This is a genomic window from Xylophilus sp. PBN-3R (assembly GCF_057747805.1).
In genome coordinates, this window is the sequence record NZ_CM173225.1 from 2,281,179 (window position 1) to 2,335,669 (window position 54,491).

At 66.0% G+C, this 54,491-nt stretch carries 60 protein-coding genes (2 of these 60 cut by a window edge); 35 read left to right on the forward strand and 25 right to left on the reverse strand.

Going from position 1 to position 54,491, the window contains the following annotated elements; all coding sequences use genetic code 11:
- The 5 genes from AC3ANW_RS10885 to AC3ANW_RS10905 all read left to right on the forward strand — a co-directional run.
- Positions 1-497, forward strand: partial view of a ketopantoate reductase family protein gene (locus tag AC3ANW_RS10885; protein ID WP_488345186.1) — the 3' portion only. Its footprint begins 463 nt before the window's first position; the window shows 497 of its 960 coding nt (coding positions 464-960); its start codon lies off the left edge, out of view; it ends in the stop codon at positions 495-497.
- A 129-nt stretch (positions 498-626) separates the two neighbouring features.
- Positions 627-2,741, forward strand: coding sequence for a putative bifunctional diguanylate cyclase/phosphodiesterase (locus AC3ANW_RS10890; RefSeq protein ID WP_488345405.1), 2,115 nt, complete (start codon positions 627-629; stop codon positions 2,739-2,741).
- A gap of 109 nt (positions 2,742-2,850) precedes the next feature.
- Entirely contained in the window at positions 2,851-3,540 is a 690-nt protein-coding gene (locus AC3ANW_RS10895) for a sugar dehydrogenase complex small subunit (protein ID WP_488345187.1), read from the forward strand.
- A gap of 29 nt (positions 3,541-3,569) precedes the next feature.
- The gene (locus AC3ANW_RS10900) at positions 3,570-5,222 is read left to right on the forward strand and encodes a GMC family oxidoreductase (protein ID WP_488345188.1); all 1,653 of its coding nucleotides are present in this window, start codon (positions 3,570-3,572) and stop codon (positions 5,220-5,222) included.
- 1 nt (position 5,223) lies between these two features.
- Positions 5,224-6,645 carry a c-type cytochrome gene (locus tag AC3ANW_RS10905; RefSeq protein WP_488345189.1) on the forward strand — a complete coding sequence of 474 codons (1,422 nt, stop codon included), beginning with the start codon at positions 5,224-5,226 and terminating at the stop codon, positions 6,643-6,645.
- 200 nt (positions 6,646-6,845) lie between these two features.
- Here the strand turns inward: AC3ANW_RS10905 and AC3ANW_RS10910 are convergent, their stop codons facing one another.
- Complete coding sequence (locus AC3ANW_RS10910) at positions 6,846-8,243, reverse strand: CoA transferase (RefSeq protein WP_488345190.1); 1,398 nt, start codon at positions 8,241-8,243, stop codon at positions 6,846-6,848.
- A gap of 71 nt (positions 8,244-8,314) precedes the next feature.
- Between AC3ANW_RS10910 and AC3ANW_RS10915 the strand changes: the two genes are divergently transcribed.
- Entirely contained in the window at positions 8,315-9,295 is a 981-nt protein-coding gene (locus tag AC3ANW_RS10915) for a DnaJ C-terminal domain-containing protein (RefSeq protein WP_488345191.1), read from the forward strand.
- Between the two features lie 2 nt (positions 9,296-9,297).
- Entirely contained in the window at positions 9,298-9,630 is a 333-nt protein-coding gene (locus AC3ANW_RS10920) for a chaperone modulator CbpM (RefSeq protein ID WP_488345192.1), read from the forward strand.
- On the opposite strand, the gene AC3ANW_RS10925 is transcribed toward AC3ANW_RS10920, so the two are convergent.
- Positions 9,631-10,272 carry a CoA transferase subunit B gene (locus tag AC3ANW_RS10925; RefSeq protein WP_488345193.1) on the reverse strand — a complete coding sequence of 214 codons (642 nt, stop codon included), beginning with the start codon at positions 10,270-10,272 and terminating at the stop codon, positions 9,631-9,633. It lies immediately after the preceding gene.
- Position 10,273: 1 nt separating this feature from the next.
- Positions 10,274-11,107: a CoA transferase subunit A gene (locus AC3ANW_RS10930; RefSeq protein ID WP_488345194.1), complete on the reverse strand. Its 834-nt coding sequence runs from the start codon at positions 11,105-11,107 to the stop codon at positions 10,274-10,276.
- Positions 11,108-11,205: 98 nt separating this feature from the next.
- Between AC3ANW_RS10930 and AC3ANW_RS10935 the strand changes: the two genes are divergently transcribed.
- From AC3ANW_RS10935 to AC3ANW_RS10945, 3 genes are read left to right on the forward strand one after another with little or no spacing between them, the layout of a single operon-like run.
- Entirely contained in the window at positions 11,206-11,760 is a 555-nt protein-coding gene (locus tag AC3ANW_RS10935; protein ID WP_488345195.1) for a helix-turn-helix transcriptional regulator, read from the forward strand.
- A 50-nt stretch (positions 11,761-11,810) separates the two neighbouring features.
- The gene (locus tag AC3ANW_RS10940) at positions 11,811-12,332 is read left to right on the forward strand and encodes a GAF domain-containing protein (protein WP_488345196.1); all 522 of its coding nucleotides are present in this window, start codon (positions 11,811-11,813) and stop codon (positions 12,330-12,332) included.
- Complete coding sequence (locus AC3ANW_RS10945) at positions 12,329-12,736, forward strand: response regulator (RefSeq protein WP_488345197.1); 408 nt, start codon at positions 12,329-12,331, stop codon at positions 12,734-12,736. The genes AC3ANW_RS10940 and AC3ANW_RS10945 overlap by 4 nt, the downstream gene beginning before the upstream one ends.
- A gap of 1 nt (position 12,737) precedes the next feature.
- On the opposite strand, the gene AC3ANW_RS10950 is transcribed toward AC3ANW_RS10945, so the two are convergent.
- A complete protein-coding gene (locus AC3ANW_RS10950; protein ID WP_488345198.1) occupies positions 12,738-14,564 on the reverse strand; it encodes a diguanylate cyclase in 1,827 nt (608 codons plus the stop codon).
- 198 nt (positions 14,565-14,762) lie between these two features.
- Here AC3ANW_RS10950 and AC3ANW_RS10955 point away from each other — a divergent pair, with 198 nt between their 5' ends.
- Positions 14,763-15,428: a YbhB/YbcL family Raf kinase inhibitor-like protein gene (locus tag AC3ANW_RS10955; RefSeq protein WP_488345199.1), complete on the forward strand. Its 666-nt coding sequence runs from the start codon at positions 14,763-14,765 to the stop codon at positions 15,426-15,428.
- An 18-nt stretch (positions 15,429-15,446) separates the two neighbouring features.
- Here AC3ANW_RS10955 and aroQ read toward each other — a convergent pair whose 3' ends face one another.
- The 3 genes from aroQ to AC3ANW_RS10970 form a co-directional block, all read right to left on the reverse strand.
- A complete protein-coding gene (gene aroQ / locus AC3ANW_RS10960) occupies positions 15,447-15,935 on the reverse strand; it encodes a type II 3-dehydroquinate dehydratase (RefSeq protein ID WP_488345200.1) in 489 nt (162 codons plus the stop codon).
- Complete coding sequence (locus AC3ANW_RS10965) at positions 15,932-16,693, reverse strand: alpha/beta fold hydrolase (RefSeq protein WP_488345201.1); 762 nt, start codon at positions 16,691-16,693, stop codon at positions 15,932-15,934. Before AC3ANW_RS10965 ends, aroQ begins: the two co-directional genes overlap by 4 nt.
- A 120-nt stretch (positions 16,694-16,813) precedes the next feature.
- A complete protein-coding gene (locus AC3ANW_RS10970) occupies positions 16,814-17,215 on the reverse strand; it encodes a hypothetical protein (RefSeq protein WP_488345202.1) in 402 nt (133 codons plus the stop codon).
- Between the two features lie 223 nt (positions 17,216-17,438).
- On the opposite strand from AC3ANW_RS10970, the gene AC3ANW_RS10975 reads away from it, so the two are divergent.
- Positions 17,439-19,259 carry a glutamine--tRNA ligase/YqeY domain fusion protein gene (locus AC3ANW_RS10975; RefSeq protein WP_488345203.1) on the forward strand — a complete coding sequence of 607 codons (1,821 nt, stop codon included), beginning with the start codon at positions 17,439-17,441 and terminating at the stop codon, positions 19,257-19,259.
- A gap of 48 nt (positions 19,260-19,307) precedes the next feature.
- On the opposite strand, the gene AC3ANW_RS10980 is transcribed toward AC3ANW_RS10975, so the two are convergent.
- Entirely contained in the window at positions 19,308-19,511 is a 204-nt protein-coding gene (locus tag AC3ANW_RS10980) for a hypothetical protein (protein ID WP_488345204.1), read from the reverse strand.
- 181 nt (positions 19,512-19,692) lie between these two features.
- Between AC3ANW_RS10980 and AC3ANW_RS10985 the strand changes: the two genes are divergently transcribed.
- Positions 19,693-21,930: a hypothetical protein gene (locus AC3ANW_RS10985; protein WP_488345205.1), complete on the forward strand. Its 2,238-nt coding sequence runs from the start codon at positions 19,693-19,695 to the stop codon at positions 21,928-21,930.
- A gap of 1 nt (position 21,931) precedes the next feature.
- Positions 21,932-22,858 carry a glutaminase gene (locus tag AC3ANW_RS10990; protein WP_488345206.1) on the forward strand — a complete coding sequence of 309 codons (927 nt, stop codon included), beginning with the start codon at positions 21,932-21,934 and terminating at the stop codon, positions 22,856-22,858.
- A gap of 1 nt (position 22,859) precedes the next feature.
- Here AC3ANW_RS10990 and AC3ANW_RS10995 read toward each other — a convergent pair whose 3' ends face one another.
- Together AC3ANW_RS10995 and gshA are read right to left on the reverse strand one after the other, a co-directional pair.
- Complete coding sequence (locus tag AC3ANW_RS10995) at positions 22,860-25,220, reverse strand: penicillin-binding protein 1A (protein WP_488345207.1); 2,361 nt, start codon at positions 25,218-25,220, stop codon at positions 22,860-22,862.
- Positions 25,221-25,223: 3 nt separating this feature from the next.
- Positions 25,224-26,783: a glutamate--cysteine ligase gene (gene gshA / locus AC3ANW_RS11000; protein WP_488345208.1), complete on the reverse strand. Its 1,560-nt coding sequence runs from the start codon at positions 26,781-26,783 to the stop codon at positions 25,224-25,226.
- A 120-nt stretch (positions 26,784-26,903) separates the two neighbouring features.
- Between gshA and AC3ANW_RS11005 the strand changes: the two genes are divergently transcribed.
- The gene (locus tag AC3ANW_RS11005) at positions 26,904-27,116 is read left to right on the forward strand and encodes a hypothetical protein (RefSeq protein ID WP_488345209.1); all 213 of its coding nucleotides are present in this window, start codon (positions 26,904-26,906) and stop codon (positions 27,114-27,116) included.
- Between the two features lie 19 nt (positions 27,117-27,135).
- On the opposite strand, the gene AC3ANW_RS11010 is transcribed toward AC3ANW_RS11005, so the two are convergent.
- On the reverse strand, positions 27,136-27,801 hold the full coding sequence (locus tag AC3ANW_RS11010; protein ID WP_488345210.1) for an alpha/beta hydrolase: 666 nt from the start codon (positions 27,799-27,801) through the stop codon (positions 27,136-27,138).
- Between the two features lie 178 nt (positions 27,802-27,979).
- On the opposite strand from AC3ANW_RS11010, the gene AC3ANW_RS11015 reads away from it, so the two are divergent.
- The 16 genes from AC3ANW_RS11015 to tolA all read left to right on the forward strand — a co-directional run bounded on the left by AC3ANW_RS11015 (position 27,980) and on the right by tolA (position 40,422).
- Positions 27,980-28,570, forward strand: a complete 591-nt coding sequence (locus tag AC3ANW_RS11015; RefSeq protein WP_488345211.1) for a GspH/FimT family protein — start codon at positions 27,980-27,982, stop codon at positions 28,568-28,570.
- Complete coding sequence (pilV, locus tag AC3ANW_RS11020; RefSeq protein ID WP_488345212.1) at positions 28,567-29,103, forward strand: type IV pilus modification protein PilV; 537 nt, start codon at positions 28,567-28,569, stop codon at positions 29,101-29,103. The genes AC3ANW_RS11015 and pilV overlap by 4 nt, the downstream gene beginning before the upstream one ends.
- On the forward strand, positions 29,081-29,869 hold the full coding sequence (locus tag AC3ANW_RS11025) for a PilW family protein (RefSeq protein ID WP_488345213.1): 789 nt from the start codon (positions 29,081-29,083) through the stop codon (positions 29,867-29,869). The genes pilV and AC3ANW_RS11025 overlap by 23 nt, the downstream gene beginning before the upstream one ends.
- Positions 29,870-29,879: 10 nt before the next feature.
- On the forward strand, positions 29,880-30,545 hold the full coding sequence (locus tag AC3ANW_RS11030) for a pilus assembly PilX family protein (RefSeq protein WP_488345214.1): 666 nt from the start codon (positions 29,880-29,882) through the stop codon (positions 30,543-30,545).
- Complete coding sequence (locus AC3ANW_RS11035) at positions 30,542-32,491, forward strand: pilus assembly protein (protein ID WP_488345215.1); 1,950 nt, start codon at positions 30,542-30,544, stop codon at positions 32,489-32,491. The genes AC3ANW_RS11030 and AC3ANW_RS11035 overlap by 4 nt, the downstream gene beginning before the upstream one ends.
- Positions 32,473-32,910, forward strand: coding sequence for a type IV pilin protein (locus AC3ANW_RS11040; protein WP_488345216.1), 438 nt, complete (start codon positions 32,473-32,475; stop codon positions 32,908-32,910). The genes AC3ANW_RS11035 and AC3ANW_RS11040 overlap by 19 nt, the downstream gene beginning before the upstream one ends.
- Before the next feature lie 37 nt (positions 32,911-32,947).
- The gene (locus tag AC3ANW_RS11045) at positions 32,948-33,610 is read left to right on the forward strand and encodes a RibD family protein (protein ID WP_488345217.1); all 663 of its coding nucleotides are present in this window, start codon (positions 32,948-32,950) and stop codon (positions 33,608-33,610) included.
- Positions 33,611-33,686: 76 nt separating this feature from the next.
- Positions 33,687-34,334: a riboflavin synthase gene (locus tag AC3ANW_RS11050; RefSeq protein ID WP_488345218.1), complete on the forward strand. Its 648-nt coding sequence runs from the start codon at positions 33,687-33,689 to the stop codon at positions 34,332-34,334.
- Positions 34,331-35,464, forward strand: coding sequence for a bifunctional 3,4-dihydroxy-2-butanone-4-phosphate synthase/GTP cyclohydrolase II (gene ribBA, locus AC3ANW_RS11055; RefSeq protein WP_488345219.1), 1,134 nt, complete (start codon positions 34,331-34,333; stop codon positions 35,462-35,464). The genes AC3ANW_RS11050 and ribBA overlap by 4 nt, the downstream gene beginning before the upstream one ends.
- 43 nt (positions 35,465-35,507) lie before the next feature.
- Complete coding sequence (gene ribH / locus AC3ANW_RS11060) at positions 35,508-35,972, forward strand: 6,7-dimethyl-8-ribityllumazine synthase (protein ID WP_488345220.1); 465 nt, start codon at positions 35,508-35,510, stop codon at positions 35,970-35,972.
- On the forward strand, positions 35,969-36,541 hold the full coding sequence (nusB, locus tag AC3ANW_RS11065; RefSeq protein ID WP_488345221.1) for a transcription antitermination factor NusB: 573 nt from the start codon (positions 35,969-35,971) through the stop codon (positions 36,539-36,541). Before ribH ends, nusB begins: the two co-directional genes overlap by 4 nt.
- A gap of 17 nt (positions 36,542-36,558) precedes the next feature.
- On the forward strand, positions 36,559-37,752 hold the full coding sequence (locus AC3ANW_RS11070) for a pyridoxal phosphate-dependent aminotransferase (RefSeq protein ID WP_488345406.1): 1,194 nt from the start codon (positions 36,559-36,561) through the stop codon (positions 37,750-37,752).
- Positions 37,753-37,773: 21 nt separating this feature from the next.
- The gene (gene ybgC, locus AC3ANW_RS11075) at positions 37,774-38,190 is read left to right on the forward strand and encodes a tol-pal system-associated acyl-CoA thioesterase (RefSeq protein ID WP_488345222.1); all 417 of its coding nucleotides are present in this window, start codon (positions 37,774-37,776) and stop codon (positions 38,188-38,190) included.
- Positions 38,187-38,885, forward strand: coding sequence for a protein TolQ (gene tolQ / locus AC3ANW_RS11080; protein ID WP_488345223.1), 699 nt, complete (start codon positions 38,187-38,189; stop codon positions 38,883-38,885). The genes ybgC and tolQ overlap by 4 nt, the downstream gene beginning before the upstream one ends.
- Before the next feature lie 3 nt (positions 38,886-38,888).
- Positions 38,889-39,347, forward strand: coding sequence for a biopolymer transporter ExbD (locus AC3ANW_RS11085; RefSeq protein WP_488345224.1), 459 nt, complete (start codon positions 38,889-38,891; stop codon positions 39,345-39,347).
- 25 nt (positions 39,348-39,372) lie between these two features.
- Positions 39,373-40,422 carry a cell envelope integrity protein TolA gene (tolA, locus tag AC3ANW_RS11090; RefSeq protein WP_488345225.1) on the forward strand — a complete coding sequence of 350 codons (1,050 nt, stop codon included), beginning with the start codon at positions 39,373-39,375 and terminating at the stop codon, positions 40,420-40,422.
- A gap of 5 nt (positions 40,423-40,427) precedes the next feature.
- Here the strand turns inward: tolA and AC3ANW_RS11095 are convergent, their stop codons facing one another.
- The 6 genes from AC3ANW_RS11095 to hemH form a co-directional block, all read right to left on the reverse strand.
- Positions 40,428-40,820 carry a hypothetical protein gene (locus AC3ANW_RS11095; RefSeq protein ID WP_488345226.1) on the reverse strand — a complete coding sequence of 131 codons (393 nt, stop codon included), beginning with the start codon at positions 40,818-40,820 and terminating at the stop codon, positions 40,428-40,430.
- An 83-nt stretch (positions 40,821-40,903) separates the two neighbouring features.
- The gene (locus tag AC3ANW_RS11100) at positions 40,904-41,359 is read right to left on the reverse strand and encodes a Csu type fimbrial protein (RefSeq protein ID WP_488345227.1); all 456 of its coding nucleotides are present in this window, start codon (positions 41,357-41,359) and stop codon (positions 40,904-40,906) included.
- Positions 41,338-43,692: a fimbria/pilus outer membrane usher protein gene (locus tag AC3ANW_RS11105; protein WP_488345228.1), complete on the reverse strand. Its 2,355-nt coding sequence runs from the start codon at positions 43,690-43,692 to the stop codon at positions 41,338-41,340. The genes AC3ANW_RS11100 and AC3ANW_RS11105 overlap by 22 nt, the downstream gene beginning before the upstream one ends.
- Positions 43,693-43,697: 5 nt before the next feature.
- Positions 43,698-44,396 carry a fimbrial biogenesis chaperone gene (locus AC3ANW_RS11110; protein ID WP_488345229.1) on the reverse strand — a complete coding sequence of 233 codons (699 nt, stop codon included), beginning with the start codon at positions 44,394-44,396 and terminating at the stop codon, positions 43,698-43,700.
- Between the two features lie 2 nt (positions 44,397-44,398).
- On the reverse strand, positions 44,399-44,938 hold the full coding sequence (locus AC3ANW_RS11115; protein ID WP_488345230.1) for a Csu type fimbrial protein: 540 nt from the start codon (positions 44,936-44,938) through the stop codon (positions 44,399-44,401).
- Positions 44,939-45,077: 139 nt separating this feature from the next.
- On the reverse strand, positions 45,078-46,193 hold the full coding sequence (gene hemH / locus AC3ANW_RS11120; RefSeq protein ID WP_488345231.1) for a ferrochelatase: 1,116 nt from the start codon (positions 46,191-46,193) through the stop codon (positions 45,078-45,080).
- A gap of 39 nt (positions 46,194-46,232) precedes the next feature.
- Here hemH and AC3ANW_RS11125 point away from each other — a divergent pair, with 39 nt between their 5' ends.
- Entirely contained in the window at positions 46,233-46,943 is a 711-nt protein-coding gene (locus tag AC3ANW_RS11125) for an HAD family hydrolase (RefSeq protein ID WP_488345232.1), read from the forward strand.
- Positions 46,944-46,949: 6 nt separating this feature from the next.
- On the opposite strand, the gene AC3ANW_RS11130 is transcribed toward AC3ANW_RS11125, so the two are convergent.
- Together AC3ANW_RS11130 and AC3ANW_RS11135 are read right to left on the reverse strand one after the other, a co-directional pair.
- Positions 46,950-47,930, reverse strand: a complete 981-nt coding sequence (locus tag AC3ANW_RS11130; RefSeq protein WP_488345233.1) for a Bug family tripartite tricarboxylate transporter substrate binding protein — start codon at positions 47,928-47,930, stop codon at positions 46,950-46,952.
- A 37-nt stretch (positions 47,931-47,967) separates the two neighbouring features.
- On the reverse strand, positions 47,968-49,191 hold the full coding sequence (locus AC3ANW_RS11135; protein ID WP_488345234.1) for a M20 aminoacylase family protein: 1,224 nt from the start codon (positions 49,189-49,191) through the stop codon (positions 47,968-47,970).
- Between the two features lie 121 nt (positions 49,192-49,312).
- On the opposite strand from AC3ANW_RS11135, the gene AC3ANW_RS11140 reads away from it, so the two are divergent.
- Positions 49,313-50,275 (forward strand): LysR family transcriptional regulator, encoded by a 963-nt coding sequence (locus AC3ANW_RS11140; protein ID WP_488345235.1) that lies wholly within the window; start codon positions 49,313-49,315, stop codon positions 50,273-50,275.
- 12 nt (positions 50,276-50,287) lie between these two features.
- Here the strand turns inward: AC3ANW_RS11140 and AC3ANW_RS11145 are convergent, their stop codons facing one another.
- From AC3ANW_RS11145 to AC3ANW_RS11160, 4 genes are all read right to left on the reverse strand, one after another.
- Positions 50,288-50,560 carry a hypothetical protein gene (locus AC3ANW_RS11145; RefSeq protein ID WP_488345236.1) on the reverse strand — a complete coding sequence of 91 codons (273 nt, stop codon included), beginning with the start codon at positions 50,558-50,560 and terminating at the stop codon, positions 50,288-50,290.
- Positions 50,561-50,645: 85 nt separating this feature from the next.
- The gene (locus AC3ANW_RS11150) at positions 50,646-50,843 is read right to left on the reverse strand and encodes a hypothetical protein (protein WP_488345237.1); all 198 of its coding nucleotides are present in this window, start codon (positions 50,841-50,843) and stop codon (positions 50,646-50,648) included.
- A 66-nt stretch (positions 50,844-50,909) separates the two neighbouring features.
- Positions 50,910-51,290: a hypothetical protein gene (locus AC3ANW_RS11155; protein WP_488345238.1), complete on the reverse strand. Its 381-nt coding sequence runs from the start codon at positions 51,288-51,290 to the stop codon at positions 50,910-50,912.
- A 129-nt stretch (positions 51,291-51,419) separates the two neighbouring features.
- The gene (locus tag AC3ANW_RS11160) at positions 51,420-51,674 is read right to left on the reverse strand and encodes a hypothetical protein (RefSeq protein ID WP_488345239.1); all 255 of its coding nucleotides are present in this window, start codon (positions 51,672-51,674) and stop codon (positions 51,420-51,422) included.
- Positions 51,675-51,788: 114 nt separating this feature from the next.
- Here AC3ANW_RS11160 and AC3ANW_RS11165 point away from each other — a divergent pair, with 114 nt between their 5' ends.
- A complete protein-coding gene (locus tag AC3ANW_RS11165; RefSeq protein WP_488345240.1) occupies positions 51,789-52,001 on the forward strand; it encodes a hypothetical protein in 213 nt (70 codons plus the stop codon).
- A gap of 108 nt (positions 52,002-52,109) precedes the next feature.
- Positions 52,110-52,676 carry a type 1 glutamine amidotransferase domain-containing protein gene (locus tag AC3ANW_RS11170; protein ID WP_488345241.1) on the forward strand — a complete coding sequence of 189 codons (567 nt, stop codon included), beginning with the start codon at positions 52,110-52,112 and terminating at the stop codon, positions 52,674-52,676.
- Positions 52,677-52,738: 62 nt separating this feature from the next.
- On the opposite strand, the gene AC3ANW_RS11175 is transcribed toward AC3ANW_RS11170, so the two are convergent.
- On the reverse strand, positions 52,739-52,996 hold the full coding sequence (locus AC3ANW_RS11175; protein WP_488345242.1) for a DUF3253 domain-containing protein: 258 nt from the start codon (positions 52,994-52,996) through the stop codon (positions 52,739-52,741).
- Positions 52,993-54,491, reverse strand: the 3' portion of a protein-coding gene (locus AC3ANW_RS11180; protein WP_488345243.1) for a serine hydrolase domain-containing protein. It continues 91 nt past the right edge of the window; only the last 1,499 of its 1,590 coding nucleotides appear in the window; its start codon lies off the right edge, out of view — the gene reads right to left on this strand; it ends in the stop codon at positions 52,993-52,995. Before AC3ANW_RS11180 ends, AC3ANW_RS11175 begins: the two co-directional genes overlap by 4 nt.

Below are 54,491 nucleotides of genomic sequence, written 5' to 3' on the forward strand. Positions count from 1 at the left end.
TCGGGCCATCGCGCCGCAGCGTGCCGATGGCGCAGGCGCTGATCGGAGCAGGTGTACCGACCACGATTTCCGACAACGTGCGCGGCGCGCTGTGGGCCAAGCTCATCCTCAACTGCGCCTATAACGCGCTGTCGGCCATCACCCGCCTGCCTTATGGCGAACTGGTGAAGCAGCCCGGCATCACCGACACCATTTCGGGCCTGGTGGCGGAATGCCGGGCGGTGGCCGAAGCCGACGGCATCCTGGTGCCCGGCGACGTGGATGCCGCGGTGCGCGACATCGCCACCACCATGGCCGGCCAGTATTCGTCCACCGCGCAGGACCTGATGCGTGGCAAACGTAGCGAAATCGACCATCTCAACGGGTACGTGGTGGCACGCGGCGAGACGAACGGCGTCCTGACACCGCTCAATCGCACGCTGATGGCGCTGGTCAAGGCCATCGAAAACCGCACCATTACAGGGCAGTCCATAGCTAAACATAAGTCAAACAGTTAACGCATTCAGTTACACTGGTTCACCGTCAACCGTCGGTCGCGCCCACCCGACGCCGACTGTCCCCACCAGGGATCCAACGTGCCCTTCGCCACCCATTCCGCCGGTGCCATGCCCGTGCAATACGACGCGATGGGCCTGACCGCCTCTATCGTCATCGCCATCCTCGCGTCCTACGTGGCGCTAGATCTGGTGCGGCGCGTCAACGCCACCCGCGGTGGTGCCAAGGCCGGATGGTGGGCTGCGGGAGCCGGCGTACTGGGCACCGGCATCTGGGCCATGCACTTTCTGGGCATGCAGGCCTTCATCCTGCCGATACAGCTGGGCTACACCGGTTTCCTGACCGTCGTCTCCTGGCTGGCCGCAGTCACCGCCTCTGCGGTGGCCATGGGCGTGGCCGGCAAACTCGAATTCAGGCCGCGCAACATCATCCGCGGCTCGGTGGCGATGGCCGTCGGCATCTGCGGCATGCACTACATCGGCATGGCAGCGCTGGACATGCAGCCGGCCATCCAGTGGGACTTCCAGATCGTGGGGCTGTCGGTGGTCATCGCGCTGCTGGCATCGGCGGCGGCGCTGATCATCTTCCACAAGGTCCTGAAGGTCTCCCGTGAACGCCGGGTGCAGGCCCAGCTGGTGGCGGCCGTGGTGCTGGCCATCGGCATCTGCGGCATGCATTACACCGGCATGGCGGCGGCGAGCTTTCCGATGGATTCGTTCTGCTTCAGCGCCAACGAACTGGGCGGCGCCGGCCTGACGGTGGTGGTGCTGCTGGTGTCGGTCACCCTGCTGATCTGCGCGCTGCTGGTGTCCATCTTCGATGCGCGGCTGCAGAACACTTCCGAAACCCTGACCGCATCGCTGATGCGAGCCAACGAACAGCTGAAGAAGGCCAATGCCGAACTGCAGGAACGTGCCTTCACCGACCCGCTGACCCGCTTGCCGAACCGGCTGCTGTTCGAAGACCGGCTGGTGCATGCCCTGGCCAAGCTGGACCGCGCCAACCACGAACGCACCACCGCGCGGCTGGCCGTCCTGTTCATCGACCTGGACGGTTTCAAGCCGGTCAACGATTCATTCGGCCACGCGGCCGGCGACCACATCCTGAGCGAGGTGGCCGACCGCCTGCGCCAGCAGGCGCGCCAGGGCGATACGGTGGCCCGCGTGGGTGGCGACGAGTTCCTGATGCTGCTGGAAGACGTACCCGGCGTGGCAGCCTGCGGCCTGGTGGCGCGCAAGATCATCGCGCTGCTGTCGCAGTCCTTTGTCATCAACGACAAGAAGGTGAAGATCTCCTGCTCCGTCGGCATGGTGATGTACCCGGACGTCGGCCAGCGCGACAAACTCATCGCCAACGCCGATGCGGCCATGTATGCCGCCAAACGCGCAGGCGGCGGCAACTACTCGCTGTTCGAGGCGTCCATGGGCGCCGACGCCAACGTCCAGCTCGAGCTACTGAGCGACCTGCGACAGGCGCTGGACCGCGGCGAATTCACCCTGCAATACCAGCCCAAGATCAGCGGCGTCAGCAGCAAGATCCACGGTGTAGAGGCCCTGCTGCGCTGGACCCATCCGAAGCGCGGCAATGTCCCGCCGGACGAGTTCATCGGCATGGCCGAACGTTTCGGGCTGATCGGCCGCATCGGCGGCTGGGTGATAGACGAAGCCTGCCGGCAGATGGCGGCCTGGCGCGAGGACGGGCTGCGCATGCGTGTCGCCGTCAACCTGTCGGTGCACCAACTGCGGGAAAGCGACCTGGCCGAACGGGTGGCCGCATCGCTGGCACGCCACCGGGTCGATGCTTCGCAGCTGCTGTGCGAGATCACCGAATCGGTAGCCATGGAAGACATGCGCATCACCAAACGCACCTTCGAAAGCCTGGCGCAGATCGGTGTGTTCCTGGCTATCGACGATTTCGGCACTGGTTATTCGTCGCTCAGCTACCTGCGGCAGCTGCCGGCGCAGCAGTTGAAGATCGACCGCAGTTTCGTGAACGACCTGGAGTCCAGTTCCGACGCCCGCGCGGTGGTCGAGGCCGTCGTCGGCCTGGCGCACGCACTCGGCCTGCTGGTGGTGGCGGAAGGCGTGGAGACCGCCGGACAACGCGACATCCTGCTGCAGATGGGTTGCGATGAACTGCAGGGCTTCTACTTTGCCCGGCCCATGGGTGCGGCAACGCTGCTCGAATGGTCGCGCGGCGACAAACCCGACGACGCGGTGGATTTCGCACACTCGACCACCGCCTGAACGAACGGCCCGGCGGTTACGGGACAGGTACGAACCCGAGCGTGCCGGTGCGGATTGGTCCTCGGCGGATGATCTTCGGCTTGCCGACAAGCCAAAGAAGAGACCAACCATGGCAGACCATTTCCGCAGCCGCGACACCTTCGCGGACTACTCACAAGCCGCGGGCGACGACCGTGCAGGCATCAGCCGCCGGCAGTGGGCGATCGGCGCCGTCTCGATGGTGGTGCTGGGTGCCGGGCTGTTGCGCCTGACCGCGGTGCGCGCCGCCGGCGAAACGGCGCCGGTCACACCCGCAGCGCCGCCCGAGACCGCGGCGTTCCTGGCGTTTTCGAAAGCCATCACCGGGCATGCCGAACTGGATGCGACTACCGCCGGCCGCATGTGCACCGCCATGCTCGCGGCATCCACCGAGTTCGCCGGCCAACTCCAGCAACTGGCGGCGCTGGCTGAACAGAACCTCGAGCCCAAGGCCTTGCTGGCCCAGGCGGACCTTGCCGGGCTTCGCGGGACAGCGCTATCCGTCGTGGCCGCCTGGTACACCGGCACCGTCGGAACCGGTCCGGGAGCGACCATGTTCGCCTACGCGAAAGCGCTCATGTATCAGCCGGTGAGCGACGGCATGACGGTGCCGACCTATTGCAATTACGGCCCGGTCTGGTGGACGGCTGTGCCGCCGGCCGTGCGTGTTTCCGCACCGGTCGAACCCAAGCCGGTGGCCGACGCGCCGACCACCGGCACGCCCACGCCTACCTCGAACCCGCCAGCCGCACCGAAGACGACGCCGTCGGCCGCCCGCTGAACCTGCATAAATCCAGAAAGAACAACAACATGAAAACAGCTTCATTCGACGCATCCGGCGATGCAGCCGCCGATGTGGTGATCGTCGGTTCCGGTGTAGTCGGCGCGATGGTGGCCGACCAGCTTGCGGCCAAGGGCCATTCGGTGCTGATCCTCGAGGCCGGCCCGCGCATCGAGCGCGGCCAGGCCGTCGAGAACTGGCGCAATATGCCTTTCGAGAACCGCGTGGGCAGTGACTTCCAGGGCCTTTACCCGCAATCGCCGCTGGCTCCCGCGCCGCTTTATTTCCCGAAGAACAACTATGTAGGCCTGAGCGGCCCCAGCGGCAGCGGCTACCAGCAGGGTTACCTGCGGGTGGTGGGCGGCACCACCTGGCACTGGGCGGCTTCGTGCTGGCGCCACCTGCCGGTCGACCTGAAGATGAAGACCACCTACGGCGTCGGCCTGGACTGGCCGATCAGCTACGAAGACCTGGAGCCGTATTACTGCCGCGCCGAGGAGGAAATGGGCGTTGCGGGCCCCAACGATCCGGCCCAGCAAAGCCCGGTGGAGCGTAGCAAGCCTTATCCGATGGACATGATTCCGTGGGGTTATGCCGATCAACGCGTGGCCGAGATCGTCAACCCGCACGGCTACCGGTCGGTGCCCATCCCGCAGGGTCGCAACTCGGTTCCGTGGCAAGGCCGCCCGGCCTGCTGCGGCAACAACAACTGCCAGCCCATCTGCCCCATCGGCGCCATGTACAACGGCATTCAGCACGTGACCAAGGCCGAGGCGAAAGGGGTCAAGGTGCTGGCCGAATCGGTGGTCTACAGGATCGACACCGACGCCAACAACCGCATCACCGCAGTGCACTGGTACGACTCCGGAAAGAAATCGCACAAGGCCACGGCCAAGGCTTTCGTGCTGGCCTGCAACGGCGTGGAAACCCCGCGCCTGCTGCTGATCGCGGCCAACCAGCAGAACCCCCGCGGCATCGCCAACAGCTCCGACCAGGTGGGGCGGAACATGATGGATCACTCGGGTTTCCATTGCACCTTCCTTGCGAACGAACCCATCTGGACCGGCCGCGGCCCGGCGCAGAGCAGTTGCCTGGTGGGCCCGCGCGACGGCGAATTCCGCTCGGAATATTCCGCCAACAAGATGATCCTGAACAACATCAGCCGGGTGGCCCCTGCCACCACCCAGGCGCTGAAGCTCGGCCTGGTGGGCCAGGAACTGGACGACGAGATCCGTCGCCGCGCCGCCTATGGCGTGGACTTCTCCATCAGCCTCGAACCGCTCCCCGAAGCCGGCAACCGCCTGACCCTGAGCCCGGACCGCCGAGACCCGCTCGGCCTCCCCTGCCCCGACATCCACTACGACGTCGGCGACTACGTGCGCAAGGGCGCGGAGGCGGCACACAGGCAGCTGGAACACATCGGCAAGCTGTTCGGCGCTGTGGAGTTCAACATCACCACCTCGCTCAATGCCAACAACCACGTGATGGGCGGCAACATCATGGGCGCGGACCGCAAGACTTCGGTGGTCGACGGCAACTGCCGCACCCACGACCACGCCAACCTTTGGCTGCCGGGCGGCGGCGCCATGCCATCGGCCAGCGTCGTCAACAGCACGCTGTCGATGGTGGCACTGGGCCTGCGCGCGGCGGACGACATCGGCCGCACCCTGGCGAAGGCCTGAGATGAAAAAGGTCCTCAAGACTCTCGTCGCGGTCGTCGGTTTCATCCTGGCCGGGATTGTCCACGCGCAAACGGCAGCGGACGCCGACACCCTGGTCGCCAAGGGCCGCTACCTCGCCGTGGCCGGCGACTGCGCCGCCTGCCACACCGCCGCCACACCTGACGCAAAACCGTTCGCCGGCGGCTACAGCATCCAGTCGCCGCTGGGCATCATCTATGCAACCAACATCACGCCCAGCAAGACGGCAGGCATCGGCAATTACACCGAGGAACAATTCGCCAGCGCCCTGCGCCAGGGCGTCCGGGCCGACGGCAGCCACCTGTACCCGGCCATGCCCTACACGGCCTACACATTGCTCAGCGATGAGGACACCCACGCCCTCTACACCTACTTCATGAAGGGCGTGGCACCGGTCGACCAGGCGGCGAAGCAGACCGGACTGCCCTTCCCCTTCAACATCCGCGCATCGATGGCGGTATGGAACACGCTGTTCCTGAAGGACCAGCGTTTCGTACCCAACGCCGCGCTGAGCCAGGAGGTCAACCGCGGCGCCTATCTGGCCAACGGGCTGGCCCATTGCAGCACCTGCCACACCAGCCGCAACATGCTGATGGCCGAGGTCGAAGGCAAGTTCCTGGCCGGCAGTCCGCTCGGCCCCTGGATGGCGCCCAACATCACGCCGGACGCCAAGGCCGGCATCGGCGGATGGACCGACGCCGAACTGACCCAATACCTGCGGACCGGCCATACCGACCGGGCGCAGGCCGCAGGCCCCATGGCAGAGGCGGTGGAGAAAAGCTTCCAGCACATGGCACCGGAAGACATCGAGGCGATGGTCGCCTATCTGCGCACCGTGCCGGCCATCGCCGACCCGGCGCAGGCGCAGCCGGTGACCTCTTACGGCGTGGCGCAGGACAACGAACCGTTGCTGCGTGGCGCCTCTGGCCCCTACGAGCACCACAGCCTGCGCACCGGCGCCGCACTGTTCAGTGCTTACTGCGCAAGCTGCCACCAGGCCAACGGAGGCGGCAGCCAGAACGGGTCGTACCCGGCCCTGTTCCGCAATTCGGCCACCGGCCGCGCCGATCCGTCCAACCTGGTCGCAGCGATCCTGTATGGCGTCGAACGCACGGTGGACGGCCATCAGGTGCTGATGCCGCGTTTCGACCATGAGTCGCCGGTGCAGCCCTTGACCGACGAACAGGTCGCGTCGATCTCGAACCATGTGCTGACCCGGTATGGCAACCCCGACGCGCGCGTCACGCCTCAGGACGTCCTTCAGGCACGGCAGGGTGGACCCAAACCATTCCTGGCCAAGGTGCAGCCGATGCTGCTGCCGCTGATCGTGGCGGGGGTGGTGCTCGTGCTGCTGCTGCTGTCGCTGTTGCTGGTCGTACGCAACCGGCGCATCAAACGCAGATAACTTGATATCTCCTACAGCGAACGGGGTCTTGTACCGACAATCCAGCCGCGACGCCAAAGACATCCTCGGGGCTTCGAACCCACTGGAGGGCTAAGCCTTGAATACCATCATCTATGTCGTCGGTCTTGTTGTCGTCATCGCAGCCGTGCTGTCTTTCTTCGGCCTGCGCTGAATAAAGACAAGACGATTGCCGAAGCCATTCACCAGGCCGGTGGATGGCTTCCCGGCGGCGCCGACGGAAGGTCCCAGCCGGCAGGAGTGCCAGACAGCACAGCGGAATGCCTTACTGCCCGCAATGCCCCGAAACCTGAGTCGCTGCTTTCCAGATATTGGTCATAACCCGGTTGTTCGAGTGTCTTCGGCAAGCTTGCCGTGAAGCCTTCGGACACTTTTCCGAGCCCCCGCAGCCACTGGCCGGTCTGCGCCAGCGAAACTTCCACCAGCCAGCTCCCTCCCTCTGTCTGCTGTCGATATAGAGCGGCCGCCGCGCCCATGGCTATCAGGTAGCCGGTCGCTTCGTCGAGTATCTGCACGGGCATGGGCCTGGGCTTTTGTTCACCCGCCGCTTCGGCTTCCGCGTGGTTGAAACCCATCGCCGTCTGCACCAGGGAGTCGAAACCGCGCCGATCTGCCCATGGCCCCTTGGTACCGTATGCGCTCAGGCTCACACACACGATGCCGGGCCGCGATTCGGCCAGCGCCTCCGGCCCGAAACCACGACCGGCGATGCCGCCCGGCCGATAACCCTGGATGAACACATGCGCACCGCCCACCAGCCCACGCAAGGTGGCGCGTCCGGCATCCTCTTGCAAATCGATCAGTGCAGACCTTTTGCCCCGGCTGGTATCGGCAATGGCGCCGATGTTGGGCAAATGCGGTCCGTTGATCAACAGCACATCGGCGCCGTGGGCCGCGAGCGTTCGGCCGCCTACCGGCCCGGCCAGGATGCGGGTCAGTTCCAGCACACGGACGCCGGTCAGCGGGCGCTGGTCAGCGGATAGCGGCGGCAGATCCAGGGGTGGCGCGTCGCCGATCTTGCGCAAGGTGAACAAGGGCTGCTGCGCCAAGTCCTTTCCCTGCGGCGTGGCGTCCCATTCCTCGAAGCTGCGCAGGCGGGTCACGACCAGCCCGGCGGCCGCCGCGGCATCTTCGAAATCGGCGGCTTTCCACTGCGCCACGGCAGCTTCTGCGTCGACTCGTGCGGCAACCGCCGGATCAAGCCCCAGCAATCGCAACGCGCCCTCACGATGGTGGGCGAAGTTGGCGTGAATCCGCACCCAGCCGTCGGCCGCGCGATACAGCCCGGAGAAGCTGTCCCACAGGTCAGGCGCGATGCCATCCTGGCTGAACCAGCCCATGCATTCGATGGCCGCATGTCGCATGTCGACTGACACGGTCTGGGCCGGCTGACCACGCAGCCGCCCCAGCGCGCAGGCCGCCAGCGCGGCTGCGGCGATGGTCGACTGCGCGGCGGTGCCGACCGCGAACGACGATGGCAAGACAGGCTCATGCCCCGTCAGCTGCAGGCCGTCCGCGGCATCGGGCGGCAGGCCGGCATCGGCCAGCAATCGTCGGGTCACTTGAAACACATCGGTCATGGCACAAAACCTCACATGGCAGCTCGGAGCGGGTGCATATTCTCGTTCGATCAGCACAAGGAAAGACAGCAGTGGACTTCAAGGACTACTACCGCATCCTCGGCGTCGAACGCGGCGCCAGCGAAGAAGACATCCGCAAGGCCTATCGCAAGCTGGCACGCAAGTTCCATCCGGACGTCAGCAAGGAAGCCGACGCCGAGGCCCGCATGCGTGAGGTCAACGAGGCCAACGACGTGTTGCGCGACAAGGAAAAACGCGCCGCCTACGACGCACTCGCCGACCAGGTCGCGGCAGGCGGGGACACGGCACAAGGCACTGGCAGAGGCCGGGGGTTCAACCCGCCGCCGGGCTGGGACCGGGGCTACGAATTCCATCGCGGCCCCGACGAAGGACCCGCCGATCACGCCGAATTCAGCGATTTCTTCTCGTCCATCTTCGGTGCCGGCGAACAACGCGCCCGCACCCGCCAGGCCGGCCCGCTGCGCGGCGAGGACCACCATGCGGCCATCGAGGTCAGCCTGGAAGACGCCATGGCCGGCGCGGATCGCGAGATCAGCCTCCGTGCCATGGAAACCGGCAACGACGGCCAGCCTGCATTCCGCGACCGGACGCTTTCCATAAAAATCCCGCCCGGCATTCGGCCCGGCCAGTTCATCCGCTTGGCAAAACAGGGCCTGCCCGGACATGCCGGCGGCGAGCCCGGCGACCTGTTCCTGGAAGTGCGCATCGCGCCTCATCCACGTTACCGCATCGAGGGCCGCGACATCTACATGGACCTGCCCATCTCGCCGAGCGAAGCGGCCCTGGGCGCACAGGTCGAAGTGCCCACGCCGACCGGTGGCCGGGTCGAAGTGACCGTACCGGCCAATGCCCGTTCGGGCCTGAAGCTGCGTGTGAAAAACCGGGGATTCGGCGGCGACCCGCCCGGCCATTTCTACCTGCTGCTGCAGATCGTGCTGCCACCTGCCGACAACGAATCCGTGCGCGAGGCCTACCGTGCCCTGGCTCAGGCCACCGCCGCCTTCGATCCACGACGCCATCTCGGAGCATGAACATGTCCTATCAACTCACCGCGACCACCGTGGTCGGCTCTTCCGATCCGCTGACGGTCGAACAACTGGCGCGAGCGTGCGGCGCCCATGTCGACTGGGTCCGCCAGCTGGCCGAGGCCGGCATCCTGCAGGTTCCGCGAGACCGGCCGCCGACCGCCTGGCTGTTCCATGGCGAAGACTTGCGGCAGGCGCTGGAAACGCGCCGGCTGCAGCGGGACTTCGATGCCACCCTGGATGCCGCCGCCCTGATGCTTGACATGGGCCGCGAAATCCGCCGGCTGCGGGCCTTGCTGGCCGCACACGGCGTGTCCCACGCGGTACAGCCTTCCGATTGATCAGGCGATCAGCGGCGCGCCGGTCTTTTCCTGCAGCGCCTCGAAGGTGACGTCGGGTGCCAGCTCGACCACCTTCAGGCCGTCGGGCGTGACGTCGATCACCGCCAGGTCTGTGATGATCCGGTCGACCACACCGACGCCGGTCAGCGGCAGGTTGCATTCCTTGAGGATCTTCAGGTCGGTGGTGCCATCCTTCTTGCGTGCGACGTGTTCCATCAGCACGATGACCCGCTTGACGCCCGCCACCAGGTCCATTGCGCCGCCCATGCCCTTGACCATCTTGCCCGGGATCATCCAGTTGGCCAGGTCGCCTTTTTCGCTGACCTGCATGGCGCCCAGGATCGACAGGTTGATCTTGCCGCCTCGGATCATCGCGAAGCTTTCGTGGCTGCCGAAGATCGAAGAGCCGAGGATGGTGGTCACCGTCTGTTTGCCGGCGTTGATCAGGTCGGCATCCACCGTTTCTTCGGTCGGGAATGGGCCGATGCCCAGCATGCCGTTCTCGGACTGCAGCCAGACTTCCTTGTCGGCCGGCACGAAGTTGGCCACCAGCGTGGGAATGCCGATGCCGAGGTTGACGTAGAAACCGTCTTCCAGCTCTTGGGCCGCGCGCGCGGCCATTTGGTCCTGGGTCCAGGGCATGTCAGGCTTCCTTGTCGTTCTGGTTGACGGGGTTGGCCGGGTTGGCGGCGGCTGGAACATCCACCTGCGGCAGGCCGGCTGCGGCCTGCGCGATGACGGCCTGCGCCTCGACCTTGGCGGCGGCTGCATCGACCGGTGCGCTGGCGGTGAGGGTGCGTTTCTCGATGCGCTTTTCAGGCGTCGGGTTGACCACGATACGGTGCACGTAGATGCCCGGCAGGTGGATGTCGTCCGGCGCGATTTCGCCGGTCTCGACAATCCGTTCGACCTCGACGATGCAGACCTTGCCGGCCATGGCCGCGGCCGGGTTGAAGTTTCGCGCGGTCAGGCGGAAACGCAGGTTGCCAGACTTGTCGGCCACGTCGGCCTTGACCAGCGCGACGTCGGGCACCAGCGCTTCTTCCATCACATAGGTTTCGCCGCCGAAGTCGCGCAGTTCCTTGCCTTCTGCCACCAGGGTGCCGACACCGGTCTTGGTGAAGAAGGCCGGAATGCCGGCGCCTCCCGCCCGCAGCTTTTCGGCCAGCGTGCCCTGCGGCGTGAATTCCAGCTGAAGTTCGCCGGCCAGATACTGGCGTTCGAATTCCTTGTTCTCGCCCACGTAGCTGGAAATCATCTTCTTGATCTGCCGGGTTTCGAGCAGCTTGCCCAGGCCGAAACCGTCGACTCCGGCGTTGTTCGAAATGACGCTCAGGTCCTGTACCCCGGAATCACGCAATGCGTCGATCAGGGCCTCCGGAATGCCGCAAAGGCCGAAGCCGCCCACCGCCAGCAACTGGCCGTCCTGGACGACGCCCTTGAGGGCCGCCTCCGCCGAGGGATAAAGCTTGTTCACGAAATCTCCTGACTGGTTGGTGACTGAAAGATACTACGTAGCGATGTACGTAGTGTTTCCTAATGGAAGACCCTGATTCCCCACCCCAGGCCGTCGGCATGAACGTCGATTACCGGCAGGCCTTCGATCTCGCACCCGTGGGCCTGGTGTTGTCGCGCCACCGCACCATGCTGGACTGCAACCAGGCCTTGTGCGAGATGTTCGGTGCCCGACGCGAGCAATTGGTGGGCCAGTCCTTCCGCTTGTTGTATCCGAGCGCCGACGAATACGAACGCATCGGCGCGCGCATGCTGCCTTACCTGAACGCCAGCGGGCGTTATGCCGACCACCGGCTGATGCGGCGCTTCGACGGTCGGCTGAAAGGCGAGACTTTCTGGTGCCATGTCACCGGCCGCGCACTGAATCGGGATTCTCCGCACGAGGCCGGAATATGGACCTTCGAGGATCTCGGTGCCGAGCGGCCGTCGCGTGCCGACCTGACCGCACGAGAGCGCGAAGTGGCCGCTCAACTCCTGCACGGGTTGACTTCGAAGGAGATTGGCCGGGTGTTATCGATCAGTCATCGGACGGTGGAGATATACCGGGCGCGCCTGATGCGGAAGTTCTCTGCCGCGAGTACTGCCGACCTGGTCCAGCGCCTGATGGGTAATTAATAAGATATTGCCGGACAGGTAATCGATAGCTGCGTGCTAGGCTAAACCACATGACTTTCGCCCCGATTCCGAATAATGAAGCCGCCCGTCTGCGCGCGCTTCACGAGTTGCTGCTGCTGGACACGCCACCCGATGAGAAATTCGACCGTGTGGTGCGTTTCGCCGCAGAGCAGATGGATGTGCCAATCGCCCTGGTCAGCCTGATCGACAACCAACGGCAATGGTTCAAGGCCCGCATCGGCCTCGACGTGCCAGAAACCTCGCGCGACATCTCGTTTTGTGGGCACGCCATCATGGAACCGGCCATTTTCGTGGTCGAGGACGCATCCAAGGACGAACGTTTCGCCGACAACCCGCTGGTCACCGACGGCCCGCAGATTCGTTTCTATGCCGGCGCTCCGATCAGCGCGCCGGGCGGCGAACGCATCGGCACTCTGTGTGTGATCGACGACAAACCGCGCAAGCTGGGAGTTGTAGAGATCGCGGTGCTGGAAGCCCTGCGCGACCTGGTCAACGACACCCTGGCCGGCAAGGCCGATGAAGACGACGAAGCCACCAAGGACGCCGCATGAACGCCGCACAGGCCACCCTCCCCCCAGTCCTGCTGGTCGAGCCGCAGTTCGTGTTACGCCGAACCCTCGTATCGGTGGCGCGCGAGATGCGGCTGGTCGAATTCCATGAAGCCACGACCATGGCCCGGGCACTGTCGGCGCTCAACACCCGCAAGTTCAACGGCATCGTGCTGGATCTGGGCGACGGCAGCGAAGGTGTCGAACTGCTGTCCGAGTTACGCAAGGGCAGTTTGGCATGCGACGCGGAAATCCCGGTCATCCTCATGACGTCCAGGCCCGGCGCCCAGAACGACGAGTCACTGCAGGCCTTCCATCCGGTCGGCGTTTTGCAGAAGCCCTTCAAGATCAACGAGCTGCTTCAGTCCATGAGTTTCATGGCTGCCCATCCACTCGGCCTGCACTGATTCAACCGAACTGCTGCGACGGGTGCATCTCGACCCGGTTGCGGCCATTGCGTTTGGCCCGGTAGCAGGCGGCGTCGGCGTCGCGCAGGATGTCTTCCATCGTTTCGCTGCGGCTGCCGAACAGGCGCACGCCGATGCTCGCGCCGATGCGGTAAAGCCTTTCGGCCACGCCGAATTCGCTGCGGCCCAGCACGCGTACCAGGTTGCCGGCCACCGCGGCCACACGGTCGGCGTCGCAATCGCGCAGCAGCACCACGAACTCGTCCCCACCCAGTCGACCGACGGTGTCGCTGGCCCGCACCGTCCGGCGCAAAAGGCTGGCCACCTGACGCAGCACGACGTCGCCATAGGCGTGGCCGGCCCGGTCGTTGACGAGCTTGAAGCCGTCCAGGTCGATGAACATCAGGCCGTGCCGGCCGGGTTCACGCACCACCGCCTGCAACTCGATTTCCAATTGGCGCCGGTTGATCAGGCCGGTCAGTTCGTCCTGGCTGGCTTCGCGACGCAGGACATCGACCATCTGTTCACGTGCCTGGTCCTCGGACTTCCGCCGGGTGATGTCGAGCAGGTGGCCAACGATGTGGTGGCAGGCGCCATCGGCATCGAACACCGCGGCACAGAAGAACTGGCAGGCGCCTGCGCTGCCGTCCTTGCGCAAGAAGGCGGTTTCGAGGTCGAACAGTCGCGATGCGCCGACAGCGGACTGGCCGGCCCGGTCGCCCTGTCCGGGATCATCCAGCAAGTTGTGCAGCACTTCGCGGGCGGCCTTGCGGTCGACGATTTCGCCCAGGCCCAGCCGCAGCAAATCTTCACGGCGGTGGTGCAGCAAGTCGCACAGGGCGTCGTTGGCATCGATCAGCCGGCCGTCGGGCGCGGCCAGCAAGGTGGGCATGCCGGAGCGGGTGAAGACGTCGCGGGTGCGTTGCTCGTTTTCCTTGGCGCGGCCGGATTCGATCAGCAGCTCGGCCGCCACGCTGCGCAGCTGCGCTTCGCTTTCCCGCGCACGGCGTTCCGCCAGGCGTGTCTCGAGTTCCTGCTGCTTGCCGCCGCTGATGTCCCAATGCAGGGCGTAGACCTGGCCGGTGGCGGTGCGGTTGAGGTTGACCCGTGTCCAGCGCTGGCCCGGCAGAGCGAGTTCGAAGGCACTGCCCGAAAAGCCGCTGCCGTAGTGGCGGGCCATGTCCAGGTCGTCAGTGTACAGACCGCGCTGGCCGGCGTCTCCGACCTCTTCCCACAAGGCATCGACAACTTCCCACAAGGTACGGCCCAGCACAGAAGCCTCCGAGCCCATGCCGTATGTCTGCAGGAACTGGTCGTTGGCGCCGACGATGCGCTGCTCTGCATCGAGCAGGGTGGCGGCCTCACCCAGGTTCTGCAGCAGGGTCAGGGCGTCGCTCCAGGGCAGCAGGTGAAGGTTTTCCGGCGGCTGGTCGGGCAATGCCTCCTGCAACTGCTGGGCTTCGGCGAGCGACAGCTTGAGCCAGATCCTGATGCGGCCGCCGCCCGGTTCTGGCAACGATGAGACCCGGAACCACCGATTCAGATGCTGGAAAACGTAAGGCTGGGTCTGCATCCGCGCCCGGTTGACCCCGTCGGCCACGTAACGCTCGATCTGCCCGATCTCCGTTGCATTCAGACGGGCGCGGTAGAAACGCCTCAGGTTCTCGCTGTAATGCTCGCCGACGTAGACATGGCCTTCATGTTCCGGGAAATAGCGCAGGAACGACTGGTTCCAGAGCACGGTGCGGTCGTCGGCGTCGAACACACAGAAGGCCATGCCCATGGTGTCGAGCAGTTTTGCTGTGAGTCGGTATTCGGTATCCACCATCTGGAAGCGGCGTCATTCTTGTTGGGCTTACCCGGCATACGTGGAAGAACGCGGGGATGCGCTGGAGTGCGCGGTTATAGCGGATAGATGTTCCGGCGTGCTGAAGGCTGGGGCCAGGTGACATGCCGAAACGCATGGAACGGTGTCCCCGATGCAGACTGGCCACGGAATTTCACCCACTCATCCGCCGGAGACTCTATGCTCGAAAAACTGCCCGATGTCCTCGGCCACGCGCTCCGCAACCAGCGCGCCGGGCTCGACAGCATCGCCTTCAACAAGAACGACCTGCGCCAGGGCACGTCGGCCATCACGGTTGCCAGCCTGGCCTTTGTGGATCACGCGCCGATCCCGGCGCTCTACACCGCCGATGGAGATGGCCGATCCCCTCCGCTGCAATGGAGCGGCTTGCCCGAAGAGACCGGTTCGGTCGTCTTGCTGGTCGAGGATGCCGATGCGCCTACGCCCAAACCCCTGGTGCACGCCATCGTGGTCGATCTGCCGGGTGCGGACGGCGTGTTGGCAGAAGGCGCACTGAGCGGCGGCGACGACGAGGATGCGACCTCCGACGTACGCGACGGCGCAAGCGCCGACGAACCCCGCACCGGCAGGAATTCCTATCTGCAGTCCGAATGGCTGCCACCCGACCCGCCGCCGGGACACGGTCAGCACCGTTATGCCTTCCAGGTCTTCGCGTTGAAACCCGGCGCCGTCTTTTCGGACAATCCAGGGCGGGACGAGGTGCTGGACATCATTGCATCGCATGGCATCGCCAGCGGCTTGCTCATCGGCACCTATGAACGGGACAATTCGGTGCACGTCGGCGACGATACGCCGGTTGGCGCGGGCGGCCCGGTTCCGGCCTGAACCCGCGCAGGCAGCGCCTCAGCGCTGGGCGGCAAGTGCCTTGGCCTGCGCCCAGCCTGCAACTGCGGCGATGGCGAGCGGGTAACCGGCCGTTCCGAAGCCGCACATCACCGCACGAACCACGGCCGAGATATAGGAATGGTTGCGGAACTCCTCGCGCGCATGCACGTTGGAGATGTGCAGTTCGATCACGCTCAGGCCCGCACCCTTGATGGCATCGCGCAGAGCCACGCTGGTGTGGGTATACGCCGCGGCATTCAGCACCGCGCCGGCCAAGGTTCCGGCGGCTTCGGCGGCGCCTGCCTCCTGCAGCCAGTCGACGAGGACCCCTTCATGGTTGGTCTGGCGGAAATCCAGCATCAGGCCGTGATGGTCGCAGGCCGCCTGGCACATGTTCTGCACATCGACGAGGGTGTGCGATCCATACACCGCCGGTTCGCGCCGGCCCAGCAGGTTCAGGTTTGGGCCGTTGAGGACCATCACGGTCGACTTGGTGACGAGTGTCATGCTTGGTTCACGAAGGATTCGATGAGGGCCGCCAGTTCGGCGGGTTTCTCGGCAGAGCTGATATGCGCCGCGGCGACGGTCTTCAGTTCCGCGCCCGGAATGGCGGCTGCGATATCTTCGGACATGGACGGCGGCGTCGCCAGATCCAGCGTGCCGGCGATCACCAGCGTCGGGATGGCGATGCGCCGATTGCTTTCGCGGTAGTCGATGGCTGCGACCGCGTCGCACGCGGCGGCATAACTCACCGCGTCGGTGCCGATGAGCGTGGCACGCAACTGAGCGGCCATCGCCTCGCCTTGTTCGGTCGCCCGAAAGGCTGGGGTCAGCCAGCGGTCGACTGCGCCGTCGGCGATGCTTTCCACCCCCAGGGTCAGCACCCGGTCGACCCGGGCCTGCCAGGGCGCCCGGTCCGGGTAATACGAGCCCGAATTGGCGATGACGATGCCCGCCAGCAATTCGGGCGCTCTTACGGCTAGCGCCTGCGCCGTCATGCCGCCCATCGAGATGCCGGCGAAAAACACCGGTTTGTCGGTGCGTGAGCGGATCAGCGCTGCCGCATCGTCTGCCAGTTCATCGATGCTGAAAGGCGCGTTGGCGGCCGGCGAATGTCCGTGCCCACGGTGGTCGTAACGCAGCACGGTGAAACGCGGCTCAAGCAGGGCCGAGACGGCGTCCCACATGCCCAGGTCCAGGCCCAGCGCGTGGCTCAGCACGAGCATGGGACCCTGTCCTCTTTCGACGAAATTCAACGGCTCCATCCAGACTCCTTTGTTTTTGATCGGTACGGCGACCTGGCACCGCGAAAAAGCCGAAGGAGCATACACGGCCCATCCAAAAAAAAGCGCCCCGGAGGGCGCTTGTCGTCGAAGGAAGGCCGCTTATCGGCCGTGCCAGCCGCCGCCGCCGTAGCCGCGACCACCACCGCGGTCCCAATGGCCCGGAGGCGGACCCCAGGGGCGACCATAACCGGGGCCGTAATAGACCGGGCGGGGCTGCACGAAGACCGGCGGCGGCGCGTAATAGACCGGGCGAGGCGCCGAATACACCGGTGCCGGCGGGTAATACACCGGCTGCGGCGGCGGTGCGTAATACACCGGTGGCGGTGCGGCATAGACGGGCGCGCCGTACGCCGGCCCACCGCCACCGATCACCAGACCCGGAGTGGCGATGCCGATCGAGAAATCCACTCCGCCACGCGCCTGTGCGGCACCAGCGGCACCCAGGGCCACAACCGCGCCCAGCAGGGCGAGGGTTGCACGAACGCTACGTTGTCGGGACATGCTGTTCTCCTTGGTAGAACTCATTGGAAGCGGAAGGCGTTGCGGACCGATTCCGGCACCTTCTTTTTCTTCCTTTGTGTCAGTAACGCATGAACCCGCTGATCGGATGGCAGGGATGCGTGAAGAGTGGTGACCGAGAGTAACCGCCAGGGGCAGGGCCTGATGTAGGGCCAACTCTCCGTAACGTACGTTGCAACTTCGTCGGCCGACCTAGAATCGCAGGATGAATTCTCCCGCTCTCGCGACGCACGCCGGCACCGGCGCCGCGGAACCCACCAAGCCCAGCAACTTTCTTCGTCACGTCATCGAGACCGATCTCGCCCAGGGCCACTATGCCGGCCGTCGCTGGGGCGGAGGTCCTGGAGACGCATCGCACCACGCCCAGGGTATCGCCGACCCTGCCCGCGTACGCATGCGTTTCCCGCCCGAACCCAACGGCTACCTGCACATCGGCCACGCCAAGAGCGTCTGGCTCAACTTCAGCCTGGCAGCGGAATACGGCGGCGTCTGTCACCTGCGTTTCGACGACACCAATCCTGAAAAGGAAGATCAGGAATACGTCGACTCGATCCGCGACACCGTCCGCTGGCTGGGTTACGACACCAGGCTGGCCGACGACCCGGCCGCCCCGGGCACGCTGCGTGAACACGAATACTTCGCCAGCAACTATTTCGACTTCATGTACCGCGCGGCCGAAATGCTGGTCAATGCCGGCCATGCGTATGTGGACGAACAGACGCCCGAGCAAATGCGCGCCAACCGCGGCGACTTCACCACACCCGGTACCGACAGCCCGTTCCGCAACCGCAGCCCCGAAGAAAACCTGGCCCGCCTTCGCGAGATGCGGGACGGCAGGCATGCCGACGGTTCCATGGTCCTGCGCACCAGGATCGACATGGCGTCGCCCAACATCAATCTGCGCGACCCGGCCATCTACCGCATCCGCCGGGCTACCCACCACAACACGGGCGACCAATGGTGCATCTACCCGATGTACACCTTCGCCCATCCCATCGAGGACGCGCTTGAGCAGATCACGCACAGCATCTGCACGCTCGAATTCGAAGACCAGCGGCCGTTTTACGACTGGCTGCTGGAACGCCTGACCGAAGGCGGCCTGCTGGCGGCGCCGCAGCCGCGCCAGTACGAATTCGCCCGGATGAACGTCACTTACATGGTGACCAGCAAACGCAAGCTGCGCCAGTTGGTGGACGAGGGCCACGTCACCGGTTGGGACGACCCCCGCATGCCCACCCTCGCCGGCCTGCGCCGTCGCGGATACACACCCGAGGCGTTGCGCCTGTTCTGTGAACGTTCGGGTGTTACGAAAGTGGGCGGCTGGACCGAGTATTCGGCCCTTGACGCAGCACTGCGCGAAGTGCTCGACCCGGCCGCTTCGCGTGCCATGGCGGTGCTCGACCCGGTCAGGCTGGTGCTGGAGAACTGGGATGAAGCGATGGGCGCCGGTTTTGTCGACAGCTGCCACGCGCCCGTGCATCCCCACCACCCCGAACGCGGCCAGCGCACCTTCATGTTCGGCCGCGAACTTTGGATCGAACGCAGCGACTACGAAGACACGCCGCCCAAGGGCTACAACCGTCTGTTCCCCGGCAACAAGGTGCGGCTGAAGTACGGCCACGTGGTGGAGTGCATCGGTGCCGACCGTGATGCGGAAGGCAACATCACCACCGTCATGGCCCGCCTGGTGCCCGATACCAAGAGCGGCACACCCGGCGCAGACGCCATCAAGGTAAAGGGCGTCATGACCTGGGTGGCGGTCGCCGATGCGGTACCCGCACAGTTCAACCTCTACGACCGACTGTTCACCCAGCCACAGCCCGATGCGGGCGAAGGTGACTTCCTGGCAAACCTGAACCCGGCAAGCCTGACGCGCAGCAGTGGTTTTGTCGAGCCGGGCGCATCGGAACGAGCAGCGGGCGCACCGCTGCAGTTCGAACGCCACGGCTACTTCGTCGCCGATTCCGGCAACGAAGGCCTGGTGTTCAACCGCACGTCGGGACTGCGGGACAACTGGGCGAAATAACACCTACAGGCGCCCGATGCGCCCGAGGCGTCAGATCGGGCGTCCGGCTCAACGCCAGATGTAGTGGCCTTTGACGATGCGGCCATGCTCGCGGTGCGCCGGCACCCACACCTTGTGTTTCTTGTGCGGCGGCGCGTGGCGCATCACGGGCGGGCCGTCGTGACGCGGTTGCGCCATGGCGCCTGCGCTGAAGGCCAGGCCGGCTGCGGCTGTCAGAACGACGGTGGTAAGACGGATCAGGGTTTTATGCATGTTGTGGTTCTCCTTGAGTGCGCAATTCGGCACCCGTCAAAGTTAAGCGCTGAGCGAATGCAAACCTGTCAGCAAGCTGCACATTTGCTTTTTCTTTACACGGGACCGACACCGAAATTCACCGTGGCAAGATCACACGCGTTCAGATCATTCACAAACCCTCCCTGAAAGGCTTCCGCGCATGGCGACAAACCAGCACATCTGGCAATTTTTCCGCGCCGGCGGTGTCGATCAGGTGGTCATCCGCGACGGCCAGGACGTCGCCCATATCGGTGAACTCGATCAGAAGCTCTGGGTCGCCCTGGCCTGCCCGACCCGCGGGCTTGAGTTCGACAGCCACACCCTCGACCTGATCGACTCCGACAGGGACGGCCGCATCCGCCCGCCCGAACTGATCGCCGCCTGCGAATGGGCCTGCGCCCGGTTGAACAACCCCGACGAACTGGTCCGTGGCGGCGACACCCTTGCGTTGTCTGCCCTCAATACCCGCGACGGGACCGGCCAGTTGCTCGACCAGGAAGCGCGCCGTGTGCTGGCCCTGCAAGGCCGCGAACATGCCGACAGCATCAGCTTGGCGGACGTCGCCGACCGCAGCAAGCTGCTGGCCGCCATGCGTTTCAACGGCGACGGCATCGTGACCGTCGAAACCGCAGGCGACGACACCGCGACCGCCCAGGTCATCGCCTGGATCGGCGAAACCCGCGGCACCGCCGATGACCGTGCCGGAAAAGCCGGCATCGACCGTACACGTGCCGAAGCCTTCTTCACCGATGTGCACGCGCTGCTGGCCTGGCACACGGCGGGCTTGGCGGACGGCAACGCCCTGCCCCTGGGCGATGGCACATTGGCCGCAGCGCAGGCCGTGAACGCAGTCAAGGAAAAAGTCGAGGATTTCTTCACCCGCTCCCGCCTCGCCCGCTACGACATCCGCGCGGCGTCGGCGCTCAACCCCACCGCCGAGGAATACGCCGCCATCGCCAGCCAGGCGCTCGATGCCGGCAGCGTATCCATCGCCGCCCTGCCCCTGGCGCCCGTCGGGGGCCACAACAACGGCGCGCTGCCGCTGACCGAGGGCGTCAACCCTGCCTGGGCAGATGCGCTTGCCACACTGCGCAGCAAGGCACTCGAACCGCTGCTGGGAGGACCGCTGAAGTCGCTGAACGAAGCCGACTGGCTCGAAGTTCAACATCGCCTCAGCCCGTACAAGGAGTGGTTGGCCGCGCGGCCCGAGGCGATGCTCGGCAGCCTCGACATCGAACAGGCCCTGGCAGCCCGGCAAGCCGAAGCCGCCGTGCTGGACCTGCTTGCACAGGACGAAGCCGAAGAGCCGGCCAACGCACGCATGGCCGATCTCGAAAAGCTGCTGCGTTTCAAGCGCGATCTGGTGTCGCTGCTCAATAACTTCGTGTCCTTCTCGACCTTCTACAGCCGCGCCGGTGCCATCTTCCAGGCCGGCCGCCTGTACCTCGACGCCCGCAGCTGCGACCTGACGGTGAAGGTGGCCGACGCCGGCAAACACGCCGCACTCGCGGGCATGGCAAAGACCTATCTCGCCTATTGCGACTGCGTGCGCGACGGTCAGAAGATGACCATCGTCTCGGCGTTCACCGCCGGCGACGTCGATTTTCTTTTCGTCGGCCGCAACGGTGTCTTCTACGACCGCGACGGCAAGGACTGGGACGCCACCATCACCAAGCTGATCGAAAACCCGACGAGCGTGGCGCAAGCCTTCTTTTCGCCCTACAAGAAGTTCCTGCGGGCCATCGAGGAACAGGTGGCCAAACGCGCCGCCGCCAGCGACGCTGCCGCGCAGACTTCGATGGGACTGCTGGCCGGCGAGGTCAGCACGCTTGACAAGACCGCTGCCGCGGGCACTGCGTCGCCGACGCTGTCCAAGCTGCCCGCCAGCAAGATCGATGTCGGCACCGTGGCCGCCATCGGCGTGGCGATGGGCAGCATCAGCGCGGTGCTTGTGGGTGTCTTCGGCAAGTTCGTGGAACTGGGTGCCTGGATTCCGCTGGCCATCCTGGGCATCGTGCTGGCCATTTCGGGGCCCAGCATGCTGATCGCCTGGCTGAAGCTGCGCCAGCGCAGCCTGGGACCGATCCTGGACGCCACCGGCTGGGCGGTCAACGGCCGAATGAAGGTCAACGTGCCGCTGGGTGCATCCCTGTCGCAGACCGCCCACATCCCGGCCGGGGCCAAACGCTCCTTCCAGGATCCCTTCGCCGACCGCAAGGGCGTCGGAACCTGGTTCGCCACCGCCCTGGTCGTCATCGGCGTGGTGGCGCTGGTCTGGCGCACCGGCCTCGTCGACCCCTACCTGACACCGGCCCTGCGCCACGACCCGGCGAATGCGGCCCCGCGGGCAGCAACACCTGCGCCGGCGCCGGCGGCCACCGCCGTGCCGGCTGGCTGAGATGTCGGTCGACCTGCAGGCAGTACTCGACGGCATCGCCGCCACGCTGGCGCCCCGCGCCGCGGCCGGAGCCGGCAAGGTGGCCGACTACATCCCGGCCCTGGCGCGGGTGCCGGCGGCTCATTTCGGCATCGCCCTGCGCACCCGCGACGGTTTCGAGGCGGCAGCAGGCGACGCCCACATGGCATTTTCCATCCAGAGCATCTCCAAGCTGTTCACACTGACGCTTGCGATGCAGACCATCGAGGACGACGAGCTGTGGCGGCGCATCGGCCGCGAGCCCTCCGGCAACCCCTTCAATTCGCTGGTTCAGCTGGAAAGCGAACGGGGCGTGGCCCGCAACCCGTTCATCAATGCCGGCGCCATCGCCGTGGCCGACCTCCTGGTCACCCACGGCGACGCCAGGCGCCGGTTGCAGGCGCTGCTGTCCGGCCTGTGCGGCGAAAGTGTCGATTTCGACGAAGAAGTCGCCGCATCCGAAGCGGCGACCGGTTACCGCAACATCGCGCTGGCCAACTTCATGAAGAGTTTCGGCCGCATCGACAATCCGGTCGAAGCCGCGCTGGACATGTATTTCCATCAGTGCGCCATCGCCATGAGTTGCGCGCAGGTAGCCCGTGCTGCCGGCTATCTGTGCCGCGACGGCGCCCATCCGCTGAACGAGGAAACCCGGGTGGTTTCCGACCGCCAGGCCCGACGCCTGAACGCATTGATGCTGACCTGCGGAACCTACGACGCCGCGGGCGAATTCGCCTACCGCATAGGCTTGCCCTGCAAGAGCGGCGTGGGTGGCGGAATCGTGGCGGTGGTGCCGGACATGTTGAGCCTGTGTGTCTGGTCGCCGGGGCTGGATCACAGCGGAAATTCGGCGTTGGGCATGGAAGCGCTCGAGATGTTCGTGAACGCGACCGGCCTGTCGGTCTTTTAGGCTAGCGACCGGGCGGAGAGCCCATCAATTGCGCCGCGTCGGCCGGCGACAACCGCATCAGCGCGCCCGGTTGCGACGACACCTGCGCCGGCAGCGGATAGCTCTGCGCCTGCTGCGGCATCTGCACTTCCTGGCCCAGCGGCTGTCCCTGGGGAACCACCACCGCTCCGTTGATCTGGCCCGGCCCTTCGCCCTCGCTCGGCGGGAACTGGTGATAGACCGGATCGTTCTCCGGTGCGACCGGTTCGATTTGCGGCGGCGGGGCCACCGACAGCCGCGGCGCGACAAATTCAACATCGGCGTCGATGCTCTTGCCACGCAAGGCCGCCGACATGAAGTCGCCGACGATCGGCAAGGCGCTGCGGGCGCCCTGACCCCAGCTGCTGGCCATGGTCAGGCGGTTGTCGTTGAACCCCATCCACGCGCCGGCCACCAGTTGCGGGTGCATCAGGATGAACCAGCCATCGGTGTTGTCCTGAGTAGTGCCTGTCTTGCCGGCCACGTCGCCCCGGATACCGTAACGGCTGCGGATGGCGCCTCCGGTTCCCCGATCGATCACCCCGCGCATCACATCGAGCAGCACCTGAGCGGGTTGCTGCGCCATCGCGACCTCGGGTTTGGCAGGATGGAACTCCTCCAGCAGCTTGCCGTTGCGGTCTTCGATGCGAAGCACCAGGATCGGTTCGATGTAGCTGCCGCCGTTGGCAATGCCGGCGTAGGCGGTGACCATCTCCTTCAAGGTCACCGGGCTGGTGCCGAGGGCCAGCGAAGGCACTTCGTCGAGCTTGCTCTGGCGCACACCCAGCGAACGCGCCAGCTGGGCGACACTGGCCGGGCCTATCTTCTGCACCAGCTGAGCGGTGATGATGTTCTTTGAATAAGCCAGGCCGTCACGCAAGGTCATGGGCGCATAGCTGGGCGAACCCTCGTCTGTCGGCCGCCAGACCTGGCCGCCGCCTAGCTGGATCTCGACCGGTTCGTCCATGAAGGTCTCGTCCGGCGAAATGCCCTGTGAAAACGCCGCGCCGTAGACGAAGGGCTTGAATGTCGAGCCCGGCTGGCGCCGCGCCTGCGACACATGGTCGAACTGGTCCTGCGCGTAGGCGCGGCTACCGACCCAGGCACGCACCTGCCCGTCGCGCGGGTCGAGCGCCAGGAAACCGGCCTGCAGCCGCGTCTTGGTCTCGCGCAGCACTGCCATGGCTTCCGCATCGTCCAGCACCGACTTGAGGGCTGAGGCATCGTCGGCGCCGCTTTCCCGTGCGGCCCTGTATGCCGCGGTTTCGCGGACCATCGATTGCACTTCCGGCCGCTTGCCCGACCAGGCGCGCGGGCCCCACATCGCGTCCGCCGCGCGCTGCATCTGATCGCCCTGCTTCTGCACCGCACGGTTGGCGGCTTCCTGCAGGCGCGAGTCGATGGTGGTCATCACGCGCAAGCCATCGGCGTACAGGTCATAACCGTTGCGGTCGGCCCAGTCGAAAAGCCAGGTGCGCAACTGGCGTGCCAGATGCGGCGCGGGGCCGACGCCTTCTGTCTGGCGTTCGAAATCGACCTTGAGCGGTTTTTTCTGCAGGGCTTCGAGTTGCGTCGCTGGCAGCGCGCCGTAACGGACCATCTGCGCCAGCACGATGTTGCGTCGGTCCCTCGCGCGGTCGGGGTTGCTGACCGGGTTGTAGTAGCTGGTGCCCTTCAGCATGCCGACCAGCGTGGCGCTCTGCACCGCGTCGAGCTTGCTGGCCGAAGTGTCGAAATAGGTGCGCGCCGCCATCTCTATGCCGAAAGCGTTGTAAAGGAAAGGCACGGTATTGAGATAGGTCTCCAGGATCTCGTCCTTGGAATAGACCGCCTCGATCTTCAACGCGGTGATGGCTTCCCTCGCCTTGCGGGTCAGGCTGACCGAACGGCCGATTTCGTCCGGATAAAGGTTGCGCGCCAGCTGCTGGGTGATGGTGGAACCACCCTGCCGTTCCCCCTGAAGGGTGTTGAGGATGGCCGCGCCGGTGCGGCGCAGGTCGATGCCGCCGTGTTCGTAGAATCGCCGGTCCTCGGTGGAGACGAGTGCCGCGACGACGTTCGGCGAAATGTCGGCCAGCTTCACCCATTCGCGGTTGGCTCTCCGGAATTCGGCCAGCACCTTGCCATCGGACGACAGCAGCACCGCCGGCCGCTCTTCACGGACCTTGCGGATGTCGCCGACGCTGGGCGTGAACGGGATCAGCAGCAGGACATAGAGCAACAGCAGCAGCGGCAACGCGGCCAGCGACCACCCGGGATGGCGGCGCACCCATGCCGTGCCACCGCGCAATGCGTTCGTCAGGCCCCGGACGGAACGGTCGAGAAACGGCGGCACCAGACGCATCGGTCAGGCGGGCACGGCGGCGCGGCGCTTGGGCACCAGCCGGTCTGCCGAAACATAACGCTCGCGGTAGACCTCGAAAGGCATGGTGTCGGCGTCCTCGATGTTTTTCTGGTCGGCGACCGATTTTTCGGCCGACGCCTCGAAAGCGGCCTGCTGCTCGGCAGTCCACGGCATGTCCAGCAAGGCAGCACGGGCGGCGACGGATTGCGCACGGGTGGTGTCGACGAAGGAATTGTCGAAATCCTCGGCCATGGTCTTCAGCACCCGCGCCGAAGGCAGTCCGGCAGGGTTGCGGATGCCGTCGAACGCCGACTGCAGCGCCTGTGCGTAGTCGCTGCCGCCCTGCGCGACGTCGATGGCCAGGGCGATGGGCTGGCAGGCCTCCAGAATTTCTTCGGCCCAGTCGGCCAGCGTCACTTCCTGACCGTTGCGACGCAGCTTCAGACCCGGCTGCCGGCCACAGGCAGCGGTGAGGTGCTGGTTCTCTGCCAGCTCGGCGATCTCTTGCGGGCTGTCGGGCGGGCTGTCGCTCAACAGGCAATGCAGCAGGAAGATGTCGATGAAACGCATGGTCTGCGCCGAAATGCCGACCGGATCGAACGGGTCGAGGTCCATGCAGCGCACCTCGACATACTCGACACCACGCTCACGCAGTGCATGCAGCGGACGCTCGCCCTGGCGGATGGTGCGTTTGGGCCGGATGGTGCCGTAGAACTCGTTCTCGATCTGCAGCAGCGTGGTGGCCAGCTGGTTGTACTCGCCACCGGGGTTGCGGATGCCCAGGTTGCGATAGGCGGGATAGGGCCGGGTCAGCGCATCCTGCAGGGAGGCGGCATAACCTTCCAGGCTGTTGTAGCTCACGGCCAGGGTGGCCTGGGCATCGCTCTGGTAACCCAGACGCCCCATGCGCAGCGAGGTGCCGTAGGGCATGTGCATGCTGCCGCTGCCGATGGCCTGCAGCTGGTGCGGACGCCCCGCCACGAAACTGCCGCAGGTGGCAGGCGACGCGCCGTACAGCGTCAGCAGCAGAAACGCATGACGGCGGAAATTTCTGATCAGGTCGAAATACTGTTCGCTGCTGACACCGGGCAGCGACCAGTTGTAGTGAATACCGGAAATGGTCTGCATGCGCCGGCCGTAGCGGTGGCCCAGGCCCATGCGATACACGCTCTTGGCGCGTCCCACGTTCGACGTGCCGTAACGGCCCAGCGGAATCGTCTCGTCGGAGGGCAGCACGCACGGCATGCTCGAAACCCAGAGGTTCTCGTCGCCATGTGCGTCCAGCGCCTGCATGGAGCGATGTACGTATTGGTGGACCTGGGTGATCTCGTCCAGGCATGCCTGCGCGCTGGCATGCACGCCGGTGATCAGCTCGACCTGCGACTCGCTGAAGTCGGTGGTGATGTTCGGATGCGTGAGCGCCGAACCCAGCGGCACCGGATGCGGGGTGAGCGCCAGTGCACCGGTGGGCAGCGAGCGCAGGCTCTCTTTTTCGATGCCGCGACGCATGCCTTGCAGGCGCTGCGGGGTCAGGGCGGCAAGGCGCTGTTCGGTGCTGTTCATGGGCTTATCAAGCAATTTTCATTATTTTGGGGGCACGAAAGTAACACGCGCGTAGGATCGGCGCTCGGCCTTGCGCAGGCGTCCCCATAACGGGGACGCCAGGACATTTTTTCGACCCTCATGAACCACAATTTTCTCTTTCGCGGCATTGCCTGCATCGTCATCGGCTGCGCCGTCCTGCTGGCCCCCCGGTTTCTCCAATCGCCCGGCCTCCGCGAAACCATCGCCAACAGTTCGCTGGTCGGCTGGGTCGCCATCGTGGTCGGCATCGCACTTGTCGTGCTGCACGTGAGCCGCAAGGCGCACGGGACGCCGGGCAACACGCGCCGCTGAACCGGCCGCCTGGCCTCTTTCAGGCGAGCACCTTCTTCAGCCACGACTCCAGCTGCTTGACCTCAGGCGGACACACCGTGTGCTCCATCGGATAGGTGTGCCATTCGACCGGATAACCCAGCGTGACCAAAGTGTCGCGTGAGGCTTCGGCACGCGCCAGCGGCACCACTCCGTCGCGAGTTCCGTGCGCCAGGAATATCGGCAGGCCCGCATTGGCCACCGAGCGTTCATCCGCCGTGGTGGACGCCAACGGCAGGTAACCCGACAGGCCGGCGATGCCCGCCAGCCGTTCGCCGTGGCGCAGGCCGGTCATCAGCGCCATGGCGCAACCCTGGGAAAAACCTGCCAGGACGATGCGGCTGGCCGGAATGCCGCGCTGCTTTTCGCGTTCGATCAGCGCCTCGACGGCATTTCGCGACGCCCGCAGGCCGGCTGCGTCTTCCTGTCGGCCCAATTCCGTCACCAGGATGTCGTACCACGATGGCATCCGGTATCCGCCGTTGATGGTGACCGGCATCGTCGGCGCCTGCGGAAACACGAACCTGATCGGCCCGATGCCGGCCAGGTCGAGCTGAGGAACCATGGGCACGAAGTCGTCGGCGCCCGCGCCCAGCCCGTGCATCAGCAGCACCGTGGCGTTCGGTTGCGGGGCGGTTTCGATGTCGATGGTGTGGAGCAAGGTCATGTCGGCTGCGGCGCTGAGACGCCGGAAATGAGGGCTGGGAAAACCTCGATTGTGGCGCGACCGGGGTCGACGGCAGCTGATATTGACAGCCGGTATGCGGCACACGAAGGATGGTTGCGCTGGCGCGCATCGCAGCCCCAGCATCTCCGGCTCGACCTGTCCACAGCCACCGTCCGCCGTGCTCCATCCCCCAGACACATCGCCCGCCCCCTGCCGCCACCCGGCCCGCCCGGTACGCGGTTTCTTTCTGCTGGAACTGCTGGCCGCCCTGACCCTCATTGCCGTGCTGGTGGGGCTGGTGCTGCCGGGCATGCAACAGCTGCTGCGGGCCCACCAGGTGCGTACCGTTGCCGAGGACCTGGGCACCGAGATCTTCTGGGCGCAGGCCGAAGCGGCGCGGCGCGGCAGCGCACTGGTGCTGCGCCTGAAAAGCGTTTCCGACTGCAAGGCCGCGCCGGCCGGCGCACCCCGGCGCTGCGGCTGGGATGTCTTCATGGACACCAACCAGGACGGCCTGCAACAGCCAGGCGAAAATACGGTGCACACCTACGACAATCCGGCGGACCTGACCATCACGCCCAAGAGCGGCGACACGGTCTTCATCGACGCCGCCGGCACCCTTCGCAACAAGGTCGGCGGTGGCTCGGTCGGCGCCAGTTTCCTGGTCGAGGCGGCGAGCGCCCGGCCGGGCGACACCACCAGCCGCCGGGTCTGCATCAATGGTGGCTCCCGGGTCCGTGTCGCCGCAGGTGCCGCATGCAAGGCATGACCGCCCGCCTTGCCGGCCAGTCGGGCTTCAGCATGATCGAGGCGATGGTCGCGGCGCTGGTGCTGGCCATTGGACTGCTGGGACTCGGCCACCTGCTGGCACGCCAGCTGGCCGAATTGCGCCAGGGCAACGACCGCGCCATCGCGCTGCAGCACATCGATGCGCTCGGCGAAAACATGCGGCTCAATGCGTCGGCTGCGCGGGCGGGCCTCTACACGCTGACCTGGAACGCGACCCGGCGGGCCGCTACCGACTGCCGGCTGGCGCCCTGCACACCGGCGCTGCTGGCGGACCACGACCTCGACCTGTGGGTCAGCTCCCTCCGGGCCGCCCTGCCGCTGGCGCAGGGCATGGTGACCACCGTGCCGGCATCGCCGCAGATCGCCATCGGCGTGGCCTGGCCGACCAACGAACGTGCCATGACAGCCGTCGATGCGGCCCTGCAGGCCGTGTTGACCGACGTGACGGTTGCCACGACCGGTATCGAATGTCCCGCCGGCCACCTGTGCCATGTCGGCCATGTACTGCCCTGAACGGCCGCGGCGGGTTCGCGGAGTGGTGCTGATCGAGGTGCTGATCGGCATCACCCTGGGCCTGCTGGTGCTGGCGGCCGCCCTGGGTGCATCGGCGCTGACCTTTTCCGCGGCGGCTGCCGGCTCGAAAGCCGCAGACCTCCAGCAGCGGGCCGACCTGGCGCTCGCACTCATCGGCCGGCAGGCGCGTCAGGCGGGCGCGGTGCAACTGGATGCCACCGGTGCGTCGGTGGTGTTCCGAACCGGCTTCAAGGGCTGGAGCAACGGCGGCCTGCCAGTCTCGGGGCTGGAGGGCGCCACCGGCAAACCCGACACGCTGCGGCTCAGCCGAGCCTATGTCGATGACGATCGTGACTGTCTGGGCGACATGCCCGAACGGCGCGCGCCCAATCTCCCTCCCGACAGCGTCGACAACGAATACCTGATCGCTCCGGAGTCGGCAAACGACAACCGGCCGGCACTCTACTGCCACGGCAACCAGGACAACAACAAACAGGCGCTGGTGTCGGACGTCGACGACCTGCAGGTGCTGTACGGCATCGCCGGCCCGGCGGGCACCGTGCTTTACGTCAAGGCGAACGCGCTGACCGCCGCCACCCCGGTGCTGATGCTCAGCGTGTGCCTGCAACTTTCCGGCGTCGGTTCGCTGGCGGCAGGCACATCGGAGGACTGCGACGGCAAGCCCCTTCCCACATCGAAGACGGCGGGCCGCATGGTCCGGCTGGCGCGCGGCATCTTCATGGTTCGTAATGCGCTGCCGGCCTGAGTCCGCCGCCTTGCACACCCATCGCGGCGCGGCCCTGGTGCTGGTGATCCTGCTGTTGCTGCTCAGCAGCCTGTCGGTGTTGGGCGTCGCAAGGTCCACGCTGCTGAACGAGGCGCTGGTGGGCAGCGCTGCCGACTACAACCGCGCCTTTGCCGCCGCCGAGGCGCTGATGCACGACGCGGAAACCGACATCCGAGGCCTGCGGGCGGACGGCAGCGTTACCCGCATCCCGGCGTCCGGTGTGTTCTACCCCCAGCAGCCGGGCGACATGGGAGTACTGGCCGACGGCCTGGCCATGCATCCAGGACTGCCGTGCCAGGACGGCATCTGCCTCCCGGTCGACATCGACCAGCTGACCACCATCGAGAACCAGGCCGACCTGTTTTCCCGGGACGCACATCCGGTCGCCCTGCACGCCGCCTATGGCCAGTTCACCGATGCCACCGCCAGCGCCTCGATGCAGTCCTACCTCGACCCCGGTCGTGCCGGGTACTGGGTGGAGGTCTTCGAACATCCGCCGGGCGCCGGCGTGGGGGCCGGCGACTTCCGCTATGCGCCCGACGCCACCCGTCCGTTCGTCTTTCGCATCACCGCCGTGGCGACCGGTCGGCGCCGCGGCATCCGCGCAGTGCTGCGCGAGGTTTTCATTCCCTCACCGCTGATCGACAACCCATGAAAAACAGAGTCTTGCCGTTCGTTTTCCTGGCCGCAGCCCTGCTGACCGCCACAGGTTTTCCCCAAGCGTCGCCGCTCATCCTTGCGGCGTCGCCCGACCCGCGGGCCGCGCCGCAGTCGCCCATGGTGGTCGCGGCGGGCCGCGCCTGTTCCGCCGGATACCAAGCCGTCGACTGGACCGGCTGGCTGCGCTGCTGGCGCATCGATCCAGCCACCGGGCGACTGGCGGAAACCGTCGAATGGGACAGTGCGGCGAAGCTGGATGTTCCGGGCTTCCCGGCCGAACAACGAACGGTGATCAGCCATGACGGCAGCGGCGGCATCGCCTTTCGATGGGACGACCTGTCGCCCGCACAACGCGCTGCATTCAAAGGCACCGATACAGACGCGGCCGGCCGCCAGCGCCTGGACTTCGTGCGCGGCGACCACAGTGCCGAAACCTCTCAGGGCGGCAGCTTGCGCGATCGTCGCCGGCACGCCGACAAGACATTGTTCCGGCAGGCCGACGTGGTGCATGCGCAACCCTGGTTCACCGGAAAACCCGCCAGGCCTGCATTGCCGGCTGCACTCGGCGATCGGCGCGCCATGGTCTACGTCGGCGGCAACGACGGCATGCTGCACGGGTTCGACGCGGTCACCGGCATCGAACATCTGGCCTACGTGCCACGCGGCGTGATCCCGCTTCTGCGCACCTGGGTCCAACCGGGAACTCCGCATCGTTACCTGGTGGACGGCCAGGCCTTCAGCGGCGAGGCCGACATCCACGCCTTCGGAAGTGCCAGCGCCTGGTCCACCGTGCTCGTGGGCAGCGCCGGGGCGGGTGCGCCGGGATTCTTCGTCCTCGATGTCAGCCGGCCGGACGCTTTCACCGAAGCGGCGGCAGGCAGCGTCGTGTTGATCGACACCAGCGACGGCGCCGACCCGGATGTCGGGCACATCACGGCCGACGCTGCGACCGACGGCGCCGGCAGCAGATCCACCCAGATCGTGCAGCTCAACGACGGGCGCTGGGCGGTATTGCTGGGCAATGGCGTCAACAGCCGCAACGAAATGCCGGTGCTGCTGGTGCAGTATCTCGACAAGACGCGTGAGCTTCGCAAGATCGTGCCGCCCTGTCCCGAACAATCCTGCGTCCACCGCGGCGGCAATGGCCTATCGGCACCGCTGGTCATCGACCTCGACGGCGACGGCAAGGCAGACGTCGCCTACGCAGGCGACCTGCTGGGCAATGTCTGGAAGTTCGACATTTCTGCCAGGGATCCCACCGCCTGGACCACCGCCCTGCGCGGAAAGCCGCTCTTCGCCGCACGGGATTCGCTGGGCAACCGCCAGCCCATCACTTCCGCGCCCACCTGGCTGCCGCACCCGCTGGGCGGCGTGATGCTGGGGCTGGGCACCGGCCGCGACCTCACCGTCGAGGATCGGAACGACACCCACGTGCAGACGTTCTACGGCCTGTATGACCAGGACAAGGTCATCGATCCGGCCACGCTCGTGGCCCAGGTGCTGCTGCCCGGCGTACGCACCGTCGCCGGCAACGACTACAGCCGCAGCAGCGCCAATGCGGTGAACTACCTCACACGCCCCGCACCAGGCGGCTGGTATCTGGACATGCCCGCCAAGGGCGAAAAGGTGTTGCACGCACCGCGTCCATTTGCCGGCCAGAAGGTGATGTTCTTCAGCGGCACCCTAGACCACGACTACCTGACCATAGTCAATCTGTTCAGCGGTCAACCCTCCACACGGCCGGTGTTCACCGCGCTCGTCGACCCCACGAAGGCGACACCGCCCTCAGAGAACGCCAGCCGGGTGGCGATGTCGCGCCGTCCGGTGCTGCTCGTCAACAAACCCGGCCAATGGTTGGTGACCAGCCCCGGCGAGGCCACTGTGGTGCTGGACAAGGGCAACGGCCCCGGCATACGGGCCGGATGGCGGCAATTGCAATGACCGGCCGCGGATCTTCCCGATCTGCCGGATTCAGCCTGATCGAGGTTTTGCTGGCACTGGTCATTGCCGGTGTGCTGGCGGCCATCGCGCTGCCGTCGTACTCGAGTTATGCCAACCGGGCACGCAGGGTTTCAGGCCGCAGCAGCCTGGTGCAGCTTGCGCACTGGCTGGAGCGTGGCGCCACCAGCACGGGCCGGTACCCCTCGCCCGCCGAAATACCGCTCGGACTGCTCAGGAGCGAGGGCGACCACTATCGGCTGACCGCCATCACGTCCGACGACAGATTTACCCTGGACGCCGTTCCACAAGGCAGCCAGGCCGCCGACCGCTGCGGTACGCTCAGCCTTCTTCAATCGGGCGAACGAAAGATCTCCAATGCCACAACCGACACCTCTGTCGACGCCTGCTGGAACCGATGAACCCGAAACCCATGCGCGTCCGCGGCCCTGGGTCCGCATGAAGGTAGCAGCCTCCCTCGACGGACGCACCGCCCTCAAGAACGGCGAAAGCCGCTGGATCACCTCCCCCCAAGCCCGTGCCGACGGCCACACCTGGCGCAGCCGCGCCGACGCGGTGCTGACCGGCATCGGCACCGTGCTGGCAGACGATCCGCGGCTGGATGTACGGCTGGCAGCGGTTACCCGCCAGCCAGCTTTGGCAGTGATCGACAGCCGGTTGCGCACGCCGCTCGACGCCCAGTTGTTCCTGCCCGACCGCGCCCTGTACCTGTATACGGCCAGCGGCACCAACCCGGAACAGGCCGACGCCCTGGCTGCGCGCGGTGCCCGGGTGAAGGTGTGTCAGGGCGGCATGGGCCGCGTCGACCTCGCCGACGTGATGCAGGATTTGTTCGAACAGGGTTTGAAAGAGCTGCACGTAGAGGCCGGCGCCGAACTCAACGGTGCGCTGCTGCGTGCCGGGCTGGTCGATGAACTGCTCCTCTACATGGCGCCGAGCCTGATCGGCGAAGGGCGCGGCATGGCAGAACTGGGGCCGCTCGCCAGCCTTTCACAGGCGCAGACCATGAGCTTCGACAGCATCGAACGTGTGGGCCCCGACCTGCGCATCCTGGCCCGCCTGCAGCCGGCTTCCGAGCTTTCCTCGCGCTTGCCGATATAGGCATTCCTGGCAGCTTGCCGAAGTTTGCAGCCCGATTGCGGCAAGGCCTCGCACATTCCTGCGAAAATCCCCGGATATGTTCACCGGAATCATCACCGGCCTGGGCCGCATCCTCGAGGTGCAGGACCTGGGCGACACCGCCGCCTATGGCAAACGCCTCACCCTGCAGGCGCCCGCAGGTTATTTGGACGACGTACTTTCGGGCGACAGCATTGCGCTCGACGGTGCCTGCATGACGGTCACCACCTTCGACGTCGCCACCAGCACCTTCCACATCGACGTGTCGGCCGAATCGCTCGACAAGACCAGCGGCCTCGACCGGCAGCACAGCGTCAACCTCGAAAAGGCCTTGCGTGCCGGCGACCGGCTGGGCGGGCACATCGTGTCCGGCCATGTGGACGGCATCGGCGTTGTCGAGCGCCTGCAGCCGGTCGGAGAGAGCCACGACTTCCGCGTGCTGGCACCAGTCGCGCTGGGCCGTTACCTGGCCTACAAGGGCTCGATCACCGTCAACGGGGTCAGCCTCACGGTCAACCGGGTCGAAGACAGCGCCGAAGGCACGCTGATCTTCATCAACCTGATTCCCCACACCCTGGAAAACACCTCGCTGGGCCGCCTGTCGGCCGGCGACAAGGTGAACCTCGAGATCGACACCGTGGCGCGTTACGTCGCCCGCATGCTGGAGGGCGTCCACCTGCCTCCGGCCCATGGAATTTCCGCATGAACGCCCCCGCCTCCGCCAACGCCCCCGTAGCCATTTCCTCGGTCGAAGAAATCGTCGCCGAGATCAGGGCCGGCCGCATGGTCATCCTGGTCGATGAAGAAGACCGCGAGAACGAGGGTGACATCGTCATCGCGGCCGATCACATCACGGCCGAGTCCATCAACTTCATGGCCCGCCACGCGCGCGGCCTGATCTGCCTGACGCTGTCGCGCGAACTGTGCGAAAGGCTCAACCTGCCGCCGATGGTGCAGCGCAATGGCGCCAAGCATTCCACCGCCTTCACCGTCTCGATAGAGGCGGCCGAAGGCGTGACCACCGGCATATCGGCCGCCGACCGCGCCCGCACCGTGCAGGCCGCCGTGGCCAAGGGTGCCAAGGCCTCCGACCTGGTGCAGCCCGGCCATATCTTCCCGCTGCAGGCGGTCGACGGCGGCGTGCTGGTGCGCGCCGGCCACACCGAAGCAGGTTGCGACCTGTCGGTGATGGCGGGTTGCAGCCCGGCGTCGGTCATTTGCGAAGTGATGAACGAAGACGGCACCATGGCACGCCTGCCGGACCTGCAGCTGTTCGCCGCCGAGCACGGCCTGAAGATCGGCACCATTGCCGACCTGATCGAATACCGCAGCCGCCACGAAACCCTCATCCAGTGCCTGGGCACACGCCCCCTGCGCACGGCGGCCGGCCAGTTCACCGCACATGCCTTCAGAGACAGCACCGCTGACGGCGTTCACCTGGCCCTCGTGTGCGGCGAGTGGACCGACGACGAAACCGTGCCCGCGCGCGTGCACGAACCTCTGTCGGTGCTGGATGCACTCGAGATCGACCGTTCCATGCACTCCTGGACCCTGGACGCCAGCCTGCGCCATGTCGCCACCGAGGGCAAGGGCGTGGTCGTGCTGCTCAACTGCGGAGAAAGCGCCGCAGAGTTGCTCGCCCAGTTCGACGGCACCGCCCGGGCCGCCCAGGCGCCCGAACGAGGCCGCATGGATTTGCGGACCTATGGCATCGGCATGCAGATCCTGCGGCAGTGCGGCGTGCGCCGCATGAACCTCATGGGCCAGCCTCGCCGCATGCCCAGCATGGCCGGTTACGGCATCGAGCTGGTCGGCTACGTCCAGCCCAGGGCCTGAAGCCGCCGCCACCATCCAATCAACAGACCAGCAAGGACATCGCGTGCAAGACGCCAACAAGGGCCAGGGGCAACACCTCGACGGCCGAAAACTTTCCATCGGCATCGTGCAGGCGCGGTTCAACGAAGACATCACCAATGCCCTCGCCGCCGCCTGCAAGGCCGAACTGCTGGCGCTCGGCGTCGGCGCGGACCGTATTCAGCACCTGACCGTGCCGGGCGCGCTCGAAGTGCCGGTCGCCCTCCAGGCCATGGCCGCCGGCCGCCGCCACGACGCACTCATCGCCCTGGGCTGCATCATCCGCGGGGAGACCTATCACTTCGAACTGGTCGCCAACGAGTCCGGCGCCGCGGTCACCCGCGTGTCGCTGGACGCAAAATTGCCGATCGCCAACGCCATCCTCACCACCGAGAACCTGGCCCAGGCGCAAGCCCGCCAGACTGAAAAGGGCCGCGACGCGGCCCGTGTCGCCGTCGAGATGGCCAACCTGCTGACGGACATCGCATGACCGAACCTATCCAATCCGAATCCCAAGACAATTCGCACGCTGCCGCCAACCAGGCCGGCGCCGAAACGCCCAAGGCCCTGCCGGGCCGCACCACTACCGGTGCCCGCAAGGCGTCGTCCAAGTCGGGCCGCACCCGCGCGCGTGAATTTGCCCTGCAGGCGCTCTACCAGCATCTGGTGGGTGGCAATGCACCGGCCGCCATCGACCGTTTCACCCGCGACCTGTCGGGTTTCCACAAGGCCGATTCGCTGCACTACGACGCGCTGCTGCACGGCTGCATCGCCGAAGCCGAAACGCAGGACGCCCTCATCCTGCCGCTGCTCGACCGCAAGATGGAAGAGATCTCGCCGGTCGAACACGCGGTGATGTGGATCGGCGCCTACGAACTGCGCAACTGCCTCGACGTGCCCTGGCGTGTGGTGCTGAACGAGTGCATCGAACTCGCCAAGGAATTCGGTGGCACCGACGGCCACAAGTACGTCAACGGCGTGCTCAACGGCCTGGCTCCGCAGCTGCGCGCAGAAGAAGTCGCAGCCGACCGGCAACGCAACCCGCGCGCCGAGTCTTGAGCGCCGCGCTGGACGGGCTGCGGCTGTCCGGCCGGGCCGAACGCATCCAGCCTTTCTATGTGATGGAGGTCGCCAAGGCGGCCGCCGCACAGGCGAAAGCGCTGGCCGGCACCGATCGGCCGATGATCTTCCTGAATGTCGGCGAACCCGACTTCACCGCGCCGCCGCTGGTGCAGAATGCCGCGATCCGCGCCGTGCACGGAGGCATCAGCCAATACACACCGTCGGTCGGCCTGGAGCCGCTGCGCGAACGCATCTCGCACTGGTACCGCGAGCGTTTCGGTGTCGACGTGCCGGCCCGCCGCATCGTCGTCACCGCCGGTGCTTCGGCGGCCTTGCAGCTGGCCTGCCTGGCGCTGATCGATGCCGGCGACGAAGTGCTGATGCCCGACCCCAGCTACCCCTGCAACCGAGAATTCGTCAGCGCCGCCGATGGCCGCGCCGTGATGCTGCCGACCACCGCGGCCGACCGCTACCAGCTCAGCGCCGACCAGGTCGCCGCCGCCTGGGGCCCGAAGACACGCGGCGTGCTGCTGGCTTCGCCGTCGAACCCTACCGGCACCTCCATCGCGCCGGCGGAGCTGAAACGCATCCACGACGTGGTGCGCCAGCGGGGCGGCGTCATGCTGGTCGACGAGATCTACCTCGGCCTGAGCCACGACGACAACTTCGGCCAGAGCGTGCTCGCGCTCGACGGTGCCGAGTCCGACGTGGTGAGCATCAACAGCTTCAGCAAGTATTTCCACATGACCGGCTGGCGGCTGGGCTGGATGGTGGTGCCGGACGCGCTGGTGTCGGTCATCGACCGCCTGGCCTCGCACCTTTTCATCTGCCCCAGCACCATCGCCCAGCATGCGGCGATGGCATGTTTCGAACCCGACAGCATTGCCGAGTTCGAGCGCCGAAGGGCCGAATTCAAGGCGCGCCGCGACTTCTTCGTGCCGGCCCTGGCCGCTGCCCACCTGCCGGTGCCGGTGATGCCGGACGGCGCCTTCTACGCCTGGTCCGACTGCACCGAAGCCTGCCGCCGGCTGGGCGTGGCGGACAGCTGGGAGTTGTCGTTCGCGCTGATGGAACGTGCCCACCTGGCGGTCACGCCGGGCCGCGATTTCGGCAATGCCGACACCGCACAGCGCATCCGGTTTTCAACCGCCAATTCGATGGCGCAACTGCAGCAGGCCGCCGCCCGGCTGCAGGCACTGCTGGGTTGACCGGCACCCGAACCCGCACCGATGGCCTTTGAATTCCCCATTCGCGTCTACTGGGAAGACACCGATGCCGGCGGCATCGTCTTCTATGCCAACTACCTGAAGTTCTTCGAGCGTGCGCGCACCGAATGGCTGCGTTCGCTCGGCGTGCAACAGCAGGCGCTGCGCGACACCACCGGTGGCATGTTCGTCGTGGCCGAGACCCGGGTGCGCTATTTGCGCCCGGCAAGACTGGACGATCTGCTGGTCGTTAACGCGTCCTTGCAAGACTCGGGACGAGCTTCCCTGACAATCGCCCAGCAAGTTTTCCTGGAGCCGGCAGAAGCCGGTGGCCAGCGCCAATTGCTCAGCGAGGGAACCATTCTCATCAGCTGGGTCGAAGCCTCTACACTGCGGCCGGTCCGTATCCCCGCCGCCATCCTGGAAGTTTTAAAACCATGAATCAAGACATGTCCATCATCAGCCTGGTGCTCAACGCCAGCCTCGTGGTGCAACTGGTCATGCTGCTGCTGATGTGTGTGTCCATCACCAGCTGGGCCGCCATCTTCCGCAAGATCTTCGCCCTGCGCCGGGTGAAGGCACTCAACGAGACCTTCGAACGCGAGTTCTGGTCGGGTACCAGCCTCAACGACCTGTTCGCGGCCGCCGCCGCCAATGCCAAGGCGGCCGGCCCGATGGAACGCATCTTCGCCAGCGGCATGCGTGAATACCAAAAACTGCGCGAGCGCCGGGTCAGCGACCCCGCCACCCTGCTCGACGGCGCCCGCCGCGCCATGCGGGCCAGCTTCCAGCGCGAGATGGACGAGATCGAATCCAGCCTGTCCTTCATGGCCACAGTCGGCTCGGTGTCGCCCTATGTCGGGCTGTTCGGCACCATCTGGGGAATCATGCATGCCTTCACCGGCCTGGCCGCCATGGCGCAGGTGACCCTGCAGACCGTGGCCCCCGGCATCGCCGAAGCGCTGGTGGCCACCGCCGTCAGCCTGTTCGCCGCCATCCCCGCCGTGGTCGCCTACAACCGCTTCGCCCGGGACATCGACCGGGTGGCGATCCAGCAGGAGACCTTCATCGAGGAGTTCTCCAACATCCTCCAGCGCAACCTCGGTGCGCCGGCCCATACCGCTTCGGGGCACTGAGCCATGCCCGCAATGGCTTCACGCGGCCGCGGCCGCCGCACCATGAGCGAGATCAACATGGTCCCGTTCATCGACGTGATGCTGGTGCTGCTGATCATCTTCATGGTGACCGCGCCGCTCATCACGCCCAGCACCATCGACCTGCCATCCATCGGCAAGGGCAATGCCCAGCCGCCCCAGGTCATCCAGGTCATCGTCGGCAAGGACGAAACGCTGCAAGTCAAATCCGCCGACCGCACCGCGCCCAGCACCATCAACGATGTGGGCAACGCGGTGAAGGTGATGCAGCAGTCCGCGCCGCCTGCCGCCGCGCTGCCGGACGGCACGCCCGGCAAGAGCAACAGCGCCGTGGTCATCAGCGCCGACAAGACGGTGAAATACGAAACCGTCGTCAAGGTAATGGACAAGTTGCAGCGCGCCGGCGTTCAGCGGGTCGGCCTGTCCGTCCAGCTGGCACCCTGAAACCGATGCATTCCATCGCGCCACGATGCCCGTGACTTCCGCTTCTTCCCATCGCAACGAATTCGCGCCGCCACCCACGCGGGGCCGGGCTGGTGGTTTCAGCCTGGCCGTGCTGGCCCACCTGGCACTGCTGGCCGCGCTCACCTGGGGTGTGCGCTGGAAACAGGACACCGACACCCCGGCGGTGGAAGCCGAAATCTGGTCGGCCACGCTGCGCCAGGCCGCACCGCAGGCGATCGAGCCGCCACCTCCGCCACCTATTCCCGCGCCTCCTCCGCCGCCTGCGCCGGAGCCTGCCCCCGCGCCGCCGCCGCCCCCCCCGGCACCGGCCCCGGCGCCCGACCCCGACACGCGTGACGCCGACATCGCGCTGCAGAAACAGAAGCAGGAAATCGCCCGCGAAAAGCAGCGCCAGCAGCAGTTGGAACTGGCGCGCGAGAAGAAGCTGAAGGAACAGCAGGAAGCGCGTGAAGAAGCCGCGCGCGAGAAAGCGGCCGAGGCCAGGAAACTGGCCGACAGGCAGGCAAAGGCCGAAAAGCAGGCGCTGCTCGAAAAGCAGGAGAAGGCGGCTGAAAGACAGGCGCAACTCGACAAGCAGAAACAGCTGGAAAAACAGAAGCAGCTCGACAAGCAGAAGCAGGCTGCCGAAGACAAGCAAAAGCAGGCTGCAGAAGACAAGCGCAAGGAGCAGGCGGAGGCGAAGGTGCGCGAAGACCTGCGCAAACAGCAGATGGCGCGTATGGCCGGGCTGGCGGGCGCCACCGGCGGCGCGACCGCCACCGGCTCTGACCTGCGTTCTTCCGGACCCTCGGCCACCTACGGCGGCCGTGTCGCGGCGAAGGTTCGTCCCAACATCACCTTCACCGACGACGCACCGGGCAATCCTCGGGCGGAAGTCGAAGTGCGCGCCGCACCGGACGGCACCATCGTCGGCAAGAAACTGGTCAAGTCCAGCGGCAACCCGGCGTGGGACGACGCGGTGCTGAAGGCCATCGAAAAGACCGAGACGCTTCCCAGGGACATCGACGGCCGGGTGCCTTCATCGCTGGTGATCGGCTTCCGCCCGCGCGACTAGGAAGGTCAGGGTCCGCTGCGGACGGTGCTGTCGCTGGGCACCAGCAGCGTGGCCCGGCCATCCTGCGATGTGAAGGTCTGCGGCACGACGACCGAGGGCGGGATGTTCTGCACGGGTGCGCCTGGACTTTGCAATATCGTCGCCCGTCCGTCGGCCGACTCGTCCACCACGCTGGCCGAACCGGTGGTTCCGCTGCGGTCCAGCACCGTGCCGGCAGCCCGCACGCAGGCGTTGTAGGCCGGACGCGGCTGGGCCGGATCGCAGGCCGCGAGTTGCTGCTGATAGAGCGCCTGCGCAGCTGCCGACGCGGTTTGCGCGCTGACCGGACCGATCGGCGTGAGCACCACGACGGCCAGGGCGAAGGGCAGCATCGTGGAAACAAGGGAACGGTTGCGCATGACGGGTCTCCTGCGCCCGACAAGGCGCCAGGGACCACCTTAGCTGCCCGCTCCGACAGGCACGGAAACAGTTCGTACGCGGCTCAGTACGACACGGTGATGGTCATGCTGTCGCCGAACGCACCGGCGCCCGTATTCTGCCGGGCGGGTATGCGGCCGTACACGGTGTGATGGACGGCACCCTGGCCGGTCGACATGCCGCTGGCCGCGCTGGTCCCCGAACTGCCGTCGCCCCATACCACCATGCGCTGGACGTCGACATACAGGTTGTAGTTCAACCCATAGGCCCCGGACGAAAGCATGCGCTGTGAATAAGTGCCACTGCCGGCGCTCAGGGCGACGGCATAGCCCTGAGCCGCGTTGCAGGTGACGGCGATGTCCCCGGCGCCATCCAGCGGCGCGGCGCTCGAAGGGTCGTAGGCGCCAAAAGACAGGCCGGTCGCCGACACGCCGCAGGTCGCCGCCAGCGCCGGGGCTGCAAGGGTGCACAGCACGAGACACCAGGACCGTGCCGGGCTCACTGCGGAATCGAACGACATGACTGCACTCCCAGGTCGGGAACCGGGTCGGGCTGCGGTGCCGACGGCAGTTCGAAAACACATGCTCCGGCGGTACCGCGCAGATCCCAGCGAACCGTGACCCGGTTGAACGCTGCCAGTCCGGACAGGAACAACTGACCGTCGATACCCACCGGATACCCCCGCGCCTGGCCCTCGATGCTCGCCATCCCACCGGCGGGCACGGCCTGGCCGTCCTCGGTGCGCACGACCATCGTCGCGCTGCGTTGCCGGCTGACGGGAAATCGCAGCAGCATGCCGCTGCCGAACGAGGGAACCGCATCCATTTGAAGGCTGTCGATCCGGGTGTCCATCGGCAAGTCCGCCTGTTCGATGCGCAGGGGATTGACCTGGTACGCCCGCAGGCGCGGCACCAGGGCGGTTCCGTCCGCGCCGGTTCGTGCGACCAGCTGGTTGTCCGCATACACCCCCACGCCGGCGAGGCCGGGCGTCTGCACCACTGCGAAACTGCTGTCGATGCGTCGACCGGCATAGAAGGCTCCGTCCATCAGCACCAGTCCGCCATCGACCCCGGCGCGCCACGCCGACTGGCCGCCCGACACGTCTGCCTCGAGGACTGCCGTACCCGCCGCGTACTGCTGGCTCAGCGAGCCCAGCGCATGCCGGTTTTCGCCGTTGGCCGCCAGCAGGCGATAACCGGTCCCGTCGCCCGCCGGCAGGTTGCGCTGAACCTGCACCTGGGCCTGCGAGCCGCCCGACTGCCCTGTCAGGCCGGCACTGGCCGTGGTGCGGGCGTCGAGGGCGCGGGTGAAAGTGATGCTGGCCACGACGGTTCCCTGCGGCCCGCTGCTGCGAATCAGCGAAAGCGTCAGGAACCCCAGGTCACCCAATGCGACCCCATAACCCAGGCTCAACAATCTGACGGCCTCCGACACCCGCGGTTGCTGCACCACGTAACCCAGCGACAGGGAGCCGCGATCGATGGCCATGCTCACGAAACTCTGCCAGGCCACACGTGCGGCCGGCTGGTTGGGCAGAGCCCCTGCCTGTATGAAATCGCGGCTGGCGAACTGGGCGTTCAAGCCCACACCGAAACGACGCGACTGGCGCTCCATGCCCAGGACCAGCAGTCGGCCTTCGCCACGACCGCCGCTTTCTCGCCTGCCGCCCCGGCTGGCCGCCACGGCCGCATTGACGGTTCCGATACGGCGCCAGGCCAGCACCGCTCCCAGCCCCGCGGTTTGCTGGGAGCCGATCCATTCGCCATGCCCTTCGAGCGTGAGCCGGTCGTTCAGGCCGGCCCGGTGGGTCGCGACCATGGCGGTGCGGCCGTAGTGATTGCTGGCCAGCCCAAAGTCCTCGCGGATGCGGCCCGCCTCGTACGAATAGTCCTGCACGCCCGATTTCAAGAGCCGTCGCGAGGCGTAGTAAGGCACGACGATCACCTGCTCGCGGCCCAGCAGGTCACGCACGACCAGCCGGGTTTCGCCTTGCCCGTTCACGGCGGGCATCTGCTGCAGGCTGAAAGGCCCGGCCGGTATGTCGCGCCGCATTTGCAGTGCGCCGTTGACATACAGATCGACCACCGACGGCAGGGCTGCCTCGCCGGACATGGACGGCAATGGAAAAGTGATGAATCCAGGCTGGGTGCCGAAGTTCGTAGCCCACTGCACACCGCCGAGCCGGACCGGCCGGGCCCACTGGCCACCGCCGCTGACCGTGTCGCCCAGTCGCAGGCTGGCACGCCGTTCCGGAAAGTCACGCACCCAGCCGGTTTCCAGGCGCAGCGTTTTCGGCCCCTGGACGAAACCGTCGCGCAGCGCGAAATTCGCCATGCCGGCCCCCCATCGGTTGAAGCCGCCAAAACCCAGCAAGGCCCCGCTCTGCCGCAATCCGCCGGCGCGAGTCGAGGAAAGGTCGTAGTTGAGAAACATGCCGGGCGGCGCCGGCGCGGGGACCGGAAAATCGCCGAGACCGACATCCAGCCGGGTCGGCTCGAAAAGCGATCCGGCAGCCTCGATTTCAAGGGACTGACGGTTTTCGTCGATCCGCCATGCCAGTCCGGCGATGCCATCCAGTCGATACAGGGCCGGGCCGTCGCGCAGCGTCGGATCGGCGGCCGGCAGGTTGAGACGCCACCGCCGCAGCGTCTCGCCATCCAGCAAGGCGTGCCCGTCCGCCGTGCGCAGCAGCACGACGGTCTCTCCCGTATCCAGTCCGTTGATGCGCACCGAGAGAAGGTTTTCCGAAAGGGCCGGAGCTGCGAGGGTCTGCGCCTCGGCCCGCCATGCGATGGCACCGGCCAGAACAAGCCCGATGGACGCCGCCGGACCGATGGCACGCGGGAATGCCACGACCTTCAGGGCGCCGTCACGAGTATCTGCGCGGCCATGTCGCCGGCATCCGTCCTGGCGGTCAGGCGCAGGTCGCCGCCCGGAGCCTGCTCCCGGCGGACAGGCCATTCGCGGCTCTCGCCCGGCAGCACATAAGCAGGCGTGAACGGCGTGAGCTGCCGGGGCGCTTCCAGGCCCAGCACCTGCACATGCACATTGCCTTCGTTGTAGGCGGTCAGATGCAGCAGTCCGCCCTCCTCGCGGGCCTTCCATTGCAACGATGGACGCGCCTGCACCGGCATCACGAATACCGGCAGGCTGATGTGCAGGGCGATCTGGACACCACGGGCATCCGGTGGCCGCGCGGGCGGCACTTCCTCCAGCAGCAGCCGATACGCGGTTTCGCGTTGCGGATCGGAGATGGCCCCGCGCAAGCCGACACGGACGATCTGCACGCCGCCGACGGGCAATGTGAAGATCGGTGGCGTGGCCAGCAAGTCGCGGGTGGACATCAGGACGTCCTTTCGGTCTTTCTGCGTCCACCGTTCCAGCACCAGCTGGATCAGCGCGGGCTCGGTGCCGTCGTTTCGCACCGTCAGCACGCCGGAGGCACCGGCCGAGGCCAGCGTCAACCTGACGGGGCTGATGGAAAACGAGCCGGCGCCAGCTGCGCCGGCACACACGATCCACGACACCAGCGCCGTGGCCCGGAAGCCGCGCCTCACGCTCAGAAGCTGACGGTGGCGACGATGGTGTCGCTGTAGCTGCCGGCAGGCACTCGCTGGCCGGCTGCGATGCGACCGTAAACGGTCGACTTGACCGGCAATCCGGTGCCAGTGATCGTCAGGCCCGCCGTATCCGTATCGCCCCACACCTGCGAGCGCCCCGTATCCCTGAAGAGTTCGTAGCCCAGCACGTTGTTGAGGCCATCGGCCATGCCGCGTACCGGGAGTGTCGCAGTCGATCCCGTGTTCGGATTGGCGCCCTGTCCCAGCCTCAAAGTGCCGTTGGTGCCCACCGTGCAGACGGTCGACACCTCACCCGTGCCGAGCAGCGGGCTGGACGCATTCGCCACGGTCGAGTCGTAGATGCCGAAAGCCACCGCGGTGGTCGACATGATGGCGCAGGTGCCGGCGACGGTGGCAGTCACCGACAGGGTGTTGGTGGCAGTGGCAGCCTGGGTCTGCACGCCGGCGGCGCAGAGGGCGCATGCCGCTGCGATGGACAAGGCACGTGGCAGGGATTTGCGTGAGGTATCGACTTTCATGACCGTTTCCTTTTGACTTGATGAGACAACCCACGGCCCTTGCGAGGACCGGGATGTCCATTAGGTATGCGATCACTTACTTTTGCGTCGACGGAACTAGTCCTTCCGGCTCATTCGACGGCGCGGGTTGACGCGAAGGTCAGCGCGGCGCGCCCATCGCCCTCGCCCGCTCCGCCTGTGCTTCCATGGTCCGCGCCCGGGGCAGTTGCCGTGTCTGCCAGCCGCCCATGTGCTGCTGCGCGATGCCGGCCAGCGCCGCCACCCATCGCTGGCTGTCGTTCAGCGCCGGTATGTAGTGGAAGGCCTCGCCGCCGTTGTGCAGGAAGGCCTCGCGCACCTCCATGTCGATTTCTTCGAGGGTCTCCAGGCAGTCGCTGGTGAATCCGGGGCACATCACGTCGACCCGCTTCAGGCCGTCCCTGGCCAGGGCTTCCAGCGTGGGCTGGGTGTAGGGTTCCAGCCATTTGGCACGGCCGAAACGCGACTGGAAGGTGGTCAGCACTTCTTCCTTGTGCAGGCCCAGCTCCGACGCCAGCAGCCGCGCTGTCTTGTGGCATTCGCAGTGATAGGGGTCGCCCAGTTCGAGGGTCCGCGCGGGCACGCCGTGGAAACTGAGCACCAGCTTTTCGGCCTTGCCGTGTTCGCGCCAATGGGTTTCGACGCGTGCGGCCAGGGCGGCGATATAGCCGGGGTCGTCGTGGTAACGCTGCACGAAACGCAGTTCCGGCAGATTGCGCTGGCGTTCGCCCCAGGCAAATACGGCGTCGGCCACGCTGGCGGTGGTGGTGCCCGAATACTGCGGGTAGGCCGGCAGTATGAGGATGCGGGTGGCGCCTTCGGCTTTCAGCGCGTCGAGCTGGCTGGCCACCGACGGGTTGCCGTAACGCATGGCGTGGCGCACCAGCACCTGGCGGCCGGCCTCGCCGAGCCAGGCACGGAGCATGTCGGCCTGCTTCTTCGTCCAGACCGCCAGCGGCGAGCCTTCAGGCATCCAGACCTTGGCGTATTTGGCAGCCGACGCCCTGGGCCGGGTGCGCAGGATGATGCCGTGCAGGATGATCTTCCACAGCAGAGGCGGTATTTCCACGACCCGCCGGTCGGACAGGAATTCGGCCAGGTAACGGCGTACGGCGGAAGGTGTCGCTGCGTCGGGCGTGCCCAGGTTGACGTACAGGATGGCGGTGCGCGGCGGCTGGCCGTGCAGATGGGTCGGTTCTGGGGAAAATTGCGGCACGTGGGGTTGTCTCGAAGGCACGGGTCGGCACACGCCGACGGTGCGCTATTCTCGCCGCGCATGCACCAAGAACACACACTGGATGTATCCGCCATCCGCGCCATCAGCCTCGACCTGGACGACACCTTGTGGCCCGTCTGGCCCGCGATAGAACGCGCCGAGGTGCTGCTGCACCGCTACCTGGCGCAACACGCACCGGCCACGGCCGCGCTGTATCCCGATCCGGCCGCGCTGCGCAAGGTGCGCAACCAGGTCGGCCTGGACATGCCCGAGATGGAACACGACCTGAGCGAACTGCGCCGTGAATCCATTCGCCGTGCACTGCGCCACGGCGGTGAAGACCCGGCGCTGGCCGATGCGGGTTTCGACCTCTTCTTTGCCGAACGGCAGCGGGTCGAGTTCTATGCCGACGCCATGGCCGCACTGGAACGCCTGGCCGCGCGTTTTCCGCTGATCGCACTGACCAACGGCAATGCCGACGTGCATGCCGTGGGCATCGGCCATCTCATACCGAACCGCATCAGCGCCCGCGACTTCGGCAAGGCCAAACCCGACCCTGCGATCTTTTACGCAGCAGCGGCCGCGGTCGGTGTGCCGGTCGAATCGATGCTGCATGTGGGCGACGACGCGGCGCTGGACATCGTCGGCGCGCTCGGTGCCGGCATGCAGGCGGTGTGGGTCAACCGCAAGGGCGTGGAATGGACTCTGGGCCGCCGCGCCCAGATGGAAGTCACCGAGCTGGGCGCCCTCTGCGACGCGCTGGGCTGCTGATTTTCTTCAGTCCTTCATGTGGGCGAAGTCGACCAGTTTGCGGTATTGCGCGACGTCGCTGCGGATCATGGCGCCGACGTCTTCCCTGCCGGTGGCCGGCACCATGCTCACATCGTCCAGCCGTTTGCGGGTGGACGGGTCCTGTAGCGTTGCCTGCAGTGCGGCGGCCAGTTTCTGGGTGACCTCGGGCGGCAGGCCGCGCGGACCCACCAGCGCGAACCAGCCGACCAGGTCGTAGCCCTTCAGCAGCGGATGTTCGCCCAGCGCCGGAACGTTGGGATAGGCAGCGGCGCGTTTGGCGCTGCTCACGCCCAGCGGAATCAGCCGGCCGCTCTGGATGAAGGGGTTGGCGGCGGCCGGCGAGATCATGGCGAACTCGATGTTTCCGCCGGCCAGGTCGCTGGTCAGCGGTGCGGTGCCACGGTAGGGAATGTGGGTCATGAAGATGCCCGCGCGCTCCTTGACCAGTTCACCCGCGAAATGCAGGATGGACCCGACACCCGAACTGCCGTAGCTGAACTTGCCCGGGTTGCGTCTGGCGGTTTCGACGAATTCGTTCAGCGTCTTGACGCCAGCCTTGGGACCGGCGACCAGCAGCACCGGCGCGGTGTTGATCAGGCCGACCGGGGTGAAGTCCTTTTGCGGGTCGTACTTCTGTGCCGGATTCACCATGCCGGTCGCCGCCAGCTCGTTGTTGGCGCCCACCAGCAAGGTGTAGCCGTCCGGCGCCGCCGCCGCCACCCTTTGCGCAGCGATGGCGCCGGCCGCGCCGCCCTGGTTGTCGATGACGATGGCGGTGTGCAGCCGCGGCCCCAGGCCGTCGGCCACGATGCGGGCCGCGATATCCACCGAACCGCCGGGCGGGTAGCCGACCACGATGCGGATCGGCTTGGCCGGATAGTCGCTCTGCGCCCAGGCAGAAGATAGCAGCGCAGCCGAGGCGAGCGCGGCCCAGAGGCAGGAGCGGACGGGTGAGACCTTGAACATGGCGTGTGGCCTTGAGTGGGAAAAAGGTTTGCCCGCTTCAGGCAGGCAGGAATTTCTGGACGAGCCTGACCCAGTAACTCGACGCGATCGGCAGGATCGCATCGTTGAAGTCGTAGCCCGGGTTGTGCACCATGCAGCCCCCGCTGCCGTGGGTTTCGCCTTCGCCGTTGCCGACGATGAAATAGCTGCCAGCGCACTTCTCCAGCATGAAGGAAAAGTCCTCGCTGCCGGTCAGCGGCTGCAGGTCGTGCAACAGGCCGTCTTCGCCCAGCCAGTCCGCAGCCACCTGGCGCGCGAAGTCGGTGGCCGCGACGTCGTTGACCAGCGCCGGATAACGCCAGCGGTAATCGATCTCCGCACGCACGCCCAGCGTGGCGGCCTGCGCGTTGACCACCTCGGTGATCCGTTCGCGCAGCATGGCCCGCACCTCTGGACGGAAGGCGCGCACCGACAATTTCATGTCGACCTGTCCGGGGATCACGTTGGGCGCGTCGCCGGCATGGATCGAGCCGACCGAAATGACGGCCATGTCACGCGGATCCACGTTGCGCGACACGATGGTCTGCAGCGCCAGGATGATGTGCGCCGCCGCCACCACCGGATCGGCCGAAAGGTGCGGCGCCGACCCGTGGCCGCCCTTGCCTATCACCGAGATCAGCACGGTGTCCGACGACGCCATGAACGAGCCGCCCTTGAAACCGATCTTGCCGACCGGGAAACCCGGCATGTTGTGCAGGGCGTAGATGGCGTCGCAGGGGAATATGTCGAACAGGCCGTCCTCGATCATCTTGCGGCCGCCGCCCAGGCCTTCTTCGGCCGGCTGGAAGATCAGGTGGACCGTGCCGTCGAAATCGACTCCCCTGGCCAGGTGGCATGCCGCCGCCAGCAATATGGCGGTGTGCCCGTCGTGGCCGCAGGCGTGCATCTTGCCGGCCACCGTACTGCTGTATGGGAGGCCCGTGGCCTCATGGATGGGCAGTGCGTCCATGTCGGCGCGCAGTCCGATCACCTTGCTGCCGGTGCCGCGTTTCAGCGTGCCGACGACACCGGTGCCGCCCAGTCCGCGGTGCACCGTGTAACCCCAGCCGGCCAGTCGTCCGGCCACCAGGTCGCTGGTGTCGAACTCCTCGAACGCCAGCTCAGGATGCGCATGGATCTGGTGCCGCAGGGCGACCATTTCCTGTTCGATGGCGCGAATGCCGGGCAGCACTGCATGGGCGTTTGTGGTGGTGGCGGTGTCTCGTTGCAGGACTTGTGTCATGGCGCTGTATTGCGGCAGTGTTGTTGCCGGCAAGTCTAGAAAGCAGCAGCGGCCGCCGGCAGACAGGCGACACCTTGCACCGTTCGGTTCTACCTGTCGCAGGATCTCGATAATCCTGGCCATGAAACTCCACCAGATCCGCTACCTCGTGGCCGTCGCCGCGCAGGGCAGCATCCGCGGCGCCGCCCGGATGCTGGGCGTCACCCAGGCAGCCGTCACCCAGGGCATGCGTGAACTGGAAACCGACTGCCGGCTGGCGCTGTTCACCCGGCATAGCGGCGGTATCGGCTTGAACGAGGCCGGGCGCGACCTGCTGCTGCACGGCCAGCGCATCCTCGAGCAACTCAAGCAGGCAGAACAGGAACTGGACCGGCATCGCGGAGGCGACTCGCCGCAAAGGCTGTCGATCGGCATCACGCCGTGGGTGGCGCAAAGCCTGCTGGCGCGGGTGCTGAAACCCTTTCGCGATGAGATGCCGCATGTACAGCTCGAAATGCTCGACGGTTTCTCGGCCCTGGCCTACCCCCGGCTGCGAGAGGGCACGCTGGACCTGATGATCGGCCGCATCGCCGAAGCCGACGAAATGGTCGGCCTGCAGGCGACGCCCTTTTTCACCTATGACGCGACGGTGATGGCACGCACCGGGCATCCGCGTGCCCAGGCCGATTCGATACACCAGCTACTGGAAGAAGACTGGCTGCTGAACTTCGCACCTGACGGCGAGGCCGCCCTCATGGCGCAACTGTTCGGGCAACACGGCGCCCCGGTGCCGCGCCAGCGCATCCATCTGGCGCACTCGGCGGCGCTGATGCTGACGCTGGTGCAGCAGACCGACATGCTGACCTTCTGCCCCTGGCCCCTGGTGGAAACCGAAGCCTTGCGCGGGCGGGTGGTAGCGCTGCAACTCCAGGAGAGATTCGCGCCGCGGGTGGTGGGTGTCATCCGGCGAGCAAACGAAAAACCGTCGCTCGCGGCCCAATGTTTTTTGGCACATTTCACCCGGCAGGTGCAGGCATGCGCGGTTTCGGGTGATGCGCAGATGCGGCGGATCTTCTATTCGATCGAAGTGAACACCGGGAAATGAGGCGAAGCCGGATCAGCCTCCCAGGTTCTGCAAGGCTCTCAAACGGACCAAGCCCTGGAAATAATCCTGCACGAAGATGGTGACCATGCGGTCGTTGATACCCGGATAACCGGCCGGCAGCGCCAGCTCGCGGTCGGCGGACGAAAGTCCGAGGCCATCGACTTCGGCATCCCATCCGAATCGGACGCCGCGCGGTTCGATCTCCATGCGTTTGTAGCTTCCGCGAAAGGGATAGCTGCCACCTTCGATTTCGATGGTGCCGGAAAAGGGCTTGCGATCTGCCAATGAATGCTTTCGGGTACGGCGCTGCAGTATGCGCGACAGCCACCCCCGTCAAACACGCAGCTGCGGGCCAATGTGGGCCGGGGTGTCATCGTCTTTCATCGGCCCTCTTCACTTGACTGGCAGGTTTTTCTGGCTTTTGCGCCTCGTCCGTCTTGGCGCTGGGTGCCACGCCGTTGGGATGGATCGCGGAATCCGCAGCGTCCAGGCCGGCGCCGGGGTCTTCTTCACCTGCCGTCGATTCCTGCAACTGATGGGGCTTGGGGAGGGTTTTTTGCGTGTTCATGTCCGCAGCATCGCCCCGACACCAGGACGGCCCCGTAGGACCGCGCCGCAGACGGGTGACTGACTTTCAACCGGCGGGACTGCGGTCGTGCCAGTCCTGCAACCTGGCGCGTACGCCCGCGATCACGGCAACCAGCGCTTCTTCTGGCATCGAGTCTTCCGCCATCACACCCGCACCTGCGACGAAGCTGCTCATCTTGCGCCGTACGACCTCGGCCAGCCAGGCGAAACACGGACCGTTGACCACGTAGGTGACACGCACCACCGAAATGTCCATCAGGCCACCCGCATGGATCGCGTCGAGCTGGTCGAGCGTCAGGCGTTTGCGGGTGGCGGATACACGTCGATCGGTCCGGCGGCGGTTCGGGACGGCCAATTCCGTCAGGCCGCGACCGCCGACCTGGTCGCTGGCGCGCCGCGCGGCGGAACGTCTGTCGAGTACATGCATGGACGGGTTATCGGCAGGCGCTGAAATAACTTTCAACTTATCGCCATCCGCGGATCCGCAGCCGGTCGCCCATTCCCAGCGTTGCTGAACCACTTCGGCGGCCACCGTGGGCCCGGACCGCGGCGTCGGCTAGCTCAGGAAAAGCCTGATGGCCAGCCAGATGCACAACATCGACATCAGCAGCACCGCCACCACCGTCATCCCGCGGATCAGACCGCCGCGAAAGGTAGACGCACGCGAAGCCAAGTCGGAATCGCTGCCGGGCGCCACCGTCTCGACGAAACGGCTTTCCTCGATGGCGGATTCGGTGGGACTATATAGAGCGCGGTTGGGATCGGCCTCCCGCATCCGAAGATAAGTGTCTCGCCAAGTGTGATCGGCCATAACTATGACTCCCGAGTTATTGTTAGTTTATGTCACCCGGTGCCGGGTGGGTACCGTTTTCGGCTGCACACTAATATTCCGCATCCGTGAGGTGTCGTACGGAAAATGGATTCGATGGTCAGTTTCTTTCACAGCCAGGGTATTACCTTCATCGCCTGCGCCTTGTCGTGCCGGGAGGGCTGGATATCGACCGTCGACATCGTGACCGACGTGGTCGAGGTCAGCCGGCACCAGCGGCTGGAGGTTTATCCCACCCAGGTCGCCGCCCTGCTGGCATCGTTTGCGGACGCATCCCACCTGGCGGCAATGGTCAAACGCATGGATTGAGCGCCCCGGCTCCCTTGTCCTACCAAACGCGTTCAAGGTACGACTACAGCCGCGCCGCCATGCTGCTTTCAGAGTGACGGTTTTGAACATCGTCCGAAAGGCAAGAACATGGCAGACAACAACGACATCCTGGCCGGCAAGAAGGTCGCGATTCTGGTGACGGACGGCTTTGAGCAAGCCGAGCTGACCGGTCCCAGGCAGGCACTGGAAGCCGCCGGCATCGTCACCCGGATCATCGCGCCCAAGGCGGGAAAGGTGCAGGGTTTCAATCACACCGACAAGGCCGATACCTTCGCGGTCGACCAGACGCTGGCAGACGCCGCGCCGGAAGAATTCGACGCGGTGCTACTGCCCGGCGGCGTGCAGAACGCCGACGCCCTTCGCCTGGACGAACACGCACGGACGTTCGTTCAGAAGATCACGCGCCTGCAACGGCCCATCGCCGTCATTTGCCACGGCTCCTGGCTGCTGGTCGATGCCGACCTGGTGCGCGGCAAGACCCTGACCAGCTGGCCCAGCCTGCAGGTCGACCTGGAAAACGCCGGCGCGACCTGGGTCGACGAACAGGTGCATGTGGACGGCCACCTGGTCAGCAGCCGCAAGCCGGACGACATCCCGGTCTTCAGCGAAAAATTCAAGGAAGTGCTGGCGACCAACCACCCCGAACCAGTGTGATGCGCGCGGCCTGACCGAGGATGGCTCCCCCGAACATGCAGTGATTTCCAGGGCGGAGCCGTTTAGTCGGGCCGCCGACGTCCGAGGCGGATAGGCCCACCGCTGCTGGCGGCGTGGACATCCACGCCGCCGCGGCTCACCCGGATTCGCCTGGCATCGACAAGGGTTTGCGCCACTTCTCTTATCTGCGGCATTAGTTCGCGCCATTCGGTTTCATCGGTCGCCAGTGCGCGGGCCACCTCGGACGGGCAGATCGTCGCACTGTCCTTCCGCTCGGCCAGCAAGGCGAATATCCGGTTTTCGATGTCAGCCGCCCTCATTGCACCAGCCGCCCCGGTAGTCGGCCCTTGAATCCGCCATTACTCTGGAAAGAGACATTCACTGTGCTGCCGTCGAAGCGGATCGAATAGACGATCTCGGTTCCCTCATTGATGTTGCGGGACACCATGCGGAATGTCTGGTCGTCCGTCCACTCGCCCTTCAAGGCAATGTCCACGCCCGGCGCGGGTTGGGACAATTTGAATATGCCATCCAACCCCATCGGGCCGGATACGAACCGGCCATCTGCATAGCTCACGTCGCAACTGGCGTCGGCACCGGTGAGTTTGAAAACGACCCGTTCGATGCCCATGGCGTTCCGCTCGAATGCCCAGGCCTTGCCGGATATGGCCTCGGCCAATGCCGGCGCGGCATTGACCGCTGTGGGTCGCTGCACCGCCGCCTGCCGGATATGTTCGGCCAATTCTTGTTGCGCATCCGGCGCGGCGGGTAATGCGTCGGCGGATTCCACGGCTGCGTTGATCTTCCGGACCAGGACCGGAATCGGATAATTGCGCCGGCCGGTCACGACGGCCACCACATCCACATCGGGCAAGACAATGATCATCTGGTGCAGAAAACCCACCGTCATATAGGCATGCATCGACGGAATGGTCCACCAGCCATTCGAATATCTGAAAAGCGGGCCGGCGCGGTTGATCATGCCGTTGTCGAAACCCATGTCCGTGGTTGCGTTCTTCACCTGCTCCACCCAGGCTGCGGGCAATAACTGCCGGCCGTCCCACTGTCCGTTGCGCAGGTAGAGATAACCGATCTTCGCCATGTCGCGCGGCTGGAAGAAAAGCCCATAACCGCCGATCTCCGCACCCGTCGGATCCGTGGCCCACCGTACGTCGGTAATGCCGAGCGGCCCGAACAAGCGGCGCTGCGCATAAGCGAGCGTGCTGCCGCCGGTGGTCCTGGCCAGGATGGAAGACAACAACTGGGTATTACCGCTGGCGTAGTTGAAGGTGGTGCCCGGCGCGGCTGCCATGGGGCGGTCGAGCACGAACTTCTGCCAGTCGCTGCTGCGGTTCATGGCCAACAGTGATTCAGGCACCGAACCGTCCAGCCGTTCCTTCCAGTCGATGCCGGAAGTCATGTCGAGCAGATGGCCGACGGTGATCGCCCTCTTGTCCGCGTCCAGATTGGCGACGTCCGGGACGGCCAGCAAATCGACCACCGGCATGTCACGTGAGGCCAGCAGGCCGTCCTGGATCGCCATGCCGATCAAGGTACCGACCACGCCCTTGGTGGTCGAGTTGACCGCATGCCTGGAGCCGGCCCGGAACGGCGCGTAATACACATCAGCCACCAGCTTGCCGTGGCGGGTGATCAGCAGGCTGTCCATGCCGTTCTCCGCGCCGTAGTCGATCAGGGAGGCAATGGCGGATGAACGCATGCCCTGCGCTTCCGGCGTGCTTTCGGTCCAGCCTGCCGTCGGCCAGGCTTGGTCGGCGGTGCCGGCAAAGGCACCCGTCGCCCATGGCAGCGCGG

What these genes read in the sequence shown, in the direction of transcription:
- AC3ANW_RS10890 (WP_488345405.1), top strand. Translation starts at nt 627, where the DNA reads ATGGGCCTGACCGCCTCTATCGTCATCGCCATCCTCGCGTCCTACGTG.
- AC3ANW_RS10895 (WP_488345187.1), top strand. Translation starts at nt 2,851, where the DNA reads ATGGCAGACCATTTCCGCAGCCGCGACACCTTCGCGGACTACTCACAA.
- AC3ANW_RS10900 (WP_488345188.1), top strand. Translation starts at nt 3,570, where the DNA reads ATGAAAACAGCTTCATTCGACGCATCCGGCGATGCAGCCGCCGATGTG.
- AC3ANW_RS10905 (WP_488345189.1), top strand. Translation starts at nt 5,224, where the DNA reads ATGAAAAAGGTCCTCAAGACTCTCGTCGCGGTCGTCGGTTTCATCCTG.
- AC3ANW_RS10910 (WP_488345190.1), bottom strand. Translation starts at nt 8,243, where the DNA reads ATGACCGATGTGTTTCAAGTGACCCGACGATTGCTGGCCGATGCCGGC.
- AC3ANW_RS10920 (WP_488345192.1), top strand. Translation starts at nt 9,298, where the DNA reads ATGTCCTATCAACTCACCGCGACCACCGTGGTCGGCTCTTCCGATCCG.
- AC3ANW_RS10925 (WP_488345193.1), bottom strand. Translation starts at nt 10,272, where the DNA reads ATGCCCTGGACCCAGGACCAAATGGCCGCGCGCGCGGCCCAAGAGCTG.
- AC3ANW_RS10935 (WP_488345195.1), top strand. Translation starts at nt 11,206, where the DNA reads ATGAACGTCGATTACCGGCAGGCCTTCGATCTCGCACCCGTGGGCCTG.
- AC3ANW_RS10940 (WP_488345196.1), top strand. Translation starts at nt 11,811, where the DNA reads ATGACTTTCGCCCCGATTCCGAATAATGAAGCCGCCCGTCTGCGCGCG.
- AC3ANW_RS10945 (WP_488345197.1), top strand. Translation starts at nt 12,329, where the DNA reads ATGAACGCCGCACAGGCCACCCTCCCCCCAGTCCTGCTGGTCGAGCCG.
- AC3ANW_RS10950 (WP_488345198.1), bottom strand. Translation starts at nt 14,564, where the DNA reads ATGGTGGATACCGAATACCGACTCACAGCAAAACTGCTCGACACCATG.
- AC3ANW_RS10955 (WP_488345199.1), top strand. Translation starts at nt 14,763, where the DNA reads ATGCTCGAAAAACTGCCCGATGTCCTCGGCCACGCGCTCCGCAACCAG.
- aroQ (WP_488345200.1), bottom strand. Translation starts at nt 15,935, where the DNA reads ATGACACTCGTCACCAAGTCGACCGTGATGGTCCTCAACGGCCCAAAC.
- AC3ANW_RS10965 (WP_488345201.1), bottom strand. Translation starts at nt 16,693, where the DNA reads ATGGAGCCGTTGAATTTCGTCGAAAGAGGACAGGGTCCCATGCTCGTG.
- AC3ANW_RS10970 (WP_488345202.1), bottom strand. Translation starts at nt 17,215, where the DNA reads ATGTCCCGACAACGTAGCGTTCGTGCAACCCTCGCCCTGCTGGGCGCG.
- AC3ANW_RS10975 (WP_488345203.1), top strand. Translation starts at nt 17,439, where the DNA reads ATGAATTCTCCCGCTCTCGCGACGCACGCCGGCACCGGCGCCGCGGAA.
- AC3ANW_RS10980 (WP_488345204.1), bottom strand. Translation starts at nt 19,511, where the DNA reads ATGCATAAAACCCTGATCCGTCTTACCACCGTCGTTCTGACAGCCGCA.
- AC3ANW_RS10985 (WP_488345205.1), top strand. Translation starts at nt 19,693, where the DNA reads ATGGCGACAAACCAGCACATCTGGCAATTTTTCCGCGCCGGCGGTGTC.
- AC3ANW_RS10990 (WP_488345206.1), top strand. Translation starts at nt 21,932, where the DNA reads ATGTCGGTCGACCTGCAGGCAGTACTCGACGGCATCGCCGCCACGCTG.
- AC3ANW_RS10995 (WP_488345207.1), bottom strand. Translation starts at nt 25,220, where the DNA reads ATGCGTCTGGTGCCGCCGTTTCTCGACCGTTCCGTCCGGGGCCTGACG.
- gshA (WP_488345208.1), bottom strand. Translation starts at nt 26,783, where the DNA reads ATGAACAGCACCGAACAGCGCCTTGCCGCCCTGACCCCGCAGCGCCTG.
- AC3ANW_RS11005 (WP_488345209.1), top strand. Translation starts at nt 26,904, where the DNA reads ATGAACCACAATTTTCTCTTTCGCGGCATTGCCTGCATCGTCATCGGC.
- AC3ANW_RS11010 (WP_488345210.1), bottom strand. Translation starts at nt 27,801, where the DNA reads ATGACCTTGCTCCACACCATCGACATCGAAACCGCCCCGCAACCGAAC.
- pilV (WP_488345212.1), top strand. Translation starts at nt 28,567, where the DNA reads ATGACCGCCCGCCTTGCCGGCCAGTCGGGCTTCAGCATGATCGAGGCG.
- AC3ANW_RS11025 (WP_488345213.1), top strand. Translation starts at nt 29,081, where the DNA reads ATGTCGGCCATGTACTGCCCTGAACGGCCGCGGCGGGTTCGCGGAGTG.
- AC3ANW_RS11035 (WP_488345215.1), top strand. Translation starts at nt 30,542, where the DNA reads ATGAAAAACAGAGTCTTGCCGTTCGTTTTCCTGGCCGCAGCCCTGCTG.
- AC3ANW_RS11040 (WP_488345216.1), top strand. Translation starts at nt 32,473, where the DNA reads ATGGCGGCAATTGCAATGACCGGCCGCGGATCTTCCCGATCTGCCGGA.
- AC3ANW_RS11045 (WP_488345217.1), top strand. Translation starts at nt 32,948, where the DNA reads ATGAAGGTAGCAGCCTCCCTCGACGGACGCACCGCCCTCAAGAACGGC.
- AC3ANW_RS11050 (WP_488345218.1), top strand. Translation starts at nt 33,687, where the DNA reads ATGTTCACCGGAATCATCACCGGCCTGGGCCGCATCCTCGAGGTGCAG.
- ribBA (WP_488345219.1), top strand. Translation starts at nt 34,331, where the DNA reads ATGAACGCCCCCGCCTCCGCCAACGCCCCCGTAGCCATTTCCTCGGTC.
- nusB (WP_488345221.1), top strand. Translation starts at nt 35,969, where the DNA reads ATGACCGAACCTATCCAATCCGAATCCCAAGACAATTCGCACGCTGCC.
- ybgC (WP_488345222.1), top strand. Translation starts at nt 37,774, where the DNA reads ATGGCCTTTGAATTCCCCATTCGCGTCTACTGGGAAGACACCGATGCC.
- tolQ (WP_488345223.1), top strand. Translation starts at nt 38,187, where the DNA reads ATGAATCAAGACATGTCCATCATCAGCCTGGTGCTCAACGCCAGCCTC.
- AC3ANW_RS11085 (WP_488345224.1), top strand. Translation starts at nt 38,889, where the DNA reads ATGCCCGCAATGGCTTCACGCGGCCGCGGCCGCCGCACCATGAGCGAG.
- tolA (WP_488345225.1), top strand. Translation starts at nt 39,373, where the DNA reads ATGCCCGTGACTTCCGCTTCTTCCCATCGCAACGAATTCGCGCCGCCA.
- AC3ANW_RS11095 (WP_488345226.1), bottom strand. Translation starts at nt 40,820, where the DNA reads ATGCGCAACCGTTCCCTTGTTTCCACGATGCTGCCCTTCGCCCTGGCC.
- AC3ANW_RS11100 (WP_488345227.1), bottom strand. Translation starts at nt 41,359, where the DNA reads ATGTCGTTCGATTCCGCAGTGAGCCCGGCACGGTCCTGGTGTCTCGTG.
- AC3ANW_RS11115 (WP_488345230.1), bottom strand. Translation starts at nt 44,938, where the DNA reads ATGAAAGTCGATACCTCACGCAAATCCCTGCCACGTGCCTTGTCCATC.
- AC3ANW_RS11125 (WP_488345232.1), top strand. Translation starts at nt 46,233, where the DNA reads ATGCACCAAGAACACACACTGGATGTATCCGCCATCCGCGCCATCAGC.
- AC3ANW_RS11130 (WP_488345233.1), bottom strand. Translation starts at nt 47,930, where the DNA reads ATGTTCAAGGTCTCACCCGTCCGCTCCTGCCTCTGGGCCGCGCTCGCC.
- AC3ANW_RS11135 (WP_488345234.1), bottom strand. Translation starts at nt 49,191, where the DNA reads ATGACACAAGTCCTGCAACGAGACACCGCCACCACCACAAACGCCCAT.
- AC3ANW_RS11140 (WP_488345235.1), top strand. Translation starts at nt 49,313, where the DNA reads ATGAAACTCCACCAGATCCGCTACCTCGTGGCCGTCGCCGCGCAGGGC.
- AC3ANW_RS11150 (WP_488345237.1), bottom strand. Translation starts at nt 50,843, where the DNA reads ATGAACACGCAAAAAACCCTCCCCAAGCCCCATCAGTTGCAGGAATCG.
- AC3ANW_RS11155 (WP_488345238.1), bottom strand. Translation starts at nt 51,290, where the DNA reads ATGCATGTACTCGACAGACGTTCCGCCGCGCGGCGCGCCAGCGACCAG.
- AC3ANW_RS11160 (WP_488345239.1), bottom strand. Translation starts at nt 51,674, where the DNA reads ATGGCCGATCACACTTGGCGAGACACTTATCTTCGGATGCGGGAGGCC.
- AC3ANW_RS11165 (WP_488345240.1), top strand. Translation starts at nt 51,789, where the DNA reads ATGGTCAGTTTCTTTCACAGCCAGGGTATTACCTTCATCGCCTGCGCC.
- AC3ANW_RS11170 (WP_488345241.1), top strand. Translation starts at nt 52,110, where the DNA reads ATGGCAGACAACAACGACATCCTGGCCGGCAAGAAGGTCGCGATTCTG.
- AC3ANW_RS11175 (WP_488345242.1), bottom strand. Translation starts at nt 52,996, where the DNA reads ATGAGGGCGGCTGACATCGAAAACCGGATATTCGCCTTGCTGGCCGAG.